Genomic DNA, 56,911 nt, shown 5'->3' with positions numbered 1-56,911 from the left:
CGGCGCGGTGGTCCTGGGCGAGCGGCCCGGCGCCGCGCAGATCGCCGGCTGCGCCCTCGTCGTCGCCGCCGTCCGGCTGGCCGGCAGGGGTAGCGTTGCTCCGCGTGACGACTCCGGAGTGGGCTCCCGAGCGCGAGGTCACGGCCGGACTGGCGGGCGCCCTGATCGGGCGGAGGTTCCCTGAGCTCCGCGGCGCCCCGGTGGAGGGCCTCGCCGCCGGCTGGGACAACACCGTCTTCCTCGTCGGCGGGGACTGGGTGTTCCGCTTCCCGCGCCGGCAGATGGCGATCGCCGGGGTCGAGCGCGAGATCGCGGTGCTGCCCGTCCTCGCCCGGCGGCTGCCGCTGCCGGTGCCCGTGCCGCGCTTCGTCGGGGAGCCGTCGGACGACTTCCCCTGGCCGTTCTGGGGCGGGCGGCGGATCCCGGGCCGCGAGCTCGCCGACGTCCGGCCGCCGGACGAGCGGCGGGTCGTCCTCGCCGCCGAGACCGGGGCCTTCCTGCGGACCCTGCACGACCCGGCCCTGGCCCGCGAGGCGGGGGAGGGGCTGCCCCTCGATCCGATGGGGCGCGCCGACCCCGCCGAGCGCGCGTCGCGGACGTACGACCGCCTCGACGCCCTCGCCGCCCGCGGGCTGTGGAAGCGCGATCCGGCCGTCGGGGAGTTCCTGGCCGCGGCCGAAAGCTGGGGCGCACCGGGCGGCGACCCGGTGGTCGTCCACGGCGACCTGCACGTCCGGCATCTCCTGCTCACCCCGGACGGGCACGCGGCAGGAGTGATCGACTGGGGCGACGTCTGCCTCGCCGCCCCCGCCGTGGACCTGTCGCTGGCCTACGCGGGGTTCGCGGGCGCCGCACGGGAGGCGCTCCTGGCGGAGTACGGGCCGGTCCCGGTGGACCAGGAGGCCGCCGCGCGCACCCTGGCGCTGAACCTCGCCGCGACGCTGGCCGAGTACGCGGCGTCCACCGGGCGGGAGGCGCTGCTGGCCGAGGCGCTGGCCGGGATCGGCCGGGCCGTCGGCTGAGCCGGGCTCAGGGGCGCATGTAGACGCGGATCGCGGTGCCGTCCGGCCCGGTGTGGACGCGGACGAGGTCGGCGAGGTGGTTGACCATGAGGATGCCCCGGCCGCCGTGCGGGCTCATGTCCGCCGGGCGGCGTCCGGCGAGCGGATCCCTGATGTTCCCGGCGTCCCGGACCTCGCAGACGACGTGCCCGTCCTCCGTCCAGAGCCGCGCGGTGCCCTCGCCGCCGCCGTGCAGGCACGAGTTGGCGGCCAGCTCGTTCACCGCGAGCTCGAGGTCGCCGACGGCGGCGGCGCCGAGGCCGAACCGCTCGCCCCAGTAGCAGGCGAACTCGCGGACCACGGGGAGCGCGTCGAGGTCGAAGCTCATCGCGACCGCCTCGGCCGGCTCGGGCAGCGGGAGGTTGTAGTCGCTGATGACGCGGTGCGGCGCGTAGTCGCCGCTCGGGTGCTCGCCGTGCCGGTCGATCACGACCGGGTGGGTGGCTCGGGCGTCGGCGACCGCCACCGGGGCCAGCCGCGCCGTGTCGTAGGGGCACAGGATGCTCGCCTCGCGCCCCGCGAAGGCCAGGTTGATCAGGGCCTCGTGCTGCGCGCAGGCGGGGTACTCGGTCGCCGAGCGGCCGGGCCAGACCGGCTCGCCGATGATCCGCGCCCGGCCTCCGGCGTGCCGGTCGGCGAAGCGCCGCAGCACGCCCGGGATGATGCGCCCGGGGTTGCGGCCCGCCGTCGCCATGTCGAGCCAGGTCACCTTCGCGGCGGCGAGGCCGAGAGAGCCGCGGAGCAGGGCCAGGCGGTCGCCCGGCACCGCCACGGCCACCGGCTCGCCCGCTCCGAGCCCGGCGCGGATGAACGGCAGGGTGCCCGCGAGGTACTCCTCGTCGCCGTGGTAGAAGAGCGCCTGGTGGACGAAGGCGTCCGCGCGGGGCGCGCCCGTCCTGCCGGGCCCGAGCCTCATCGCGGGGTCGCTCCGTATGGTCCTGCCGTCGCGTGCATCCGATCGAGGGTACGCGCTGGCGGGAAGCCGTGCGAGCAGGGTCATGCGGACGTCCCCCGAGGTCAGCCGAATCCTTGGTCCGAATCGGCGGTACCCGCGAAGTGGACCTCGAAAACAGACGAATTCCGGACCAATCGCGTTCGGGGCCGTCACCGCCCGCTCTGCGGGACGGGGTCAGCGGTCGCGCAGCAGGACGGCGTCGACCACGTCGGTCAGCCGGCCGCGCCTGCGGTACGCGCGGCGCTGCCGTTCCGCGCCGGTCCCGTCCGCGGCGAGGCGCCGGAGGCCGCGGGCGACGGCGTCGAGGTCCCCGGCGGATCGCAGCGCGGGCAGCACGTGCGCCAGCAGGTCGCCGGCCAGCGCGCCGAAGTCCGCGGGGCGGCCCGTGCGCACGTCCACGCCCCGCCCGGCGAGCCCGTGCCGCGCCGCCAGCCAGTAGGCCGCGCGCAGCATCTCCTGGGGCGGGTCGGGAGCCCGCTCGCCGGCGTCCACCGCGTCGGACGACACCTGTACCAGCGCCCGGACCAGCGCGGCGAACACCGCCGCCTCGTCGGCGGTCGAGGCGACGTCCGCGAGCCGCACCTCGAGCGTGGGCAGCCGCGCCGACGGCCGGACGTCCCAGAAGATGGTCCCGGTGTCCATCAGGGCGCCGCACTCCAGCAGCGTCCCGACGAGGTCGTCGTAGTGGCCGGCGGACGCGAGGTAGGGCGGCGGTCCCGCCACCGGCCACCGCGCCCAGGCCAGCGCCCGCCAGCAGGCGTGGCCGGTGTCGCGCCCGGCCCAGTAGGGGGAGTTCGCCGTGAGGGCCAGCAGCGTCGGCAGCCAGGGGCGCAGGTGGTTGCTGACCTGGACGGCGCGCTCGCGGTCCGGCATCTCGACGTGGACGTGGCACGAGCAGATGCTCTGCTCGTCGTCCAGGCCCCGGTAGACGGCGAGGCTCTCGGCGTAGCGGGCGCCGCGGCCGATGGGGGCGGGCACGAGGTCGCCCAGCACGGGCGTCCCGGTCGCGGCGAGCCGGACGCCCTCGGCCGCCGCGGCGGCGGCCATCACCGCCCGCATCGAGCGGATCTGCTCGTCCAGCTTGTCCAGGTCGTCGCACGGCGAGGTCTTGGCCTCGGCGAGGTAGGCGACCAGTTCCGTGGAGGTGCGCTCGCCGAGCGCCGGCTCCGCCCGGCGCACCACCGCCGGGGCGCGCGGGGCGACCTCACGGGAGACGGGATCGACGACGAAGTACTCTTCCTCGATTCCGAATCGCAGGGCCATCCCACCACCTCGGGCTCGGGGGCGACGCAGGCGGCCACGGTCCCCTCGAAAGTACGTCGCCGCCGCGGCGTCCGCACCTGCCGGACGGTCCGGAATAGGGGGAAAAGGGACTCTTGGCCCTATTTTGACCCGGCGCTGAGCGGGCATGGTGCGGTCAGGCGCAGCGAGGGAAGGGGAGGTGAGGTCCGGTGTACGGGTCGACTCCGATCGGCGTGCTCGTCATCCTGGCCGCCGTCGCGGTGTTCCTCATGGTCGGGCTGTTCTACCTCGGCGACAAGCGGAAGGGCCCGCCCAACGGCTCGGATCGCGGCCGCTGAGACGGGCCCCGGCGCATGCCGCGCGGGCTCCCGGCGCCGTCAGGGGCCGGGGTCCACGAAGTACATCGACAGCGCGATGAGGTGCGTGACGACGACCACGCCGATGCCGAAGAAGAACAGCATCTTGGCGGGGCCGTGGGGGAAGACGGACCCCGGCTTGAGCGGACCGCGTTCGCGCTGCCGCGCGGCGATCCGCTCCTCGATGGGCGGCCGGCCGAACACCGCTACTGCCGGGGCTCGTCGACGACGACGTCGGTCATGATGTCGACGGCCAGCGCGATGATGCCGCCGATCACGGTCACCGCGGCGCCGACCCCGAACACGACCCAGTCGGGGCCCAGCGTGATGCCGACGCCGCCGATGGCGAAACCGACGAAGATGATGGCCACGGCGACCCAGGACCTGGGGCGCCCGGCGTGGCTGCCAGTCGACATGCGTTCGTCTTCCCTCTGCATGGTTCGGGGGTTGGGGTCTACGACGCCGAACTCTAGCAACGCCCCTCGCCACAGGGCCTTTCGGGGTACCCGGAGATCGCCGGGGCGGGCGGCGGGCACCGCCGGCCCGGGCGCGCGGGGACTCCGGCCGCGCCCCGGTCCCGCGTACTGGTCAGCGGGACCCGGTTTCGAGCCGGATTCGGCCGCTCGCCTACGATCCAGGCATGACGGTGCCGCCTGAGGAACTCGAACTGGCCGCCGCCTTCCCCACGGCCGACCGCGACCGGTGGCGGGAGATGGTGAAGGGGGTGCTGCGCAAGTCCGGCGCGGCGGGCGAGGACACCCCCCTCGACGAGATTGAGGGTCTGCTGACCCGCGAGTCGTACGACGGAGTGCCGATCGCCGCGCTCTACACGCGCGACGACGCGCCGCCGGGACGTCCCGGACTGGCGCCCTACGTGCGCGAGGTGCGCCCCGACGGGGAGGGCATCGCGGGATGGGACGTCCGGCAGCTGCACGCCCACCCCGACCCGGCCGTCGTCCGGGACGCGGTGCTCGCCGACCTGGAGAACGGCGCCACCTCGCTCTGGCTGCGGCTCGGCGAAGGCGGCATGCCCGTGTCCGCGCTCCCCGAGGCGCTGCGGGGCGTCCTGCTCGACCTGGCGCCCGTCGTGCTGGACGCGGGCGCGGCGGCGGGCGAGGCCGCGGAGGCGTTCCTGTCGCTGGTCACCGAGCGGGGGAACGCGGCCGAAGCCGCCGGCAACCTCGGCGCCGACCCGCTCGGCCTCGCGGCGCGCACCGGGACGGCCGGATCGCTGGACGAGGCCGCCGGGCTCGCCGCGCGCTGCGTCCGCGACTTCCCGAAGCTGCGCGCGGTCGTCGCCGACGGGACCCCGTACCACGACGCGGGCGGCGGTGACGCCGAGGAGCTCGGCGCCGCCGTGGCGGCCGGCGTCGCGTACCTGCGCGCCCTGACCGGCGCCGGGCTGAGCGTGGACGAGGCGTTCGGGCAGATCGAGTTCCGCCTCGCCGTCAACGCCGACCAGTTCGCCTCGATCGCCAAGCTCCGCGCGGCGCGCCGCCTGTGGGCGCGGGTCGCGGAGGTCAGCGGCGCCGCCGAGGGCGCCGCCGCGCGCGTCCACGCGGTCACCTCGTCGGCGATGATGACCCGGCGCGACCCGTGGGTGAACATGCTGCGCACCACCGTCGCGGCGTTCGCCGCCGGGGTCGGCGGCGCGGACGCGGTCACCGTCCAGCCGTTCGACGCCCGCCTCGGCCTGCCGGACGGCTTCGCCCGCCGCATCGCCCGCAACACCCAGACGCTGCTGCTGGAGGAGTCGAGCCTCGCCCGCGTCGTCGACCCGGCGGGCGGCTCCTGGTACGCCGAGAGCCTCACCGAGGGGATCGCCCAGGCGGCCTGGACCTGGTTCACCGAGATCGAGAAGGCCGGTGGACTGGCCGCCGCGCTCGACTCGGGCCTGGTCGCCCGCCGCCTCGCCGCCACCTGGGAGCGGCGCCGGAAGGACATCGCCCGGCGCAAGGCGCCGCTCACCGGCGTCAGCGAGTTCCCGAACCTGAGCGAGACCCTTCCCCCGCGCGACCCCGCGCCGCCGGCGCCCGGCGGCGGCCTCCCGGTCGTCGCCTACGCGCAGGACTTCGAGGCGCTGCGCGACCGCTCCGACGCCCACGCGCGGGCCACCGGCGCCCGCCCGAAGGTCTTCCTGGCGACGCTCGGGCCGATCGCCGTCCACACGGCGCGCGCGTCGTTCGCCGCGAACCTCTTCCAGGCGGGCGGGATCGAGACGGTCGCGGGCGCCCCCGAGGAGTTCGGGGCGTCCGGCGCCGCCGTCGCCTGCCTCTGCTCCAGCGACGCCCTGTACGGGGAGCAGGCCGCGGAGGCCGCGCGGATCCTGCGCGCCGCGGGCGCGGTGAAGGTCTGGCTGGCGGGTAAGGGAACCTACGAGGGGGTCGACGCCCGCGTGTACGCCGGGTGCGACGCGATCGAGGTGCTGGAGACCACCCTCCACGATCTGGGAGTGAACGAATGATCCCCGACTTCACCGAGGTCGAGCTCGGGACCGCGCCCCCCGCCGACGAGGCCGCCAAGCGGTGGCGCGCCGCGGTCGAGGGCGCCACCGGCGCCGCCCCCGAGGCGCAGACCTGGGACACCCCGGAGGGCATCGGCGTCAGGCCCCTCTACACCGGCGACGACCTGGCCGGGCTCGACTTCCTCGGCACCTATCCGGGCATCGCGCCGTTCCTGCGCGGCCCCTACCCGGCGATGTACGCCACCCAGCCGTGGACGATCCGGCAGTACGCCGGCTTCTCCACAGCCGAGGAGTCCAACGCGTTCTACCGCCGCAACCTCGCGGCCGGGCAGAAGGGCCTGTCGGTGGCCTTCGACCTGGCCACGCACCGCGGCTACGACTCCGACCACCCGCGCGTGTCCGGCGACGTGGGCATGGCCGGGGTCGCGATCGACTCCATCTACGACATGCGGCAGCTCTTCGACGGCATCCCGCTGGACCGGATGAGCGTGTCGATGACCATGAACGGCGCCGTCCTGCCCGTCCTCGCGCTCTACATCGCCGCCGCGGAGGAGCAGGGGGTGAAGCCGGAGGCGCTGGCGGGGACCATCCAGAACGACATCCTCAAGGAGTTCATGGTCCGCAACACCTACATCTACCCGCCGCAGCCGTCCATGCGGATCATCTCCGACATCTTCGCGTTCACCTCGCAGCGGATGCCGAAGTACAACTCCATCTCGATCTCCGGCTACCACATCCAGGAGGCCGGGGCCACCGCCGACCTGGAGCTCGCCTACACGCTCGCCGACGGCGTCGAGTACATCCGCGCCGGACGCGAGGCGGGCCTCGACATCGACGCGTTCGCGCCCCGCCTGTCCTTCTTCTGGGCGATCGGGATGAACTTCTTCATGGAGGTCGCCAAGCTCCGCGCCGCGCGGCTGCTCTGGGCGCGGCTGGTGAAGACGTTCGAGCCGCGGAACCCGAAGTCGCTGTCGCTGCGGACCCACTCGCAGACGTCCGGCTGGTCGCTGACCGCGCAGGACGTGTTCAACAACGTCGCCCGCACCTGCATCGAGGCCATGGCCGCCACGCAGGGCCACACCCAGTCGCTGCACACCAACGCGCTGGACGAGGCGCTCGCGCTGCCGACCGACTTCTCGGCCCGCATCGCCCGCAACACCCAACTGCTCCTGCAGCAGGAGTCCGGGACGACCCGCACGATCGACCCCTGGGGCGGCAGCGCCTACGTCGAGCGGCTCACCTACGACCTAGCCCGCCGCGCCTGGGGCCACATCACCGAGGTCGAGCAGGCCGGAGGCATGGCGAAGGCGATCGACGAGGGGCTGCCCAAGCTGCGCATCGAGGAGGCCGCCGCCCGCACCCAGGCCCGCATCGACTCGGGGCGGCAGCCGGTCATCGGCGTCAACAAGTACCGCCCCGACACCGAGCAGGAGATCGAGGTCCTCAAGGTCGACAACGCCTCCGTCCGCGCCCAGCAGATCGACAAGCTGCGCCGGCTGCGCGAGGAGCGCGACGAGACCGCGACGCGGGCCGCGCTGGACGCGCTCACCCGCGCCGCCGAGGCCGCCGAGAACGGCACCCGCCCGAACGACCTGGGGCACAACCTGCTCGCGCTCGCCATCGACGCCGCCCGGGCCAAGGCGACCGTCGGCGAGATCTCCGACGCACTGGAGAAGGCCTACGGGCGTCACGCGGCGCAGATCCGTACGATCTCCGGTGTGTACCGGGAGGAGGCGGGCCAGGTGACGGGCATCGAGCGGGCGCGGGCCGCGACCGCCGCGTTCGAGGAGGCCGAGGGCCGCCGGCCCCGCATCCTCGTGGCCAAGATGGGGCAGGACGGCCACGACCGCGGGCAGAAGGTGATCGCGACCGGGTTCGCCGACCTCGGCTTCGACGTCGACGTGGGCCCGCTGTTCCAGACCCCCGCCGAGGTGGCCCTGCAGGCCGTCGAGGCCGACGTGCACATCGTCGGCGTCAACTCGCTCGCCGCCGGCCACCTGACGCTGGTCCCCGCGCTGCGCGAGGAGCTGGCCGCGCTGGGCCGCGACGACATCATGATCGTCGTCGGCGGGGTCATCCCGCCCGGGGACTTCGACGAGCTGCGCGCGGCCGGCGCCTCGGCGATCTTCCCGCCCGGCACCGTCCTCGCGGACGCGGCGGCCGGCCTGCTGGAGGAGCTCACCGAGCGGCTCGGCCACGCCGCGCCAGAGAGCGCCTGAGGAGTGCCGGGCGGAGACGGCGCCGTGGAGCACCAGGCGGAACCGGAAGGAGCACGGTGAGCGCGCCGGGCGTCGACGACTACGCGGCCGGGGTGCGGGACGGGTCGCGGGCGTGGATCGCGCGGGCGATCACGCTCGTGGAGTCGGCCCGCCCGGACCATCGGGAGCTGGCGCAGAAGCTGCTGGTCGAGCTGACCCCGCACGCCGGGAGCGCCCGCCGCGTCGGGATCACCGGCGTGCCCGGGGTCGGCAAGTCCACGTTCATCGACGCGCTCGGCACCCGGCTGACGGGGGAGGGGCACAAGGTCGCGGTCCTCGCGGTGGACCCGTCCTCCACACGGACGGGCGGCAGCATCCTCGGCGACAAGACCCGCATGCAGCGCCTCGCCACCGACCCGGGCGCGTTCATCCGGCCCTCGCCCACCGCGGGGACGCTCGGCGGCGTCGCGAAGGCCACCCGCGAGGCGATGGTGGTCATGGAGGCCGCCGGGTACGACGTCGTCCTGGTCGAGACGGTCGGCGTCGGGCAGTCCGAGACGGCCGTCGCCGAGATGGTCGACTCCTTCCTGTTCCTCACCCTCGCCCGCACCGGCGACCAGCTCCAGGGGATCAAGAAGGGCGTGCTGGAGCTGGCCGACGTCATCGCCGTGAACAAGGCCGACGGCGAGCACCGGAGGGAGGCCGAGCGCGCCGCCCGCGAGCTGGCGGGCGCGCTGCGGCTGCTGCGCAGCGACGAGCGCGTCCGGAGCACGCGGGTCCTGACGTGCAGCGCCAAGGAGGGCACCGGGCTGGAGGAGGTGTGGGGCGCGCTCGTCGAGCACCAGGACCGGCTCCGCGAGTCCGGGGAGCTCGAGGCCCGGCGCCGCCGCCAGCAGGTCGGCTGGACGTGGGAGCTGGTCCGCGACCGCCTGCTGTCCGACCTGCGCGGGCATCCCGGCGTCCGGGAGCTGGCACCCGGCCTGGAGCGGGAGGTCGCGGACGGCGCGCTGACGCCCGCGCTCGCCGCCGAGCGGATCCTGGAGGCGTTCTCGCGAGACCGCTGAGCCGGGTTCCCGTACGTCCGAAACCATGGGTTGTGCCAGGTCCCGGTCGCGGCGGGCGGGGATCAGGTACAAAAGTCGGATGGACGTCATCGCGCTCGAGGATCCGACGGACGCGCAGATCCGGGAGTGGCACTCGGTGCTCGCCGCCGTCCACGCGGCCGAGCCGGCCGGCGACCCCGCGCCCGACCCGGAGCGGACGGCGCGGCTGCTGCTCGGGGCGGAGGCCGGCTCGCGGCAGCGGCTGTGGGCGGCCGCCGGCGGTCCCGGGGCGGGCGGCGCCCTGGTGGCGGTGGCGGCGCTGCGGCTGCCCGGCGAGCCGGGCGCCGACCGGCCCGGCGAGATCGACATCCAGGTCCGCCCCGAGCACCGGCGGCGCGGGCTCGGCGGCCGCCTGCTCGCCGCGGCCGCGGCCGGCCTGCGCGCCGACGGCCGCTCCAGCGTGATCGCCCAGGTCCTCGCGGGCACCCCGGCCGTCCCGTTCCTGGAGTCGCACGGCTTCGAGTGCGTCCTGACCCTGCGCGGCATGCTGCTGCGGCTGGACGAGGTCCCCGCCGAGCGCGTGGCGCGGCTGCTGGCGGAGGCGCCCGCCGGGTACCGGCTCGTGCGCTGGAAGGGCGCGGTGCCGGACGAGCACGCCGACGCCCTCGCCCGCGCCAAGCACGCCATGGCGGACTTCGCCGAGTACGAGGGGTCGCCGTGGGACGCCCACCGCGTCCGCGAGATGGCCGAGATCGTCGCCAAGCGCGGCGACGACCTGTACACCGTCGCGGCGCTGTCCGGCGGCGTCATCGCCGGGTTCACCGAGGTCGTGGTGCCGGCGGGGTGCGCCGGGCGCGCGGCGCAGTATGACACGGCGGTGCTGCCCGAGCACCGCGGCCGGCGCCTCGGCATCTGGGTGAAGGCCGCGATGCTGCGCTGGCTCGGGGAGGAGTGCCCCGGGGTGCGGGAAATCGAAACAGACAATTCCGGCGACAACGCCCACATGCTCGCCGTGAACGAGGAGCTCGGCTTCCGCCTGGAGCGCGAGTCCCTGGAGTACCAGGCCGCGGTGTCCGCCCTCCCCGCCACCGGTTCCTGACCGGAAAACACGTTGCCTCCGGGCCCCGCCGATGGGCATTCTCAAGGAGGTCTTCCGGGAAATGCCCGGAAGGCGGAGAATTGCCGAAGCATTCCCCTGTAGTTCAACGGCAGAACGCCGCACTGTTAATGCGGATATCCAGGTTCGAATCCTGACGGGGGAGCGGCACGGGCCAGGGAGGTGACACGGTGAACGTGCTCGTCCTCAACGCGTCGTACGAGCCCATGCAGAGGGTGGATCTGCGGCACGCCATCCGCATGCTGGTGCGCGAGGTGGCCGTCGTGGAGGAGGCCGAGGAGGGCCGCACCTTCGGCCGCTTCCCGGTGCCGCGGGTCCTGCGGCTCGTCCGCTACGTCGCGATGCGCTGGAGGCACGGCAGGCGGCCGCCCTGGAGCAAGCGGGGCGTCTACCTGCGCGACGGCGGCCGCTGCTGCTACTGCGGGAAGCGCGGCAACACGATCGACCACGTCCACCCGCAGTCCCGCGGCGGCGGCGACACCTGGGAGAACACCGTCCTGGCGTGCGGGAGGTGCAACAACCGCAAGGGCGACCGGACGCTCGCCGAGGCCGGCCTGCGGCTGCTGTCGCAGCCGCGGGTGCCGCGCTGGGAGGAACTCGTCGGGCCGTGACGGGGGGCGCCGGATCCGTCCGGTGCCACCGGGGGAGGGGCCGGACCGCGCCACGCGGTCCGGCCCCTGGGCCGTCCGGGGCCGGGGCCGCCGGTAGCCCGCGCGTGACTCTATGTGTTTTGTGAAGCTTGTGAGGCAATTCGGGCGATTGTGGTAGCGTGCCGCCAATCTTGAGCTTTGTTATCTAGGAGAGATCTGTGGCGGCCCTCGATCCCCCCGGCAGGACGCCCCGCCCCCCGCGCGGGCGCAGGACGGCGAAGCGCCTCGCGGCGCTGGCCCTCGCGGCGGGCGTCTCGGCGGCCCTGCCGCCGGTGTCCGGGAGCGCGGCGAGCCTCCCGCAGGAGCCGAAGGACCTGAAGAAGGAGTACGCCAAGCTCAAGGCGCGCTCGGAGAAGCTCTCCAAGGAGTACCGGGGCGAGCTCGTCTCCCTCGAGGAGGCGAAGAAGGCCGCCGAGCGCGCCGGCGCGGACGCGGCGAAGGCCGGCCGCGAGTACGACGCCGCCCGCGTCGACGTGGCCCGCATCGCCTCCACGACCTACATGACCGGGCGCCTCGACGTGATCCCGATGATCTCCTCGGCCGAGCCGGGCGCCGCCGTCCGCGACGCCGCCGTGATCGAGCACATCACCCGCAACAACGGCCGCCGCATCCAGAGCCTGGAGGCGCTGAACGCGAAGGCGGTCCAGTCGCAGGCGACGGCCAGGCAGAAGCTGGCCGCCGTCAAGAAGGAGATCGACGACCTGGAGGGCCAGCGCGCCCGCGTCAAGAAGCTGCTCGCCAAGTACAAGCCCGAGGTGACCCGCACCAGCGTCCCCGGCGGCGGCGGCCGCCCGGACGGGGCGAGCGGCACGAAGTCCCCGATCGTCGGCAACTCGATGACCGCGCGGATGCGCACCGCGCTGCAGGAGATCGACGGCAAGTTCGGCGCGTTCCCCACCATCGGCTGCTCGCGCCCGGGCGACCCCCAGGACCACGGTTCGGGCCGGGCCTGCGACTTCATGGAGAGCACCGGCGGCAAGATGCCGAGCGCCTCCGCCCAGGCGCACGGCGACCGCGTCGCCCAGTACGTCATCGACAACGCGTCCCGCCTCGGCATCAAGTACGTCATCTGGAAGCAGCGCATCTACGACATGCGCGGCAGCGGCGGCTGGCGGCAGATGGAGGACCGCGGCAGCGTCACCCAGAACCACTTCGACCACGTCCACGTCTCCGTCCTCTGATAAGGGGACGAATAGCATCTGATGCGCTATTCGCACCGTTGAAGAAGGCGTTTGGCCTGGCTGGGAGTCCACTTCTCACACCTCGCCCCATGGCGGGATGGCGACCTGCTCGAATACGCCCGCCAGCTCCCACCGCCCGTGATCGGCAAGCTCCTCGGTCTGCACCCGGGCACCACCGACCGCTGGGCCTCGATCGCCGGTGGCAAGTGGGCCCACTACACCCCGCCGAGGCCGGGTGCCGCCGCCTCAGGGCATCTCCTCCCACATGGTGCGGGTCATCTCGTACTCGACCTCGCCGAGGTGCGCGTCTGGCAGCGGATCGTCGAACTGCGGGTAGTACGTGCGCACGTACCGCATGCCGATGGCCCGCATCACTCCCAGATCCTGCACCGGCGTGGTCGCCGAGGCGCGCTACCGGCATGCGGGCCAGTGCTCCGGCCTTCAGGCCGGGGGAAGGCCCGCGCTGGGAGGGTCGTCATGGCCCGGGCAGTGCCTTGACCGGGACGATTCTGCTGCTCGATGTACCGCTTGACGGCGCTCGGCGTGCCGGAACTTCGTCACGAAGACCAAGTGCACGTGCATCGCAACGACGCGGTTTCTGTCGGTGCGGATGCCTTCGAGTTCGGTCATAGGCCAGTACGGTGCGGGTGTGCAGTTACGATACAACTACCGCATGTATCCGACGCCTGGTCAGCAGATCGCGCTGGCTCGGGCGTTCGGGTGCGCACGGGTGGTGTTCAACGACGGGCTGCGCGCACGGCTGGACGCCCGTGAGCAGGGCTTGCCGTACCCGTCGGACGCCGAGTTGTCCAAGCGGGTCATCACCCAAGCCAAGGTCACCCCCGAGCGGGCATGGCTGGGTGAGGTGTCGGCGGTGGTGCTGCAGCAGGCCCTGGCCGACCTGAACGCGGCCTACCGCAACTTCTTCGCCTCGATCAGCGGGCAGCGCAAGGGCCGCAAGGTGGCCCCGCCCCGGTTCCGGTCGCGCAAGGACAACCGGCAGAGCATCCGGTTCACCCGCAACTCCCGGTTCAAGGTGCTGGACAACGGCCGGCTCAGGCTGCCCAAGATCGGCGAGGTGCGGGTGCGGTGGTCGCGGCCGCTGCCGTCGGATCCCAGCTCGGTCACCGTGATCTGGGACGCGGCCGGACGCCACTTCGCCTCGTTCGTCGTGGACACCGGCCCGCAGGAGCCGCTGCCGTCCTCGGATCACGAGGTGGGGATCGACCTGGGGCTGACGCACTTCGCGGTGCTGTCGGACGGCACGAAGGTGACCGCGCCCAGGTTCCTGCGCCGCGCCGCTCGCAAGCTCAAGCGGTTGCAACGGGCCCTGTCGCGCAAGCAGAAGGGCTCGAACCGCCGCGGGAAGGCCGTCGTCAAGGTCGCGCGGGCGCATGCGCGGGTGGCCGATACCCGGCGGGACTGGCAGCACAAGCTGTCCACGGCGATCATCCGCGACAGCCAAGCGGTGTACGTCGAGGACCTGTGCGTGGCCGGTCTGGGCCGGACCCGGCTCGCCAAGAGCGTCCACGACGCCGGATGGGCCGCCTTCACCGCCATGCTGGAGTACAAGGCCGCCCGGTACGGGCGCACCTTCGGCAGGGTGGACAGGTTCTTGCCGTCCACCCGCATGTGCTCGGCATGCGGCCGGATCAACGACAAGATCGCGCTCGACGTCCGGGCGTGGGACTGCCCCTGCGGAGCAGCCCACGACCGGGACGTGAACGCGGCGCTGAACATACTCGCCGCCGGACGGGCGGAGAGCCGAAACGACCGTGGAGCGCGGGTCAGACCACCAGCGATGGCGGCACCGCGCGGCGAAGCGGTAACCCACCCGGACGCCGCGTGGTCCGCGCGCAGCGTGGAGGGAATCTCCGTCCTTTAGGACGGAGAGGATGTCAATGGTCGCCGAGGTCGACGACGGCGGACTCGCGGGCGGAGCGGGCGGCGGCCTCGATGACCTCCAGCCCGGTGATGGCGTCGGCGAGGGTGACGGGGGGCGGCGCGCCGTCCCGGAGCGTCCGCAGGACGCTCGCGTAGAAGTCGTGGTAGGCGCCCGCGGCGGTGGGCTCCGGGGCCTCCTCTCCCGGCGTGCCGAGCAGGCCGCCGGACCCGGTCGGGGGGATGCCGTAGCCGGGGTCCTTGGGGGTGAGGCCCGCGCGGAGCTGCTCCTCCTGGACGTCCATGCCCGAGACCGTGTACGCGGCCTTGCCGCCGATGACGCGGAAGCGCGGGCCCAGGTGCGAGGCGGTGGCGCTCATCCACAGGTGCGACCGGGTGCCGCCAGGGTGGGTCAGGGCCACGAACACGTCGTCGGGCGCCGTCGCCCCGGCGCGGCGGGTGTCGATCTCGGCGTAGACCCTCTCCGGGCGGCCGAACAGGGCGATCGCCTGGTCGATGAGGTGCGAGCCGAGGTCGAACAGGATGCCGCCCGCGTCGCGGGGGTCGATGCTCTCCTTCCAGCTCTCCCTGACCTCCGGCCGCCAGCGCTCGAAGCGGGACTCGAAGCGCCGGACGTCGCCGAGGGCGCCCGCGGAGACGAGCCGCCGCGCCGTCTGGAAGTCGCCGTCCCAGCGGCGGTTGTGGAAGGGGAACACCGGCAGCCCGCGGACGGCGCTCAGCGCGGCGAGGGAGCGGGCGTCGGCCGCCGCGGCCGCGACGGGCTTGTCCACGACGACGGGGACGCCCGAGGTCAGCGCGGTCCGGGCCAGCGGCACGTGCTGCCGGTTCGGGGCCGTCACCACCACCAGGTCGCAGGCGCCCGACGCGCCCCACAGCCGGTCGACGGTGTCGAGGACCTCCGCCTCCGGGTACCGCTCCCGCACGGCCCGCTGCCGCTCCGGGGCGCCGGTCACGACCGCGGCCAGCCGCATCCCCGGCACCGACGAGATCAGCGGCGCGTGGAACACCGAGCCGCCGGTGCCGTATCCGATCAGCGCAACACGCAGGTCCATGTCCCCGATCATGGCCGATGGCGCGGCGGCGTCCGGGCGGCGGGGCCCCCGTCGGCGGATCCGGTCCGGCGAACGGGCGCCGGATCCACGTAGGCTTTTGCTCGCGGATGTGCTGAAACGAGGGGGACGCGTTGTCCAAACCAGTGCTGCTGACCGTCGACGACGACCCGGGCGTGTCCCGGGCCGTGGCGCGGGACCTGCGCCGCCGGTACGCCGAGTCGTACCGGATCGTGCGCGCCGAGTCGGGCGGGCAGGCCCTGGAGGCGCTGAGCGAGCTGCGGCTGCGCGGCGACGACACGGCCGTGCTGCTCGCCGACTACCGGATGCCCGGCATGGACGGCGTGGAGTTCCTGGAGCGCGCCATGGACCTGTTCCCCTTCGCGCGCCGGGTGCTGCTCACCGCATACGCCGACACCGACGCGGCGATCCGCGCGATCAACGACGTCGACCTCGACCACTACATGCTGAAGCCGTGGAACCCGCCGGAGGAGAAGTTCTACCCGGTGATCGACGAGCAGCTGGACGCCTGGGCGCGGGTCGAACGGCGCCCGCCGGGCGAGCTGCGGGTGGTGGGGCACCGCTGGTCGTCCCGCTGCTACGAGGTCCGCGACTTCCTCGCCCGCCACCAGGTGCCCTACACCTGGCTGATGGACGGCGACCCGGAGGGCGCCCAGCTGGTCACCGCGGCCGACTGCCCCGAGCTGCCGCTGATCGTCACCGCCGACGGGACGGTGCTGTCGGCCCCGTCCGACGCCGAGCTGGCCGCCGCCGTCGGGCTGCCGAGCACCCCGTCCACCGACTTCTACGACCTGATCGTCGTCGGCGGCGGCCCGTCCGGGCTCGGCGCCGCCGTGTACGGCGCGTCCGAAGGCCTGAAGACCGTGGTGGTGGAGCGGCGCGCCCTCGGCGGCCAGGCCGGGCAGAGCTCCCGCATCGAGAACTACCTCGGGTTCCCCGACGGGGTGAGCGGCGCGCAGCTCGCCGACCGGGCCCGCCGCCAGGCCGACCGGTTCGGCGCCGAGCTGCTGCAGGCCGGCGAGGTCACCGCGCTGGAGTCGCGGGGCACGGCCCGGGTGGCGCGGCTGGCGGACGGCACGGAGATCGCCGCGCACGCCGTCATCCTCGCCACCGGCGTCTCCTACCGGCGCCTCAACGCGCAGGGCGTGGACGACTTCGTCGGGCGCGGCGTCTACTACGGCGCCGCGCTCACCGAGGCGCCGTCGTGCACGGACGAGGAGGTCGCCGTCGTGGGCGGCGCCAACTCCGCGGGCCAGGCGGCCGTGCACCTGGCGAAGTACGCCAAGCGGGTGCACATCGTCGTCCGGGCCGACAGCCTGGCGAAGTCGATGTCGCACTACCTGGTCGAGCAGATCGCGGCGACGCCCAACATCGAGGTGCACACCGGCAAGACGGTGTGCGCCGCGGAGGGCGCCGGCCGGCTGGAGCGGCTCACGTTCGCCTGGCCGGGCGGCAAGAAGACCATCGACGCGAACTGGCTGTTCGTGTTCATCGGCGCCGAACCCGGCACGCAGTGGCTGGACGGCTTCGTCGAGCGCGACGCGCGCGGCTACGTCCTGACCGGGCCCGACCTCGTCGGCGGGGGCCGCCGCCCCGCCGGCTGGCCGCTCACCCGCCAGCCCTACCACCTGGAGACCAGCGTCCCCGGGGTGTTCGCGGCGGGCGACGTGCGCTCGGAGTCGATGAAGCGGGTGGCGTCCGCGGTCGGCGACGGCGCGATGGCCGTCGCGTTGGTCCACCGTTACCTGGAGCAGGCATGAACACCGCGTCACCGGAGCAGCTCCGGGAGCTGTTCCTCTTCGAGGACCTCGACGACGAGAAGCTGGGATGGCTCTCGGCCTGCGGGACGGTCGCCGACTACCCGCAGGACGGGATCATCTGCGCCCAGGGCGACGCCGCCGAGTTCCTGTACGTGCTGCTCGACGGCGAGATGGTGATGACCCAGAACGTCCGGGGCCACGTGGCGCAGGTCAGCCGGACCGACCGGCCCGGCACCTACGGCGGGGCCGTGCAGGCGTACCTGGGCGACAAGATCGAGCAGCGGTACCAGCACTCGCTGCGCGCGACGCGCCCCTCGCGGCTCTTCGTGCTGCCGGCGTACAAGTTCGGCAAGATGGTCCGCAAGTGGTTCCCGATGGCCACGCACCTGCTGGAGGGCGTCTTCTTCGGGATGACCAACGCGCGGCGGGCCATCGACCAGCGCGAGCGCCTCACCGCGCTCGGCACGATCACCGCGGGCCTCACCCACGAGCTGAACAACCCGGCCGCCGCAGCGGCGCGGGCCAGCGCCGAGCTCGGCGACCGGCTGATCGGGGCGCAGAAGAGCCTGGCCGACCTCGCCGCGCAGGGCGTCGACTGCACCCATCTGAGCGCGCTCGTGGCGCTGCGCCCGGCGCTGCCCGCCGCACCGGGCGGGCGCCGCAGCCCGCTGGAGGTCAGCGACGCCGAGGACGAGCTGGGCGACTGGCTGGAGGAGCACGGCGTCGAGGACGCCTGGGAGCTAGCGCCCGGCCTGGTGGCCGCCGGGATCGGCATCGAGCAGGCCGAGGAGGTCGAGCGCGCGGCGGGCGGGCACCTGCCGGCCGCGATGCGCTGGCTGGCCGAGGTGATGGAGGTGACCCAGCTCCAGGCGGAGATCTCCGAGGCGATGGGCCGCATCACCGCGCTGCTTGACTCCGCCCGCCAGTACTCCCAGCTCGACCGCGCCCCCTACCAGCGCACCGACCTGCGCGAGCTGCTGGACAGCACGCTCACCATGCTGAAGCGCAAGTTCGGCGAGGGCGTGACGGTGAAGACCGTCTACGACGAGACGCTCCCGCCCGTCCCGGTCTACGCGGCCGAGCTGAACCAGGTGTGGACGAACCTGATCGTGAACGCGCTGCAGGCCATGCAGGGCAGCGGCACGCTGACGATCCGCACCGCCCGCGAGGACGACTGCGCGCTGGTGGAGATCGCCGACACCGGGGTCGGCATCCCCGAGGAGGACCTCGGCCGGATCTTCACGCCGTTCTTCACCACCAAGCCGGTGGGGCAGGGCACCGGCCTCGGCCTCGACATCTCCTGGCGCATCGTCGCGGGCCGGCACGGCGGCGACATCCGGGTGGAGTCGCTTCCCGGCGACACCCGCTTCCAGGTCCTGCTCCCGCTCACCGAGCCCGCCGGAGAGCCGGGCGAGGAGACCGCTCAGTAGGACTGGAGCTCCAGCAGGTTGCCGCCGGGGTCGCGCAGGTGGGCGGTGCGCAGCCCGGGCCCCCACTCGGGGCGGTCCCGCGGCCCGGCGACCTGCGCGGCGCCGAGCCCGCGGAGCGTCCCGGCCGCCGCGTCCACGTCGGCCACGCGCAGGACCAGCATCGCGCCGTCCTGCCCGGACGGCGCGGGCAGGTCCGCGGTACCGACCGCCTTCGCCATCCGGGCGCGTCCCATCACGACCAGCACGGCCTCACCCCGCAGGTCCCAGTTCGCGTACTCGGCCTCCGGGAGCAGCTTGACCGGCTCGATCCCGAGCAGAGCCCGCATCGCCGCCTCGTAGAAGCGGGCGCAGGCGGGGAAGTCGTCCACCAGAAGGCGCGGATACAGCGCGTCCATACCGTCTCCCATTCGTGGGTGGTCACCAATGATTGGAGCAACCCTACAATAGGGGGATGGAGGAGACCGCCGGGCCGCTGCCGCCCCGCCTGCTCGGGATCACCACGTTCGTGCTCGCCCAGGTCGGGCGGGCCGGGCGCGTGCGGATGGGCCGCATGATGGACGAGCACGGGCTCGGCCTCTGGCACTTCGCCGTGCTGTCCGCGCTCGACGACGCCGCGCCCGCCTCCCAGCGCGACCTGGGCGTCCGGCTGCGCATCGACCCGAGCGACCTCGTCGAGGTCGTGGGGCGGCTGGAGGGGGCCGGGCTCGTCCGCCGGGAGCGCGCCCCGGCCGACCGCCGCCGCTACGTGGTCGAGCTGACCGCCGAGGGCCGCGCGGAGCTGGACGAGGTCACCCGCCGCGCGGCCGAACTGGACGCCGAACTGCTGGAGCCGCTGACCCCCGGGGACCGGGCCGCGCTGGAGCGCACCGCCCGCGTCCTGCTCGCCCACCACGATCCGCGGGCGCGCCCGGAGCGCGCGAAGGCCCCGGCGCCGCCGAGGGCGCCGGGGCCGGGGGAGGGGCCGCCTACTCGAACAGGTCGGGCTGCTCGCGGGTGATCTGGTCGTAGAGGGGCTGGTAGTTGATCCAGCCGACCAGGTCGTTGCCGATCTGCTCGTGGGTGAGGACGGCGTTGTCGTGCTCGATCGGCACGACCTGCCCCGCGGCCTTCGCCAGGAGCTGGACCTGGCAGGAGCGCTCCATCGTGATGAACCACCACGCGGCGGCGTCCACGGTGTCGCCGACGGTGAGCAGGCCGTGGTTGCGCAGGATGACGGCCTTGTGGCCGCCGAGGGCCGCGGCGATGCGCTTGCCCTCCTCAAGGTCGGTGACGACGCCGGTGTAGTCGTCGAACAGCCCGTGGTCCTGGTAGAACGCGCACACGTCCTGCGTGATCGGCTCGAGCTTCTGGCCGAGCGCCGAGATCGCCCGCCCGTGGATGGAGTGGCTGTGCGCGGCGGCCACCACGTCCGGGCGCGCCTGGTGCACCTGCGAGTGGATCGCGAACGCCGCCTCGTTGACCGGGTAGCGGCCCTCCACGACCTTGCCCTCGTGGTTCACCAGGATCAGGTCGCTGACCCGGATGTGCTTGAACGACATGCCGAACGGGTTGACCCAGAAGTGGTCGGTGCGCTCGGGGTCGCGGGCGGTGATGTGCCCGGCCACGCCCTCCTCGAAGCCGAACCTGCCGAAGATCCGCAGCGCGGCGGCGAGGCGCTCCTTGCGGTGCCGGCGCTCGTCCGCGACGTCGTCGAACGTGGGCGGCAGCCGGAAGATCAGGTCGGTCGGCAGCTTCTCCAGGAACTCTTCCTCGTCGGACATCGGGCACTCCTTGGGCTCGTCTCCCGACCACCGAACACCATGGTCCGGCCTCCCGGCTAGACCGGGGGCGCCCAACGCCCGCACGCCCGGTTGTCCGGAAGGGACAACGGCGGAGCACAATGGGGTGATGGACCCCGGCGCGGGCGACCGCTTCCTGCGGCTGCTGATCGAGCACACCGACGACCCGGTGCTGCTGGAGGCGACGGTCCGCGCCGCGCGCGGCCGGTCGGAGCTGGTGGCCGCGCTGCCGGAGGAGGAGACCAGGCGGCACACCCGCGCCCTCGTCCGCGGGGTGCTCGCCGCCCTGGAGGACGGCGAGCCGAGCGAGGAGGTCCTCGCGGCGGCCGAGCGGCTCGGCTCGGACCGGGCCCGGCAGGGCGTGCCGGTCGCGGCGTTCCTGGACGGCTTCCAGGCGGGCCGCGCCCACCTCGTCCGGGCCCTCGTCGCCGACGGGCGCCGGATGGGCGTCCCGGACGCGGCGCTGCTGGACGGCGTGACCCGCATCGACGAGATCACCACGGCGCTCGTGCAGCGGATGGTCCACGCGCACCGGGTCGCCGAGCTGGAGATGGCGCGGACCGCCCGCGAGGAGCGGCTCCAGATGCTCCGGCAGCTGCTGCACGGGGAGGCCGTCCCCGTGCTCGCCCCGCTCGACCCCGGGGCCGCCTACCACTGCGTGGTGTCCGACGTCAGCGACCCGGCCGTGGCGGGGCGGCTGGAGGCGGCGCTCACCGCCGCCGGGCCCGGCCTGTGCGGGCTGGTCGACGGCCGGCTCGCGGCGCTGGTCGCCCGGCTCCCCGGCCCGCGCGACCGGGTCACCGGGCCGTCGGGCCCGCTGCTGGTGGCGGCGCCGCCCGCCCGTCCCGGCGCCGTCGCCCCGATGTACGCGCTCGGACGGCGGGCGCTGCGCGCGGGCGCCGCGGCGGGGCTCACCGGGATGCGGGAGCTGGCCGACCTCGCGCTGCTCACCGCCACCGAGGCCGAGCCGGAGCTCGGCGGCCTGCTCGCCGCCGCGCTCCTGGCGGGCCTCGACCCGGGCGATCCCTTCCACCGGGAACTGGCCGGTACCGCGCTGGCCTACCTCGACCACGGCGGCCGGATCGAGCCGACGGCCGCGGCGCTGCACGTCCACGGCAACACCGTGAAGTACCGGATCCGCCGGTTCCAGGAGCTGACCGGGCGGCCGCTGCTCGACCCCGCCGGGGGCGCGGCGGTGTCGCGCACCGCGAACTGGTGGTGGGCCCTGCACCGGTGGCTCGCGGGGCCCGGCACCTGATCTGTCCCCGGCGGCCTGTATCTATTGGGGGGACGTTTCCGCGGTGGGACGTCAGGGGGAGAACGGAGGAACCGGTGACGGCACCGAGGATCGGCACCGTGATGTGGCCCATGCGGTCCTGGCCGGAGGCCGGGGACCTGTGGCGGCGCGCCGAGGAGCTCGGGTTCCGGCACGCGTGGGTGTACGACCACATCGCCTGGCGCGGCACGACGCCCTGGTACGACGCGTACACGACGCTCGCCGCGGCCGCGGCGGTCACCTCCCGGATCCGCATCGGCACGCTGGTGACCTCGCCCAACTTCCGGCACCCCGTGCCGGCCGCGCACGCGATCAAGACGATCGACCACGTCAGCGGCGGGCGGCTGACCATCGGCGTCGGGGCGGGCGGCACGCGCCGCGCGTCCGACGCCGGGGTCCTCGGCGGCGCCGACTGGAGCCCCGGCGAGCGCGCCTCCCGCTTCGCCGAATGGGTCGCGCTGCTCGACCGCCTGCTGACCGATCCCGAGACGTCCTTCGAGGGGGAGTACTACACCGCGCGCGAGGTCGTGCAGGAGCCCGGCTGCGTCCAGCGGCCCCGCGTGCCGCTCGTCATCGCGGGGGACGGGCCGCGCGGGATGCGGCTCGCCGCCCGGCACGGCAGCGGCTGGGTGACCAGCGCCCACGGCGCGGGGGACGAGCCCTACGGCATCGTCCGCTCCCGGCTGGACGCCCTGCGCGCGGCGTGCGCGGCCGAGGGCCGCGACCTCGCCGACCTCGTCCTGCTGACCGGCTTCAACGAGGAGCCCTGGCTGGAGTCGCCCGGCGCGTTCGCCGACCTCGCCGGCCGCTACGGCGAGCTCGGCATCACCGAGATCGCGCTGCACTGGCCCCGCCCCGGCTCGCCGTTCGACGCGGACATGAAGGTCTTCGAGGCGGTCGCCGCCGAGTACGGCGAGGCCCGCTGATGCCGTTCGTGCTGCTCGGCCTCGCGATCGCCTTCGAGGTCGCCGCGACGCTGGCGATGCGGGCCTCCGACGGGTTCACCCGGCTCGTGCCGTCGCTGATCGTCGTGGCCGGGTACCTGATCTCGTTCGTCTTCATGGCCAGGGCGCTGACGTCGCTGAACGTCGGGCCCGTGTACGCCATCTGGTCCGCGCTCGGCACGATCGGCGCGTTCGCGGGCGGCGTCCTGCTGTTCGACGAGCCGGTCAAGCCGGTGACCGTCGCCGGCGCGGTGATCATCGTGCTCGGCGTCATCGTGATGAACCTGGGCGGAGGCGTGCACCAGAACTGACCGCGGCCCGGGTCAGGCGGGGACGTCGGCCGGCGCGGGGACGCGCTGCTGCCCGAGCCGGCCGCCGACCAGCTCGGTGGGCGTGCAGCCGGACAGGGCGCGGAACTCCCGGTTGAGGTGGGCCTGGTCGTAGTACCCGCAGGCGAAGGCGGCCTCGGCGAGCCCGGCGCCGCCGAGGAGCAGCTCGACGGCGCGCTGGAAGCGCAGCACCCGCGCCATCACCTTGGGCGGCAGCCCCGCCTGCTCCCGGAACCGGTGGGTGAGGTGCTTGCGGCTCCAGCCGACGTCGGCGGCGATGCCGGCGACGGACACGGCGGGGTCGCCGGTGAGCAGCCGCCACGCCCGGACCACCTCCCGGTCGGGGACCGGGCCGGCGTCGAGGCGGCGCAGCAGGAAGGCGTCCAGGATGTCGAACCGCGCCTGCCAGGTCGGCGCGTCGCCGAGCCGCTCGACCAGCGTCCGCGCCTCCCGGCCGAGCAGGTCGGGCAGGTCGGCGGCGGCGTTGGTGAGCCGCGCCATCGGGACGCCGAGCAGCGTGTAGGCGCCGAGGGGCGTCACGTCGAGCTGGATGCCGCGCTGCCCGCCGGGGCTGAGGTACATGCCGTGGCCGTCGTGCATCCCCGCGACGAACGACCCGTACGCGCGGTCGCGCACTCCCGGGTCGGGGACCGCCAGGTGGAGCGGGGGCCCCAGGTTGAGGATCACCACGGTGGTGCGGGTGGGCAGGGTCCGCATCCGGGTGGGCACGGCCTCCGTCTCCCAGTAGCCGTCATAGGAGCGCAGGAACGGGCGCAGCGCCGGATGGGGGCGGCCCCGTGCCAGCCACCAGCCGCCCCGGTCGCCGAACTCGACCGGCCTGTCGCCCATGGAGCCAGTCCTACCACGCCGGGGTGACAGGGCGGGCTATTCGTACATCTGCCCGCACACGGCGACGCGGGCCAGGTCGGCCCAGCTCATCGCGGTGATCGTGCGGACGGGGGAGCGGGCCGGCGGCTCGCCGGGCCCGGTCGGCAGCGGCGCGCGGGCGCCGTCGGCGGCGTCCCACCCGCCGAGGCTGCCCGCGACCGCGCACTCCAGGTACGTCGCCGGGTCGAAGTTGCACCAGCGGGACGGGGTGGCGCGGGCCCCCGAGCCGGGCGGCCGGGGCGCCTCCACGCCGAACCGGGCCTGCGGGCCCGGGGGAGCGGCCAGGAAGTCCTCCAGGTCGGCGATCTGGGAGAGCAGGACCCGCTCCCAGTCGGCGTACCCCTCCGGCTCGTCGCCGGGAAGCGACAGGTCCCTGCCGCTCCACGCGGGGTCGAAGGGCGCCGGCGACGTGGCGGCGGCCGCGGCGAACATCGCCGCCACGTCGTCCGGCTCGAGCCGCGCCTGGTCGGCGAGCACGGCGCCGACCTTCCACAGCGAGCGCAGGAACGCCGACAGGGACCACGACGCCGCCCTGGCGTCCTGGCCGAGGTGCAGGAACACCAGGTACAGGTCGCGGTTGGTGCGCACGGCTGGCCCCGGCGGGCCGTCCACCCAGTACATCTGCCTGTGCCGGACGCCGCTCTCAAGGACGATGGCCTGTGCCAGCGCGGAGATCCTGGAGTCGTGCGCCGCGACGCGGAAGACGTTGCCGAGGTCGTCCTGCCGCATGACGTCCCAGGTCTGCATCCTGTCCGGCTCCTCCGCGGTCGGTGGGACATGTGGAACGTACCGGAGACGGGTGCGGTCCGGCGGCCGGCCGCCGGACCGCACCCGGTCAGGGCGGACCCGCTCAGGCCTTCGAGCGGTGGATCACCTGGAGCTCGGTGAACCCGTACAGGCCCCAGGGGCCGTTCTCGACGCCGACGCCGCTCCACTTGAAGCCGCCGAACGGCTGGTGGGGGGCGAGGGCGAGGTGGGTGTTCACCCAGGCGGTGCCGCACTCGAGCCGCCCGGCCACCTCCGCGGCCCGGTCGGCGTCGGCGCCCCACACCGAGCCGGACAGCCCGAAGTGGGTGCCGTTGGCGCGGGCGAGGGCGTCGTCCAGGTCGGTGTACTTGACGACCGGCAGGGCCGGGCCGAACTGCTCCTCGTCCACGATCCGGGTGCCGTCGGCGACGTCGGCGAGGATCGTCGGCTCGAAGAAGTAGCCGGGCCCGTCGATCGGCTTGCCGCCCGCCGCCGCGCGGGCGCCGCCGGCCAGCGCGTCGGCGACGAGTTCGCCGACCCGCTCGTACTGCGGCCGGTTGTTGATCGGCCCGTACTGGACGCCCTCATCCATCCCGTTGCCGACCCGGGCGGCCTTCGCCCGCTCGGCGAGCGCGTCCACCACGTCCCCGTACAGCGCCTCCGGGACGTACACGCGCTTGATGGCCGAGCAGACCTGCCCGTTGTTCTGGAACGCGGCGCCGAACAGCCGGTCGGCGACCGCGGCCGGGTCGGCGTCGTCCAGCAGGATGGCGGGGTCGTTGCCGCCGAGCTCCAGCGTGACGCGCTTCAGGTCCGGCGCGGCCGCGGCGGCGACGCGCTTGCCGGTCGCGACGCTGCCGGTGAAGCTGATCTTGCGGGGGACCTCGTGCCCGGTCATCCAGGCGCCGAGCTCGTCGCCGCCGGTGACGACGTTCAGCACGCCGGGCGGCAGGACGTCGCGCAGCACCTCGCCGAGCTTCAGGCTGGACAGCGGGGTGAAGGGGGACGGCTTGAGGACCATCGTGTTGCCCGCGAGCAGCGCGGGGGCGAGCTTCCAGATCGCGAGGAGCAGCGGGTAGTTCCACGGGGTGATCGCGGCGACCACGCCCATCGGGCGGCGCACGACCTCGACCAGGGCGTTGGCGTCGTCCTGGATGACCTCGCGGGGCAGTTCGAGGTCGGCGAAGTACTTCAGCCACACGCCGGCGCCGACGACCTCCATGGTCGCGTCGGCCAGGGGCTTGCCCTGCTCCAGCGTGAGGATCCGGCCGATCTCCTCGGACCTGGCGAACATGACGTCGGCCGCCGCGAGCAGCGCCTTGCGGCGCGCGGACTCGTCGCGGCGCCACTCGGCGTAGGCGGCCTGCGCCGAGGCCATCGCGGCGTCGAGCTGCTCCCGGGACGCGTCGGGCGCCTGCTCGGCCACCTCGCCGGTCGCCGGATCGATCACGCCGAAGGTGCCGGGCGCGGTCACCGCCCGGCCGTCGATGGTCATCGAGAAGTTCTCGGACACCTTGGTCCTCCGCTCACGGGGTTACCGAACGGGATTCAGTATTCACCCTCACCGGCTTCCTGACGAGCGGTGGGGCGATCTCGGGAGGCGGCGGGGCCGGCCACGTGGGCGGTCGCCGCCCCCGGACGGCGAAGGGCGCCCCCGCGGGGTGCGGGGGCGCCCGTGGGCGGGTCGGGTCAGGCGGCGAAGATGCGGTCCAGGAGGTCGCGGTAGCGGCGCAGCGTCAGGCGGAGCCGCTCGGTGTCGGGCTGCCCGCCGCCGTCCAGCTCCTCGGTGAGCGAGCGCCGCTGCGCGGCGAGCGAGCGCGCGAGGGCGTCGACCGCCTCGGACGCCAGGCCGTCGGCCTTGCGCACCGACTCGCCGGGGTCGTCGACGAACGCGGCCTGCACCTCGTGCCACCGCTCCCGGAGCCGCCCGGCCTCGGCGGCGTCGAACAGCTTCTCGGGGGCGCCGCCGGATGCGGCCCCCGGCGCCGCGCCCGGCCCGCGGGGAGCGGCGTGCTTCGGCTCCGCGCCCTGGACGGGCGTCCCGAACGGGTCGGTGTCCCGGGTGGTCGCCGTGGCCGGGTTCGTGTCCTTGACGGGGGTCCTGGCCTGGTTCGCCTCCTGGCTGGGGGTCTTGATCGCGCCCGCGTCCTTGACCGGGGCCTTGGCCGGGTTGGGGGTCCCGGCGGGGGGCTTGGCCGGATTCGCGGTCCCGGCGGGGGGCCGGGCCGGGATCGGGTCCGGAACCGTGTCGGGCGCGGTCTCCGGGGCCTGCGTACCGGACGCGGCCGGCCCGGGCCCGGCCACGTGCAGGTCGTCGGTCACTCCCGGGTCCGCCGTTCCGGCGGCGCGTGCCCGCTCGCCGGCGAGCGGCCCGCCGGACGCCGGCGTACCGGTCTCGGGTCGCCTGTGCTCCATCGGGTCAGCTCCTCATGTCTCGGTCGTCGCCGCGGTGCCCGGCGGGCGCGGCGGCGTGCCTTCCGGCGTGTTCCCCGGCGTGTTCCCCGGCGCGCTCCTCGGCGCGCCGCTCGGCGTGCTCCGCGGGGTTCGCCGCGCGGTGCTCCGCGGTGTGCCGTCCGCCCTTCTCGTGACGGGCCTCGCCGTGCGGGGCGAGGAGCTCCTCGAAGAGGGCGCGGTAGTGCACCATGGCCTGGCGCAGGTCCTCGGTGGACGCCTCCTTGGTCGCCGCCCGTCCGCTGATCGTGTGGGCCCGCCGGTAGTGCTCCAGCGTCTGGCCGTGCTCCACCGACAGGTGGGCGACCTTCTCCTCGAAGCCGTGCGTCGGGTAGCCCCGCTCGCCCATCACCACCGTGACGAGCCGGTCGGCCTCCTCGACCGCCGCCTCGGGGGAGTCGACGAAGCGCTCCTGGACGCGGACCCACTGCTCGCGGTACTCCTCGCGGCGCCGGGGGTCGAGGTCGCGCAGCTCCAGCTCCTCGTGGCGCTGCTCGCGGGAGCGCAGCTCCCGCTCGGCGGCCGCGCGGCCGCCGTGGCGCTCCAGGACCCGGTCGTACTCCGGGCCGAACCGCCGCTTGAGCCGCGCCGTGCGGGACCGGGTCCAGGCGAGGTACCCGGCCGCGGCGAGAACGGCGACGACCACAAGGGCGACGATGACCCAAATCGCGGTCGACATTGTTTCCTCCAACGTGCTGCGGATCGAATGAGACCGCGATGCCCGTTCAATGGCGTTCAAAACAAACCGTCATAAAACGGCACGGATATCCTGCGCCGCCGCCGATGCGCGTGTTGTGATTGAGGCGCTACCGGAACCCGCGCCCTGCGGCGGGCGCGTTCGAATGGAAGTGATGCGCGGTGCGCCATGCTTTCGGCTTCGTCCTCGGCGTCCTGCTGACCCCCGCGCTGCTGTACGGCGCGGCCTGGGGGTACGTCCAGGCCGGCCAGTCCTTCGACGGCACCGGGCAGGAGATCACCGACCGCACGCGCATCTACGGCGCGTTCGCCCTGCTCGCCGCCGTGGGCCTGGTGATGGGCGTGGTCATCGTCGCGCGGTGGGCGTCGCCGCTGGTCTCGCTCGTGCCCGCGCTGGCGCTGCTCGGCGCGTCCGCCTACTTCCTGGCCGACCCCGGCCGCGCCCTCGACCTGCCCGGCAAGGTGCCGCCGGCCGGCGACATGGACTTCGGGCTGCGCATGCTGCTCGGCTCGGGGATCTACGGGATGATGGGGTTCGCGCTGCTGATGCCCACCTGGGCGCCGCGGCGCTGGGGCTCGGGCCACCGCGAGGACGACGGCGGCGTCGACTTCTACTCCACCCGGGGACGCTGACGGGCCGGGCCTCCGCGCGAGGCCCGGCCCGCGTCACCGCGTCCGGCTGGCTCCGCCGGGGCGTTCACCCCGGCACTGCGTTCTACCCCGGCACTGCGCTCAGCCCTGCTTGGCCTTGGTGACGAACTGCGTGGTGTAGGTCTTGCCCAGGTCGATCTCGTCCTTCTTCTCCGCGACCTCGGGGGAGAACTGCGCCAGCACCTTCAGGACGTTCTCGGCGGCGTCCGGCTTCATCACGCCGTCCCCGTTGAACATGCTGATCGAGTCGCCGACCGCCTTCTCGTACAGCGCCGGGTCCCCGCCCGCGTAGTCCTTGGGCATCTTCGCCGCGATCTCCGCCGGCTTGTGCTGCTTGATCCAGCCGAGCGTCTTGACGAAGGCGTTGGCGAGCTTCTGCACGGTCTCCCCGTGCGCCTTCACGTACGCGCAGTCCATGTAGAGCGAGCTGGACGGGTAGAGCCCGCCGAGCGCCCGGCGGGTGCCCTCCTCGGTGCGCATCTCGACCATGACCTTGGCCTTGCCGGTGCTGACGAGCTTGGCGATGGTCGGGTCGGTCGTCATGCCGGCGTCGATGCCGCCGTTCTCCATCGTGGAGATGAACGTCTGGCCCGCGCCGGCCTTCACCGTCGTGTAGTCGGACGTCTTGACGCCGTTGCGCACGGCCAGCGCGCGGGTGATGAAGTCGGTGGACGATCCCGGGCTGGTCACGCCGAGCTTCTTGCCCTTGAACCCGGCCGGGGAGGTCAGGGAGCCCGCCTTGGACGCCGAGACCATCTCCGCCTCGCCGGGCACGTCCGCCATCTGCACGACGCTCTGGACGCACTTGCCCTTGGTCTGGAGGTGGATGGCGTGGTCGTAGAAGCCGACGACGCCCTGGACGTCCCCGGAGATGAGCACGTTCTCGGCCTGCGCCCCGGCGGGCTCGGTGAGCAGCTGGACGTCCAGGCCCTGCTCCTTGAAGTAGCCGAGCTGCTCGGTCAGCTTGGCGGGCAGGTAGATGACCTTGTCGATGCCGCCGATCATGATCTTGACGGTGCCGCCGGAGCCGGCGTCCCCGCCGGACCCGGCGCGGGAGTCGCGGCAGGCGGACAGGGACGACAGGGCGGTGAGGGCGGCGAGCGCGGCGGCGCCGGCCCGGACGGAGGTGCTGGGCATGACGGTTCTCCTGGTCGTGCGACAGGGGTGGGAAGGAGGAGGGGTGGGGAGGAGAGGGGCGGGAAGGCGCGGCGTCAGATCTGGACGTCGTGCCCGGACGCGGCGGGGCGCCAGCGCAGCAGCCGGCCCTCCAACAGCGTGAGCAGGTACTCGGCGAGCAGCGCCAGCACCGTGATGATGATCATCCCGGCGTAGATCCCGGCGGCGTCGAAGGTGCCCTGGGCGTGGTTGATGAGCAGGCCGAGGCCCTTGTCGGCGCCGGTGTACTCGCCGACGACCGCGCCGATGATCGCGAAGCCGAACGCCGAGTGCAGCGAGGCGAGGATCCACGAGGTGGCGCTCGGCACCACGATCGTCCACAGCACCTGCAGCCGCCCCGCGCCGAGGATCCGCGCGTTGTTGACCAGGTTCCGGTCGACCTCGCGGGCGCCCTGGAAGGCGTTGAAGAAGACCGCGAAGAACACCAGCACGAACGCCGTCGCGATCTTGGACTGCATGCCGAGCCCGAACCAGATGATGAACAGCGAGGCCAGGATGATGCGCGGGATCGCGTTGACGGCCTTGATGAACGGCGCGCAGACCTCCGCCAGGAACCGGCTGCGGCCGAGCACGATGCCGAGCACGACGCCGCCCGCCGCGCCGAGCGCGAAGCCCGCGACGGCCTCCTGGAGCGTGACCGAGATCTGCTCCCAGATCGACCCCTGCGAGGTGCCCTCGGTGAACCAGTCGACGAGCCGCTCCCAGATCTTCGACGGCATCGAGTAGTAGAACGGGTCGATCCAGCTCCGCGCGGCCAGCTCCCACGAGCCCAGCCAGGCCGCCACGAGCGCGACCCGGACGGCGGTGACGCCGAGGGTGCGGCGCAGCCCGGCGGTGCGCAGCCGCGCGATCGCCGCCCGGTCGCCCTGGTCGCCCGGCCCGGACGCGCCCGGCGCCGGCCCGGGCTCGCCGGCGGCCGCCGCCGGGGCGGTCTCCGTTTCGCGCGCGCTCGCCTCGCGTGTCTCGGTCTCATGCGTCTTCGTCTCACGCGGCATGGCCGGCCCCTCTCTCGCGGGTGATCTGGACCTCTTCGCGCAGCGAGTCCCACACCTCGCGGTAGATCTCGAGGAACCCGCCGGTGAGCCGGACCTCCTCGGCGTCGCGCGGCCGCTCCAGCGGCACGTCGAACACGCCCTTGATCGTCGCGGGGCCCGCGGTCATGACCACGACCCGGTCGGACAGCACGAGCGCCTCCTCCAGGTCGTGCGTGACGAACACGACGGCGGCGCCGGACCCCGACCACAGGCGCAGGAGCTCGTCCTGCATGAGGCCCCGGGTCTGCACGTCGAGCGCGGAGAACGGCTCGTCCATGAGCAGCACGGACGGCTCGTTGACGAGGGTCTGCGCGAGCGCGACGCGCTTGCGCATCCCGCCGGACAGCTGGTGGGGGTAGTAGCCCTCGAACCCGGCGAGGCCGACGCGCGCGACCCAGTCGCGGGCGCGGTCGCGGGCCTCGCGCTTGGACGCGCCCCGGTAGCGGGGGCCCGCCGCCACGTTGTCCAGGACGGACCGCCACGGCAGGACGGCGTCGTTCTGGAACATGTAGCCGACGCCGTCGGGGATCCCGTCCACGGGCCGGCCGTGGACCAGGACGCGGCCCTCGGACGCCGGCTCCAGCCCGGAGACGAGGGACAGGGTGGTGGACTTGCCGCAGCCGGTCGGGCCGACCACGGCGACGAACTCGCCGGGCCCCACCGACATGTGGAGGTCCCTGACCGCCGTGTGGACGCCGCCCGCCGACCGGAAGCGCTTGGTGGCGCCGGCCAGTTCGATCACTGGTCCGGCGGCTCGCTCGGAGCCTTCTCGCTTGGGTGCTGCTGATGTGGACACGGCGGCACCGTACGAATGTGGCGCGCGTCACCGGAACCCTTGCCCGCGATGTGCTCGCAAGCCGCGAATCCCCACGTTAAGCGCGTTAGCCGGGGTTCTGCGCGTTCTGCTCACGCGGGGTCTGGGCGGCCGGGCCGGCATGGTCTACGGTGCACGTCATGTCCGTCCGGCCCCGCATCTCCTTCGCCCGCCAGGTGCTGATCCTGCAGGTGGGCGTGGTCGTCGTCGTGGCGGTCCTCGGGTACGGGCTGGTCGCCTGGATGCTCGACGGCCGGCTGCGCGACCAGTACGGCCAGCGGGCGCTCACCGTGGCGCGCAGCGTCGCCGCCGACCCGGAGATCGCGGCGGCGGTCGCGGTGGACGATCCCGGCGGGCTCGTCCAGGACCGCGCCGAGCGGGTGCGGGTCCGGACGGGTGCGCTGTTCGTCGTGGTGACCGACGGCCGCGGCCTCCGCCTGTCCCACCCGAACCCGCTGGAGCTCGGCCGGCACGTGAGCACCGACCCCTCCGACGCCCTCGCCGGGCGGGAGGTCGTCCGCGTCGAGCGCGGCACGCTCGGCCTGTCCGCGCGCGGCAAGGTGCCGCTGTACGGGCCGGGCGGGCGGATCCTCGGCGAGGTCAGCGTCGGGTTCGACGCCCGCGCCATCGACCGGGAGCTCGGCCGCCTGCTGCGCGAGATGTCGCTGTTCGTCGCCGGCGCCGTCCTGCTCGGCGTCGTCGCGTCCGCCGCGATCGGCCGCAGGCTGAAGCGCCAGACGCTCGGCCTCGAACCGTACGAGCTGGTGGAGCTGGTCCACGAGCGGGAGGCGGTGCTGCACGGCGTCGGCGAGGGCGTCGTGGCCGTCGACAGCGCGGGCAGGGTCGCGGTCTGCAACGACGAGGCGTCCCGGCTGCTCGGCGTCGCACCGGAGCGCGGCGCGTCCGCCGGGGGCCTCGCCCCGGAGGGCGCGCTGCGGGACGTCCTGACGGGGCGGCGCGACGCCACCAACCTCTTCGTCACCGCCGGGGACCGCGTCCTCGTCGTCAACCGGCGGGAGGTCCGCAGGCACCGCCGCGACCTCGGCGCCGTCGTCACCCTGCGCGACCGCACCGACCTGGAGACGCTCGCCCGCGAGCTGGACTCGGTCAGCACGCTCTTCGACGCGCTCCGCGCGCAGCGCCACGAGTACGCCAACCGGCTGCACACCCTGTCCGGCCTGCTCCAACTCGGCCACAGCGAGGAGGCCGCCGACTACATCGGCACGCTGATGGAGGACGCCGCGCGCCGCGCCCCGGCGCCCGACAACCTGCCCGACCCCGTCTCGGACCCGTACCTGCGCGCCTTCCTGTCGGCGAAGTCGGCCGTCGCGGCCGAGAAGGGCGTCCGGCTCGACATCGGCGCCGGCAGCTACGTGCCGGGCCGCGTCGCCGACCCCCTGGACGTGACGACCGTCGTCGGCAACCTCGTCGACAACGCCGTCGAGGCCGCGCGGCTCGGGCGGCGCCGGCCCGCTCGCGTCGAGGTCGAGCTGCTCGGCGACGGCCCCGACCTGCACGCCACCGTCACCGACTCCGGCGACGGGCTGCCGGACGGGCTCCGCGAGGCCGTCTTCGACGACGGCGTCTCCACCCGCGACACCGCGGCGGGCCGCTCGCGCGGGCTCGGGCTGGGCCTCGCGCGCCGCACCGCCCGCGCCCGCGGCGGCGACGTGACCTTCGTGGACGCGGGAACGGGCGGGCCGGACGGGGGCGGGGCCGTGGCGGTCGCCCGGCTCCCCGGGGTGCTGGGCGCGGAGGCGGTGCGATGATCGACGTGCTGGTGGTGGACGACGACTTCCGCGTCGCGCAGGTCCACGCCGGATTCGTGGCGGCGCTGCGGGGCTTCGCGGTCGCCGGGCTCGCCCACAGCGCCGCGCAGGCCAGGGCCATGGCCGCCGAACTGCGGCCCGCCCTCGTCCTGCTGGACGTCTACCTGCCGGACGCCTCGGGCCTCAGCCTGCTGCCCGAGCTCGACGCCGACGTCATCATGGCGACGGCGGCCGCCGACCCCCGCGCCGTGCGGGAGGCGTTCCGGCACGGCGCCCTGCACTACCTGGTCAAGCCGTTCACCGCCGCCGCGCTGAACGAGCGCCTCACCGCCTACGCCCGGTACCGGGAGGCGCTGTCCGGCGAGAACGAGCTGTCGCAGGCGGCCCTCGACGGCGCGGTCCGCGCCCTGTACGCGCCGCTGCACGCCCGCACCCCCGCGCCGAAGGGCCAGTCGCCGGTGACGACGCGGCTGGTCAGCGACGCGCTCCGGCGGGCCGACGAGCCGCGGTCCGCGGCCGAGATCGCCGACCAGGTCGGCATCTCCCGCGCCACCGCGCAGCGCTACCTCGCGGCCCTCGCCGAGGCCGGGCGGGTCGTGGTGACGCTCCGCTACGGCGCGACGGGCCGCCCCGAGCACCAGTACGCGTGGTCGCCGCGGTAGAGGCCGGCGAGGACCTCCTCGATGCCCGCCTCGCGCAGCGAGATGTCGCGGACCTCGTGGTCGCGCGCCAGCGCGGCGACGACGGCGGCCGCGTTCGCCGCGTTCGGCAGCCGGAGCCACTGCCGCGGCCCCTCCACCCGCTCGGCCTCGATCCCGTCCAAGGTGATCGGCGGGGCCGGCCGCGCCAGCTCCACGACCAGCGTCCGGTCGGCGTCCACGGTGCGCCGCAGCTCGTCCAGCCCCCCGTCGTAGGCGAGCCGGCCGTGGTCGATGATCATGACGCGGCGGCAGAGCCGCTCGATGTCGCCGAGGTCGTGCGTGGTCAGCAGGATCGTGGTGCCGCGCTCGGCGTTGACGCGTTCCAGGAAGTCGCGGACGGTCGCCTTGCTCACCACGTCCAGGCCGATCGTCGGCTCGTCCAGGACGAGCAGCTCCGGGTCGTGCAGCAGTGCCGCGGCGAGGTCGCCCCGCATCCGCTGGCCGAGGCTGAGCTGCCGGACCGGGGTGTCCAGGAACGGCTCCAGCTCCAGCAGCGCGGTCAGCTCCGCGAGCCGGGCCCGGTGCGCGGCCGCCTCGACGCGGTAGAGCCGCCGGACGAGCGCCAGGCTGGAGCGCAGCGGGAGGTCCCACCACAGCGTGGTCCGCTGCCCGAACACCACCCCGATGCGGCGCGCGAGCGTCGTGCGGCGCCGCGACGGGTCCAGCCCGCACACCCGCAGCGTGCCGGACGACGCGGTGAGGATGCCGGTCAGCATCTTGATCGTCGTCGACTTGCCCGCCCCGTTCGGGCCGAGGTAGCCGACGAACTCGCCCCGCTCGACGGTGAACGACACCCCGTCCACCGCGCGCACCCGCCGCCGCGTCCGGCGCAGGGCGCCCGAGCGCGCCCGCACGGTGAACGACTTGACGACGTCCTCGGCTTCGATCATCGGCACCGCCATCAGCTCCCTGTCGATCGGTAGTGCCGCAGGCCGGCCCGCCACGCCGTCGCCGCCGCCGCGCACAGCGCGGCGGCGACGGCCGGGGAGGCGAACCGCGCCGCGTCCGGCAGCCCGAGCGGATCGGGCCGGTCCAGGACGTACAGCGCGGGCTGCCAGTTGACGAACGCCAGCGGCACGGCGAACGTCACCCCGCGGACCAGGTCGCGGGCGAACATGGTCATCGGGTACTGGGTGAGGAAGGCGCCGCCGTAGGTGACCGACTTGCTCGCCCCGTGGCTGTCGACCAGGACGAACTGCACCGCGGCCGTCAGCACCCACAGCCCGCCGAAGATCGCAGCCCCGGACAGCACCATCACCGGGACCATCGCGAGCCGGCCCGGCGTCCAGGCGACGTCCAGCCGGCCGAGCGCGTACGCGAGCACCAGCACCGCCGGGACGAGCTTGCCGAGCCGCCGGGGCGTGAACCCCTCCGTCGCGATCTGCACCAGCGGGCTCACCGGGCGCACCAGCATCGCGTCGAGCGTCCCCTCCCGCACGTGGGCCCCGAGCCGCTCGGTCGTCCCGAGGACGATGTCGGACAGCGCGAACGACAGGGCCGACGTGCCGTACAGGAACAGGACCTCGTACACGCCGAACCCGGCGATGCGCGGCGCCCGCGAGAACAGCACCATGATCGCGGCGGCGTCCAGCACGGAGACCACCGCCGTGGCCAGGCCGAGCAGCACCATCGACACCGGGTACTGCGCCGCCGCCCGGATCCACGTCCAGGCGAGCAGCCCGTACACGCGCAGCGCGCCGGTCACCGCGGGATCAGCCACCGTGCACCACCAGCCTCCGCCGGGCCGCCCGCGTGGCCAGCGCGCCCGCCCCGAGCAGCAGGGCCGCCCACCCCGCCTGGAACGCCAGCGCGCCCGCCAGCCCGGCGCCGTCGTACCGGCCGAGGAACACGTCGGCCGGCACCTGGATCTGCGCGGACCACGGCAGCGCCTCGGCGATCTCGCCGAGGCGGCCGGGGAACACGACGAGCGGCAGGATCATCCCGGAGAAGAACAGCGACATGACCAGGGTGACGGCGCTCAGGCCGCGGTCGTCGTGCAGCCAGAACATCCCCATCGCCACCAGGTAGCGCAGCCCGAAGCTGACGATCGTCGCGAGGACGAGCGCCACCGCGAACGCCGCCAGGTTCGCCGGGGCGGGCCACCGGAACGGGAACGCCAGTGCGCCGGCCACCAGCGGCGGCCCGGCGCGCAGCACCAGCGAGCTCGCCGCGCGGCCGAGGTCGTGCGCCAGCCACCAGCCCTGCAGCCCGGCCGGCCGGTGCAGGTCGATCGCGACGTCCCCGTTGCGGATGCGCTCGGTCAGCTCCATCCCGCCGAAGACCTGCACCGGCCCGATCAGCGCCTGGGTGACGAAGCAGAACGTCACGGCGTCGGCGGCCGCGTACCCGCCGAGGGACGGCCGGACCTCCCAGAGCGCCAGCAGGACGTAGGCGCGCATGAAGCCGAACATCGTGTTGGTGAGCGACTCGGTGAGGGATCCGAGCGGATAGGCGGCGTGGCGCCGGAACCCGTACCACCACACCCACGGAAGAACGCCCACTTGCCGGAAGCCTAGACAGGCGGCGCGGCTCCGACCACGTACTTTCGCACAGAACCGGGCCCCCGGCCTGGCGCGCCGGGGGCCCGGTCCACGGGCGGGGGAGGGTCAGCCCTGCGGGATGTCGGGCTTGACCGGGGAGTAGAGCCAGTCCTTGAAGAACCCGCTCAGGTCCTGCCCGGCGACCTGCTGGGCCAGCGCCGTGAACTGCTCGGTCCTGGCGTTGCCGTACTTGTGCTGGGCGTACCACGTGCGGAGCAGCGTGAGGAACTTCTCGTCGCCGATCTTCTCGCGGAGGAACTGCAGCATCATGCCGCCGCCGCTGTAGACGCGGTCGTTGAACATGGTGTCGCGCTGCGGGTCGGCGGTGAGCACCGACCAGTACGGGCGGCCCTCGCGGTCGGGGAAGGGGCGGGCGGCGTAGGTGGCGCGGGCCGCGTCGTGCACGGACCGGCCGCCGTGCACCTCGGTGTAGTACCACGCGGACCAGGTGGCGAAGCTCTCGTTCAGCCACACGTCCTTCCAGCGCGCGGGCGAGACCGCGTCGCCGTACCACTGGTGCGCCAGCTCGTGCGCGATCGTGCCGGTGCTGCGCACGGCCGAGTACACCGGCTTGCTCTGCGTCTCCAGGGAGAACCCGAGCGGCTGGCCGTTGAAGCGGGCGTCGTCGGCGATGGCGCCGGTGCTGGAGAACGCGTACTGCCCGAACGTCTTCGACCAGAGGTCGGTGACCTCGCTGGTGGTGTCGTAGAAGAAGTTCACCGCGTCCGGCTGGTTCGCCAGCAGCTCGGGGTCGACGGCGGTGTAGTTGGGGACGCCGCCGGGCGTGCGGCCCTGCTTCACGGTCCACTTGCCGATGTCGATCGTGGTGAGGTAGCTCGCCATCGGGCTGTCCTCGCGCCACGTGAAGACCTCGGCGCGGGTCTTGGCCGCGCGGCGGCTGAAGGCGGCGACGGCGGAGCGGTGCCCCGTCGGGCGCCCGTTGGCGACGGCCGTCAGGCCCTCCGGCACCCTGATCGTGTAGTCGTAGGTGGCCTTGTCGCTCGGGTGGTCGTTCACGGGGAACCAGGTGCTGGCGCCGTTCGGCTCGCCGCCGACGAACGCGCCGTCGGGGGTGTGCAGGAAGCCGTAGGGGGAGCCGAACACGATCGGCGAGCCGACGATGGTCTGCGGCACGCCGCCGTACCTGATGACGGCGGTGAAGGTCCGCCCCTTCCGCAGGCCCTGGCGCGGTGTGATGACCAGCTCCTGGCCGTGCCGCTCGTAGCGGGCCCGGCGCCGGTCGACCCAGACCTTGTCGACGTCCATCCCGGACAGGTCGAGGTCGAACCGCGACAGGTTCTGGGTGGCCCGCGCGGTGACGGTCACGGTGCCGTCGAGCTGGTCGAAGTCGGGGTCGTAGCTCAGGTCCAGCGAGTAGTGCCGGACGTCGTAGCCGCCGTTGCCCTCCAGCGGGAAGTAGGAGTCGCCGACACCGGGTGCGCCGGGGGTGAAGCGTCCTTGGTGTGCGGGCCCGTCGGCGGCGGCGGCGGGCGCGAGCGCGACGACGCTCACCGCGGCGACGGCGAGCGGCAGCATCCTTCCGGGGATCGCCCGGGAGCGGATGGACCGGGGGTGACGCGCCATCAGGGGTCCTCTCTCAGAGAGATCGACTGGCGGGGCTCACGATGCGCCCCTCCGGCGGCGCTTGTCGAGGTCCATTGCCGAATGTGGCCGGAACGTAAGGAGGGACCACAGAGGCGGGAAAGGAGGCGCGACGTGTCCCGGGACACCGGAAGGCCCCCGCGGGTGTAGGGACGCGGGGGCCTTCGGGGTCCTGGGGATCAGGCCGGAGAGCGGGGCCGGCGGCGCCGGCCGGCGAGGGTCAGTGGAACTGGCCCTCCTCCGTCGAGCCCTTCAGGGCCGTCGTGGAGGACTCGGGGTTGATCGCGGTGCTGACCATGTCGAAGTAGCCGGTGCCGGCCTCGCGCTGGTGCTTGACCGCGGTGAAGCCCTTCTCGGCCGCCGCGAACTCGCGCTCCTGCAGGTCGACGTAGGCCGTCATGCCCTCGCGGGCGTAGCCGTGCGCCAGGTCGAACATGCCGTAGTTGAGCGCGTGGAACCCGGCCAGGGTGATGAACTGGAACTTGAAGCCCATGTGGCCGAGCTCGCGCTGGAACTTCGCGATGGTCGCGTCGTCCAGGTGCGCCTTCCAGTTGAAGGACGGCGAGCAGTTGTAGGCCAGCATCTGGTCCGGGTACTCGGCCTTCACGGCCTCGGCGAACTTGCGGGCCTGCTCCAGGTCCGGGGTGCCGGTCTCCATCCAGATGAGGTCGGAGTGCGGCGCGTAGGCCTTGGCGCGGGCGATGCAGGGCTCGATGCCGTTGCGGACGCGGTAGAAGCCCTCGGCGGTGCGCTCGCCGGTGATGAACTCGCGGTCGCGCTCGTCCACGTCCGTCGTGATCAGGGTCGCGGCCTCGGCGTCGGTCCGCGCGATGATCAGAGACGGCACGCCCGAGATGTCCGCGGCGAGGCGGGCGGTGTTGAGGGTCTTGATGTGCTGCGAGGTCGGGATGAGGACCTTGCCGCCGAGGTGGCCGCACTTCTTCTCGGAGGCCAGCTGGTCCTCCCAGTGCACGCCCGCGGCGCCGGCGGCGATCATGCCCTTCATCAGCTCGAAGGCGTTCAGCACGCCGCCGAAGCCGGCCTCGGCGTCGGCCACGATCGGGGCGAGGAAGTGCGTGTCGCCCTCACCCTCGGCCCACTGGACCTGGTCGGCGCGCAGCAGCGCGTTGTTGATCCGGCGCACGACGGCCGGGACCGAGTTCGCCGGGTAGATGCTCTGGTCCGGGTAGGTCTGGCCCGCCAGGTTGGCGTCCGCCGCGACCTGCCAGCCGGACAGGTAGATGGCCTTCAGGCCCGCCTTGACCTGCTGGACGGCCTGCAGACCCGTCAGCGCGCCGAGGCTGTGGACGTAGTCCTCTTCGTGGAGGAGCTTCCACAGGCGCTCCGCGCCGAGGCGCGCGAGGGTGTGCTCCTCCTGGACCGAACCGCGGATGCGGACGACGTCCTCGGCCGTGTAGGTCCGCTCGACGCCCTTCCACCGCGGGTCGGTCTCCCACTGTCGCTGCAGCTCCTCGGCTGCGCCCTTGAGGCGACTTGCGCTCATCGTCTTGCCCTTCCGTGTCGTCCCCTGGGTGCTCGTTCACGACTATGCCCGGACCGCAACCCCGTTATGAACTGGCGAGTAACAGAAGAAGTGCGAAATTTCCGCTATGATGAAGCGGTGACGACCTTGCGGACAGAAGAACCCCTCAACTTGACGAGTGACGTGGATCTCGTCACGTTCGGGCAGCGCCTCCGCCATCTGCGGCGCGCCCGAGGCCTGACCCTGTCGGAACTCGGCGAGCGCGTCGGCCGCGCCCCGTCCCAGCTGTCCCTGCTGGAGAACGGGCGGCGCGAGCCCAAGCTCTCCCTGCTGCAGGCCCTCGCCACCGCGCTGGAGTGCCCGGTCGAGGAGCTGCTGCGCCGCCAGCCCCCGAGCCGGCGCGCCCAGCTGGAGATCCAGCTGGAGGAGGCCCAGCGCGACCCGCTGTACCGGACGCTCGGCCTGTCGCACCTCAAGGTCGGCAAGCGGATGCCCAACGAGGTCATCGAGCACATCCTCGCCCTGTACGGGGAGCTCAAACGCAGCCGCACCAAGCCCACCGCGAGCCCCGAGGAGGCGCGCAAGGCCAACGCCGAGCTGCGCCGCCAGATGCACGAGCGCGGCAACCACTTCGCCGACATCGAGCGCGTCGCGTCCCAGACGCTCGACGCGGTCGGGTACCGGCGCGGCGCGGTGTCGCAGGGGCTGCTGATGACGCTGGTCGGGCACTTCGGCTTCAGCCTGCAGTACGTCCAGGACCTGCCCCGCTCGGTCCGGTCGGTCACCGACCTGCGCAACCGGCGGATCTACCTGGAGCGCGAGCAGCTCGGCATGCACACGCCGCGCACGATCCTGCTGCAGACCCTCGGGCACATCGCGCTCGACCACGACCAGCCGCGCGACTTCGCCGACTTCCTGCGCCAGCGCGTCGAGGCCAACTACTTCGGCGCCGCGATCCTGATGCCCGAGCGCACCGTCGTCCCGTTCCTGCAGGAGGCCAAGGCCGCGCGGGAGCTGTCGGTGGAGGACCTGGCCGACGTGTTCTCCGTCTCCTACGAGATGGCCGCGCACCGCTTCACCAACGTCGCGACCCACCACCTCGACCTCCAACTGCACTTCACCAAGAACGACGAGAACGGCACGATCTACAAGGCGTACGCCAACGACGGCCTGGCCTTCCCGCAGGACGAGGACGGCGCGATCGAGGGCCAGCGGATGTGCCGGGAATGGGCCGGGCGGCACGTGTTCGGCGCCGCGGACCGCTACTCCGTCTACTACCAGTACACCGACACCCCGAACGGGACGTACTGGTGCCTGTCGCACATCGACCCCAGCCACGAGCGCGACTTCGCGATCACGCTGGGCGTCCGGTTCGAGGACTCCCGGTGGTTCCGCGGCCGGGAGACGACCCGGCGGGTCAGGTCGGCCTGCCCGGACGGCGACTGCTGCCAGCGGCCCCCGAAGGCCCTGTCCGACCGGTGGGAGGGGATGGCGTGGCCGTCGGCGCGCGCGCACTCGCACGTCCTGTCGGTCCTGCCGCCGGGAGCGTTCCCCGGCGTCGACGAGGCTGACGTCTACGAGTTCCTGGACCGGCACGCCGCCGAGTGACGGGCGTGTTGTGGCGCCGTTAAACCTTCGGGTCGGTTCGCCGATCGCGGCGCGAACGGTGAATGATCTGGGGGGATCCGGCGTTTCCTGGTAGGGGAGGGGACACCGGCCGCAGGACGCCCGGTCCCGGTCGCCCCGCACGGAAGGGAGAGCGCGTGCTGCCCGAGGTCGCGTCGTGGTTGGCCCGCCGTACGAGCGCGGCGGAGGACTGGCCGCCGCGCCTCCTGCTCGCCGCCAAGGGCGCGACGAGGATCAGCGTCGTGCTGCCCGCGCGCGACGAGGAGGCGACCGTCGGCGCGATCGTCGCGGCCGTCCGCACCGACCTGGTCGAGCGGATCCCGCTGGTGGACGAGATCGTCGTCGTCGACTCCCGCTCCGCCGACCGGACCGCCGCCGTGGCCGCCGCGGCCGGCGCCGAGGTGGTGGCGCAGGACGCCGTCCTGCCGGAGCAGGGCCGCATGTCCGGCAAGGGCGAGGCCCTGTGGAAGTCCCTCGCCGTGACGTCCGGCGACCTGATCGTGTTCGTGGACGCCGACCTGCGCGAGTTCACCTCCTCCTACGTGACCGGTCTGCTCGGCCCGCTGCTGACCGACCCGTCCGTCGGCTACGTCAAGGGCTGCTACGACCGGCCGCTGGTCGAGGGGGAGCGGCGCGTCGAGGGCGGCGGGGGCCGGGTGACCGAGCTGGTCGCGCGCCCCCTGATCAACCTCCACTGGCCCCTGCTGGCCGGCGTCATGCAGCCGCTCGGCGGCGAGTACGCGGGGCGCCGCGCGCTGCTGGAGCGGCTGCCGTTCGTGACCGGCTACGGCGTGGAGCTCGGCCTGCTGCTGGACGTCCACCAGGACTCCGGGCTCGACGCGATCGCGCAGGTCGACCTCGGCCGCCGGATCCACACGCACCAGTCGACCGAGGCGCTCGGGGCGATGGCCGGCCAGATCATGCTGACCGCCTGGTCGCGGCTGGAGCGGCACGGCCGGATGATCCCCCTCGCGGCCCCCTCCACCGGGCTGACCAGGTTCCGGCGCGCCGCGGACGGGCACGACGCCCGCACGGCCGACGTGGCCGTGGGGGAGCGCCCGCCGATGATCGAGGTCCCCGGCTACAGCGCCGCTCGATCCATCTCGCCGGGCTGCGGCTAGCGGCCTCCGCCGCTCCCGCGCGGCGCCTCCGCCCGATGTGTTACCCGCGGTAACTCCAGATGGTGCTACCGTTGGTAACAGGCGATATTGGAGAGAGGGTCAATTAATCATGACGAGTGCGGAGCAGACGCCGTTCTCGCTGGAGCCCAGCGAGGACGTTCGCGAGGTCAGGGACTGGGTGCACGAGTTCGCCAAGGACGTCATCCGCCCCGCCGCCGAGGAGTGGGACGAGCGCGAGGAGACCCCCTGGCCGCTCATCCAGGAGGCGTCCAAGGTCGGCATCTACTCCCTCGACTTCTTCGCCACCCAGTGGCTGGAGCCGACCGGCCTCGGCATCCCGGTGGCGTTCGAGGAGCTGTTCTGGGGCGACGCGGGCATCGCCCTGTCGATCGTCGGCACCGGCCTCGCCGCCGCGTCCGTCGCCGCCGTGGGCACGCCCGAGCAGGTCAGCGAGTGGGTGCCGCAGATGTTCGGCACCACCGACGACATCAAGCTCGGCGCCTTCTGCGCCTCCGAGCCCGACGCCGGCAGCGACGTGGGCTCGATCCGCACCCGCGCCGTGTTCGACGAGGCCAAGGACGAGTGGGTGCTGAACGGCACCAAGACCTGGGCGACCAACGGCGGCATCGCCGACGTCCACGTCATCGTCGCCTCGGTGTACCCCGAGCTCGGCAGCCGCGGCCAGGCCAGCTTCATCGTCCCGCCGGGCACCCCGGGCCTGCGGCAGGGCCAGAAGTTCAAGAAGCACGGCATCCGCGCCTCCCACACCGCCGAGGTGATCCTGGACGACGTCCGGATCCCCTCCCGCCTGATCGTCGGCGGCAAGGACAAGTTCGACGAGCGCATCGCGCGCACCCGCGAGGGCAAGAGCTCCAAGGGCCAGGCCGCGCTGAAGACGTTCGAGACCACCCGCCCGTCGGTCGGCGCGATGGCCCTCGGCGTCGGCCGCGCCGCCTACGAGTACGCCCTCCAGTACGCGCAGGAGCGCGAGCAGTTCGGCAAGAAGATCGGCGACTTCCAGGCCATCGCCTTCAAGCTGGCCGACATGAAGTGCCGCCTCGACGCCGCCCGCCTGATGGTGTGGCGGGCCGCGTGGATGGCGCGCACCGGCAAGGACTTCCAGAACGCCGAGGGCTCGATGGCCAAGCTGATGGCCAGCGAGATGTCGGTCCACGTCACCGAGGAGGCCATCCAGATCCTCGGCGGCAACGGCTACACCCGCGAGTACCCCGTCGAGCGCATGCACCGCGACTCCAAGATCTTCACGATCTTCGAGGGCACCTCGGAGATCCAGCGCCTGGTCATCGGCCGCACCGTCACCGGCCTGCCCGTGCGCTAGGCGCCTCTCCGCGTCGGAGCGGGAACGTCCGGGCCCGGCATCGGTGATCAGTGACTTCGGGATCGCCGGCGCCGGGCCCTTCGCTGGCCGGATCGTGCCTCGGGGGAAGTGATCGCTTCGAGGGGTTGACGGTGGAATTGTTCACGCTCACAATCGACCTACGCAACGCCCCCCGGGCGCCGGCGCGATCGCAGAGGAGGAGACGTTGTCGCAACAGGGACCGCCGAATCCTCCGATCATGGCTGACGTCGCCCAGCTCGCCGGGGTGTCGCACCAGACGGTGTCGCGGGTGGTCAACAACCATCCGAACGTCTCGGCGCGCACCCGCGCCCGCGTGCAGGCGGCGATCGCCGAGCTCGGCTACCGGCCGAACCCGGCGGCCCGGACCCTGGTGACCAGGCGTTCCAGGACGCTCGGCGTGATCAGCTTCGAATCCACGCTCTACGGGCCGGCGTCGATGCTGCACGGCATCGAGCAGGCCGCCCGCAACGCCGACTTCTTCGTCAGCATCGTCAGCCTGCGCGCGATCACGCGGCGGGCCCTGCTGGACGCGGTCGGGCGGCTGGCGGAGCAGGCCGTCGAGGGCGTCGTGGTGATCGCCCCGCACACCTCGACGAACGACGTGCTGGCGCAGGCCGGCCGGCTCGTGCCGCTGGTGGGGGCCGGGTGCGGGCTGACCGCGCGGGTCCCGATGGCGGCCATCGACCAGCGGGCCGGCGCGGTGGCGGCGACCCGCCACCTGCTCGACCTCGGCCACCGCACGGTCCACCACCTCGCGGGACCCGGATCCTGGCTCGACGCGGTGGGCCGGGCCGAGGGGTGGCGGGCCACGCTGGCCGAGGCCGGCGCGCCGGTGCCGGAGATGCTCTCCGGTGACTGGAGCGCCCGGTCGGGCTACGAGGCCGGCCGGCGGCTCGCGGAGGACCCCGAGGTCACGGCGGTGTTCTGCGCCAACGACCACATGGCCCTGGGCGTGCTCCGCGCGCTGCACGAGGCCGGCCGCCGGGTCCCCGACGACGTCAGCCTGGTCGGCTTCGACGACATCCCGGAGGCCGCCTACTTCATCCCGCCGCTGTCCACGGTGCGCCAGGACTTCGGCGAACTGGGCCGCCGCTCGCTGGAACTGCTCGTGCAGCGGCTGAACGAACCCTCGGGGCCGCCGGGAAATGTGCTGATCCCGCCGGAGCTGGTGGTCAGGTCCAGTGCCCGGCCGACCCCGCGTCCCTGACCCGACCGATGCCCTCCCCGACTTTGCTGACGAGGAAATTGTGAGCGCTAACATGCCGCCGGACGCCTGCGTCGTCGGCGTCGACTTCGGCACGCTGTCCGGGCGGGCCGTCGTCGTCCGGGTCGCCGACGGCGCCGAACTGGGCGGCGCCGTCCACGACTACGCCGACGCGGTGATCGAGCGGGAGCTGCCCGGCACGGGGGAGCCGCTCCCGCCCGACTGGGCGCTGCAGAACCCCGAGGACTGGCGGGCGGTGCTGCGCACCGCCGTGCCCGCGGCGATCGCGGGGGCCGGGGTTGACCCGGCCGACGTCATCGGGATCGCCACCGGCTTCACGGCCTGCACGGTGCTCCCCGTCCGCTCGGACGGCACCCCGTTGTGCGAGCTCCCGGACCTGGCCGACCGGCCGCACGCCTGGCCCAAGCTCTGGAAGCACCACGCGGCCCAGCCGCAGGCCGACCGCATCACCGCGCTGGCGCACGAGCGCGGGGAGAAGTGGATCAAGCGGTACGGCGGCCGGATCTCCTCGGAGTGGCAGTTCGCCAAGGCGCTGCAGGTACTGGAGGAGGATCCGGACGCCTACCGTCGGACGGAACGCTGGATCGAGGCCGCGGACTGGATCGTCTGGCAGCTGTGCGGCCGCGAGACGCGCAACGCCTGCACGGCCGGCTACAAGGGCATCTACCAGGACGGGGCCTACCCCTCCGCCGACTACCTGGCCGCCCTCCACCCGGCTTTCGCCGACTTCGCGGCCACCCGGCTGGCCCATCCGCTCTCCCCGCTGGGGTCGCGGGTGGGGACGCTGACCGCCGAGGCGGCCCGCCTGACCGGGCTGCCGGAGGGCGTCGCGGTGGCCGCCGGCAACGTCGACGCCCATGTCACCGCCCCGGCCGCCCGCGCGGTCGAGGACGGGAGGCTGCTGGCGATCATGGGGACGTCGACCTGCCACGTGGTCAACAGCGCGGTCCTCGCGGACGTGCCGGGGATCTGCGGTGTCGTGGACGGCGGCATCACCGCCGGGGCCTACGGCTACGAGGCCGGCCAGAGCGCGGTGGGCGACGTCTTCGCCTGGTGGACCCGCATGACCGGACGCGACCACGAGGAGCTGGCGGCCGCGTCCGCCTCCGCGCCCGTCGGCTCGCACGGGCTGGTCGCGCTGGACTGGATGGGCGGCAACCGGTCGGTCCTGGTCGACCACCACCTGTCCGGCGTGGTCGTGGGGATGACCCTGGCCACCCGGCCGGAGGAGGTCTACCGCGCGCTCATGGAGGCGACGGCCTACGGGACCCGCGTCATCGTCGAGGCCTTCGAAGCGGCCGGGATCCCGATCGGCGAGTTCGTCGTCGCCGGCGGGCTGAAGCGCAACGCGGCGCTGATGCAGATCTACGCCGACGTGCTGCGCCGGCCGGTCTCGATCGCCGCCTCCGACCAGGCGCCGGCGCTCGGCGCCGCCATCCACGCCGCGGTCGCGGCGGGCGCCTACCGGGACGTGCCGGAGGCCTCGGCGGCGATGGGCCGGGTGGTCACCGCGGCCTACACGCCGGACCCGGCCAGGGCCGGGGCCCATGACCTCCTCTACGCGGAGTACCGCGAGCTGCACGACCACTTCGCCGCCCGGGGCGAGGCGAGCAGCGCGGTCCTGCACCGGCTGCGCCGGCTGCGCGACGACGCGCTCGGCTCGAAGGGAGACCTCTGATGCCCGGTACGCCCGCCGAGCAGGTCCGCGCGCTGCGGCGGACCGTCAGCGACCTGCACGCGGAGCTCGTCAGGTACGGGCTGGTCGTGTGGACGGCCGGCAACGTCTCCGCCCGGGTCCCCGGGCACGACCTGATGGTCATCAAACCCAGCGGCGTCTCCTACGACGACCTGTCCCCGGACGCGATGGTGGTCTGCGACCTGGACGGCGCGGTCGTCGAGGGCGACCTGCGGCCGTCGAGCGACACCGCCGCGCACGCCTACGTCTACCGGCACATGCCCGAGGTCGGCGGGGTGGTGCACACCCACTCGGCGTACGCCTGCGCCTGGGCCGCCCGCGGGGAGCCGGTGCCCTGCGTCCTGACCGCCATGGCCGACGAGTTCGGCGCGGAGATCCCGCTCGGCCCGTTCGCGCCCATCGGCGACGATTCGATCGGGCGCGGCATCGTCGGCACGCTGCGCGGCCACCGCTCCCCGGCGGTGATCATGCGCAACCACGGCGTGTTCACCATCGGCGCGGACGCGCGGGCCGCGGTCAAGGCCGCGGTGATGTGCGAGGACGCGGCGCGGGCGGTGCACCTCGCCCGCCAGCTCGGCGATCCCGTCCCGCTGCGGCCCGAGGACATCGACCGCCTCCACGACCGCTACCGGAACGCCTACGGACAGCGTCCATGACGAGCGAGTCCATGACGAACGAAGGGAGCGGCCACGCGATGGCACCGACCGTCTGGTTCCTCACCGGAAGCCAGTCCTTGTACGGCGAGGACACCCTCCGCCAGGTCGCCGAGCAGTCACGGCGGATCGCCCAGGCGCTGGACGAGGATCAGGGCATCCCGGCGGCGGTGCGGTGGCGCCCGGTCCTGACCGAACCGGAGGCCATCCGGCGGACGATGCTCGAGGCGGGCGCGGACGACGACTGCGTCGGGGTCATCACGTGGATGCACACGTTCTCGCCCGCCAAGATGTGGATCGCCGGGCTGAACGCGCTGCTCCGGCCCCTGCTGCACCTGCACACGCAGGCGAACGCGGCGCTGCCGTGGGCGAGCATCGACATGGACTTCATGAACCTCAACCAGGCCGCGCACGGCGACCGGGAGCACGCCCACGTCCAGACCCGGCTCGGCATGGCGCGCACCACGGTGGCCGGGCACACCGACGACCCCGCGGTCCGCGCGCGGATCGGGTCCTGGGTCAGGGCCGCACGCGGCGCCGCCGACCTGCGGACGCTGCGGCTCGCCCGCTTCGGCGACAACATGCGGGACGTCGCCGTCACCGAGGGCGACAAGGTCGAGGCGCAGATCCGGTTCGGCGCCTCGGTCAACGCGTTCGGCGTCAACGACCTCGTCGCGGCCGTCGACGCGGTACCGGACCACCGGGTCGGCGGCCTCGCGGCCGAGTACGAGGAGGCCTACGCCGTCGCCCCCGAGCTGCGGTCCGGCGGCGAACGCCACACGGCGCTGCGCGACGCCGCGCGGATCGAGCTCGGGCTGCGCGACTTCCTCGCCGCCGGGTCCTACCAGGCGTTCACCACCAACTTCGAGGACCTCGGCGGCCTCAGGCAGCTGCCGGGCATCGCCGTGCAGCGCCTGATGGCCGACGGCCTCGGCTTCGGCGCGGAGGGCGACTGGAAGACGGCCCTGCTGCTGCGGGCCCTCAAGAGCGCCGCCGCGGGACTGCCCGGCGGCACCTCCTTCATGGAGGACTACACCTACCACCTCGTCCCGGGCCAGGAGCTCATCCTGGGCGCCCACATGCTGGAGGTCTGCCCCTCCATCGCCGCGGGCGTGCCGAGCTGCGAGGTGCATCCGCTGGCCATCGGGGGCCGGCAGGACCCGGTCCGGCTCGTGTTCGACGCGGCGCCCGGACCGGGTCTCGTCGTCGGGCTGACCGACCTCGGCGACCGGTTCCGGCTGGTCGCCAACGAGATCGACCTGGTGGGGCCGCCGGAGCCGCTGCCGCGGCTTCCGGTGGCCCGGGCCGTGTGGGCGCCCCGCCCGGACTTCCGCACCTCCACCGAGGCCTGGCTGTCGGCCGGGGGACCGCACCACACGGTGCTGTCCCAGGCGGTCACCACCGAGATCCTGGCCGATCTCGCCGAGATGACGGGTGTGGAGCTGCTCGTCGTCGACCGCGACACCGATGTCGCCCGGTTCCGCCGCGAGATGCGCTGGAACCAGGCGTACCACCGCCTGGCGCAGGGCTTCTAGCCGCCAGGACACCCCCCACCCCACGAGATCTGTGAGGAAACCCGTCCCATGACCAGATCACGCTTCGCAGTACGGCTGGCCGCGCTGGCAGCGCTCGCCGGCGCCGCCATCGGCGGATTCGCCCCCTCCTCCACGGCGTCCGACCGGCACCTGAAGGCCGGGATCGCCAAGGACCTGTTCGGCACGATGCCCGACGGCACCAAGATCTGGCGCTACACGATGACCAACGGGTCGACGCGCATCCGCGTCATCACCTACGGCGGCATCATCCAGACCATCGAGACGCCCGACCGGCACGGCAGGCTCGCCAACATCACGCTGGGCTTCCCGACCCTGTCGGACTACCTCACCAAGAACAGCACGTACTTCGGCGCGCTCATCGGCCGGTACGGCAACCGCATCGCCAAGGGCCGGTTCACGCTCGACGGGCAGACGTACCAGCTGACGACCAACAACAACGGGAACACGCTGCACGGCGGCACGACCGGCTTCGACCAGCGCGTCTGGTCCGCGACCCCGGACACCGCCGGCGGCAACGTCGCGCTCCGGCTGTCCCACACCAGCCCGGACGGCGACCAGGGCTTCCCCGGCACCCTCAAGACCGACGTGACCATCTCCGTCACGCGCGGCAACGCCATCCGGTTCGACTACCGCGCCACCACCGACAAGGCGACCGTCGTCAACCTCACCAACCACTCCTACTTCAACCTGTCCGGCGAGGGCAGCGGCACGGTCTACGACCACCGGCTCCAGATCAACGGCTCCCGGTACACCCCCGTCGGCTCGTCGGAGCTCATCCCGACCGGAAAGATCGCCCCGGTGCGCGGCACCCCGCTGGACTTCACCAGGTCCACCGCGATCGGCGCCCGCATCCGCACCGGCTTCGACCAGCTCCTCTACGGCCAGGGCTACGACCACAACTTCGTCCTCGACGGGTCCGGCTGGAAGACCGCCGCGCGCGTCAAGGACCCGGCGAGCGGCCGGACCCTGTCCATCTCCACCGACCAGCCCGGTCTCCAGTTCTACTCGGGCAACTTCCTCGACGGCACGCTGGTCGGCACCGGCGGCCGCGTCTACCGGCAGGGCGACGGGTTCGCGCTGGAGACCCAGCACTTCCCCGACTCGCCGAACCAGCCGGGCTTCCCCTCGACGGAGCTGAAGCCCGGACAGGTCTACCGATCCTCGACCGTCTACCAGTTCGGAGCCTGACATGACGCGCATCGATCCCGCGGTCGAAGAGGCCGTCGACACCCTCGGCCTGCCCGAGCCCACCCGGCGCCGGCTCCTGAGCGGCGCCGGCCTGGTCAGCGCGACGGCGGCGGCGTCGGCGCTGCTGGCCGCCTGCTCCTCGGACAACAAGAGCTCGGGCTCGGGCAGTGGCGGGCCCGGGCAGTTCCCGAAGACGCCGAACTGGAAGTTCGTGTTCATCAACCACGTCACGACGAACCCGTTCTTCACGCCGACGCAGTACGGCGCGCAGGACGCCTGCGCCCTGCTGGGCGCCTCGTTCCAGTGGACGGGCTCGCAGAACTCGGCGGTCCCCGAGATGGTCAGCGCCACCAACGCGGCCATCTCCGGCAAGGCCGACGGGATCGCGGTCGCCGTGGTGGACAAGACCGCCTTCCGGCAGCCGGTGGACAACGCGCTGAAGGCCGGGATCCCGGTGGTCTCCTACAACGCCGACGGCGCCAAGGACGATCCCGGCACCAGCCGGCTCTCCTACATCGGCCAGGACCTGTACACCTCCGGCTACCAGCTCGGCGCCAAGATCGCGGGGCTGATGTCCGGGGGCGACGCGGTCGGCTTCATCGCCACCCCGGGCTCGCTCAACATCCAGCCGCGCATCGACGGCGCGCAGGACGCCATCAAGGCCTCCGGCAAGCCGATCAAGTTCACCTCGGTGGCCACCGGCGCCGAAGTGCCCAAGGAGCTCTCGACCGTCGACGCGTACGCCCAGGGCCACAAGGACATCAAGGGCATGTTCGCGGTGGACGCCGGTTCCACCGAGGCCATCGGCAAGGTCATGCAGAAGTACGGCCTGAAGAGCAAGGGCGTGGTCTCGGGCGGGTTCGACCTCACCCCGGGCACGCTGAGCGCAGTCAAGTCCGGGGACCTGGACTTCACCATCGACCAGCAGCCCTACCTGCAGGGATTCCTGCCCGTGATGGCCCTGTGGTTCTACAAGCTGTCCGGCGGCCTGGTCTTCCCCCCGATGACCAACACCGGCCTGACCTTCGTCAGCAAGGAGAACGTCGGCCCCTACCTCACCACCAAGACCCGGTACGAGGGCTCCAGCACGGCCCAGCAGCTGGTGTCGCGGTCGGGTCCCATCGCTCACGTCTGACGAGAAGGAGCACGGAGTGAGCGAAAGCACCGTACGGGACAAGGCGGCGACCCCGGGCACGCCACCGCGGCGTGCCCGGGGGCTGCCCGCCCTCGCCACCGACGCTTTCCTCCGCCGCCGGGAGGCGACCATCCTCCTGGTGGCGCTCGGACTGCTGATCTACTTCCAGACCGCCAAGTCGGTCTTCCTGAGCCACGACAACCTGGTCAACGTGTCCCAGGGCACCGCGCCCTACGCCATCATCGCGGTCGGCGAGGTGTTCCTGCTCGTCAGCGGCGAGATCGACCTGTCGGTCGGGATGGTCTTCGCGCTGGCGCCCTTCCTCATGCACTACATGGTCGACTTCTCCGGCGTCTACCCGATCATCGCGATCGTGCTGGCGATCCTGGCCGGCGCGCTCATCGGACTGGGCAACGGGCTGGTGACGGTCGTCTTGAGGGTCCCATCGTTCGTCGCCACGCTGGGCTCGATGTTCCTGGTCCAGGGCATCATGCTCACCACCTCGCACGCGTACCCGGCGCAGATACCCGAAGCGGCGGAGGGCCTGGCGGGCTGGTTCGGGCGCGCCCCCTGGGCCGAGCTGACCTGGTGCCTGCTGATCGTCGTCTTCTTCCACCTGGTGCTCACCCGCACGCGGTGGGGCCTGCACACGGTCGCGACCGGCGGGAACCCGCTCGGCGCCGCCGAGGCGGGCATCCGCACCGGCCGGGTCAAGATCGGCAACTTCATGCTCACCGGGGCGCTCGGCGCCTTCGCCGGCATCCTGGAGGCCTTCCGGGTCGGGTCCATCGACCCGAGCTCGGGCGGGGCGAACGCGATGTTCATCGCGGTGTCGGCCGCGGTCATCGGCGGCACCGCCCTGGCCGGCGGCTCGGGCACCGTCATCGGCGCGCTGCTCGGCGCGCTGGTGCTGGCCGAGATGCAGAACGGCTTCAACCTCATCGGGATCAGCGCGAACCCGTTCAACATCATCCTCGGGTCGGCGATCATCATCTCGATGGTGCTGAACGTCCACCTGGCCCGGCTGCGAAGGGCGGGGCGCTCATGAGCGACGCGCTGCGGGTGGAGAACATCGGCAAACGCTTCGGCGGCGTGGAGGCCCTCGCCGACGTCACGCTGCGCCTGGGCAAGGGCGAGGTGCTCGGCCTGATCGGCGACAACGGCGCCGGCAAGTCCACCCTCATCAAGATCATCAGTGGTTTCCAGCGTCCGGACACCGGCCGCATCCTCATCGACGGCACCGAGGTGAGCCTGCGCTCGGTGGACCACGCCCGCTCGCTCGGCGTCGACACCGTCTACCAGGACCTCGCCCTGGTCAACGAGCTCAGCGTCTACCACAACATGTTCCTCAACCGGGAGCTGGTGCGCTGGCCGCTGCTCAGCAACCGCGCGATGCGCCGGCGCGCCGCCGAGCACCTCGCGGACATGGGGGTGCGGATCCCGTCGGTGGACGTCGAGGTCGCCAAGCTGTCCGGCGGCCAGCGGCAGGCCATCGCGGTCGCCCGCTCGGTGTACTCCGACGCCCGGATCCTGCTGCTCGACGAGCCGCTGGCCGCGATGGGCGCCAAGGAGGGCACGATGATCCTCGACCTGGTCCGCGACCTCAAGGAGCGCGGCGAGGTCTCGATCATCATCATCGCGCACAACTACGCCCAGGTCCTGGACGTCTGCGACCGGGTCAACCTCCTGCAGCACGGCCGGATCGCCTTCGACAAGCCCACGTCGGAGACGTCCCTCCAGGAGCTGACCGACCTGGTCGTGGCCGACTACCGCCGCAGCCGCGGGCTGTAGGCGCCTTCGGGCCGGGCCGCCCGGTCCGGCCCGAAGGCGTCCGCGCCGCATGTCCCGGCGGCGAGCGCGAGGGTCCGGTGCGGGGCGGTGGCCAGCCGTGGTCACCTGGGCGGACGGTCGCGCGGCGGCCGCCCGGAGATGCGCGGGGCGTCCCACGTGGGGCTCAAGGGGAACCGGCGGTGTCAAGGGCGAAGAACGCTGCGCGGTGGCAGTTGGTAAATGTCGTGATTCGCCATAGTTGAGTGGCGTAGGCGCTGCTTGTCTCTAGATCGGCCGGGCGACCCCTCCGGCCGATCCCCCCGAGACCGGGCCCTCCGGCCCGCCTCCAGGAGGCAATGGTGCCCAGGAAACGCTGGACCGCGGCGACCGCGCTGGCGGCCACCGGAACACTCCTCACAGTCGGCCTCGCGGTCCCCGGACGAGCCGAACCGCCGCCTCCCCGCCCGAAGGCGCCCGGGGAGCACGCCGAACTCCCCGACAAGGACGCGCGGCCCGGGCGCCTCGCCCCGACGGGCCGCCAGGTGGACGCGGCCCGCGGCGTGACCGTGCGGTGGAACAGGCTCGGCACCCCCGCCTCGGTGACCGGCGCGGGACCGCTGGCCGGCGGCCTGCCCGGCGACCCGGAGAAGGCCGCCCGCGCGTACCTGGAGGGCCACCGGGACCTGTTCGGCCTCGACGCCGCCGCCGTCGGCGCGCTGGAGAAGGTCGCCGTCAACCCGATCGGTGAGGGCGCGGCCGTGCTGCTGCGCCAGCGGTTCGGCGGCCTGCCCGCCGGCTACGACGGGCTGGTGGCGGTCGGCGTGTCCGGCGGCGAGGTCGTCTCGGTCACCTCGACCCTGTCCCGGGACGGCGCCGCCCCGGCGCCCGCCACGCTCTCCCAGAAGGACGCGGTGGCCGCGGCCGGGCGGGACGCGGGCATCAGGGCGTCGGCCGGCGACCCGCGCAAGGCGCGGCTCGTCGCGGTGCCCACCGCCGAGGGCGTCCGCAGCGCCTACCAGGTCACCCTCATCGACGGCTCCGGCGCCGAGCCGAAGGCCGTCACCTCCTACGTCGACGCCCGGACCGGCTCGGTGCTCGTGCGGGAGAACCTCGTCGACCACGACAGCGACAACCCGCGCTGGGCGGTGTTCCCGGCGACCCCGTCCGGCGACTACTCGTCCCGCGACACCAGGCAGACCTGGTGCTTCGCCCCCGCGGCGGGGTGCGCCCCCGTCGGGGGCGACCCCTCCAGCGGACGTCCCTGGGACGTCGACCCCGCGACCGGCGCGTCCAGCACGACCAGCGTCGGCAACTCGGCGAGGACGTACGAGAACCGCGCGAGCAGTGATCCCTTCACGGTCGGGACCCGCACCAGCGCTCCCAGGCCCGACCGGAACTACACCTATCCGTGGACCAACCAGTGGCACACGAGCAAGTGCGACCCCGCGACGCTGGACAGCCCGCAGGAAGCGGACCTGGAAGCGGCCATCTCGAACCTGTTCGTCCAGCACAACCGCATGCACGACTGGTCCTACCGGCTCGGCTTCACCGAGTCGGCCTGGAACATGCAGGCCGACAACGGTGAGCGCGGCGGGCGGGGCGGCGACCCCGAGCAGGGCAACGCGCAGGCCGGGGCGCGGTTCCCGACCGTCCGCGACAACGCCAACCAGATCACGCCGCCGGACGGGACCCCCGCGATCACCAACATGTACCTGTGGCAGCCGGTCGCGGGCTCGTTCTACCCGCCGTGCACCGACGGCGACTTCGACATGAGCGTCATCGGGCACGAGTACACCCACGCCATCTCCGGGCGCATGATCGCCGGGCCGGACGCCGGGTGGAGCGGGCCGCAGGCGGGCGCGATGAACGAGAGCACCTCCGACCTGTTCGCCATGGAGTACCTCAACGAGTACGGGCTGCGCCAGCCCGGCGAGACGCCGTACGTCGTCGGCGGGTACGTCACCGGCGACCGGCGCGCCGGGATCCGCAACTACGACATGAGCCGGAGCCCGCTGAACTACGCCGACCTCGGCTACGACCTGGTCGGCACCCAGGTCCACGCCGACGGCGAGATCTGGACCGCGACCCAGTTCGACCTGCGCCAGGCGTTCGTCCGCCGGTACGGCGCCGGGAGCGCCGCGCTCCAGCGCAAGTGCGCCGACGGGGCCGTGCCGGTCGCGAAGTGCCCCGGCAACCGGCGGTGGGCGCAGGTGTCGTTCGACGCGCTGCTGCTCATGGCCGGCGGCGCCGTCAGCTACGTCGACCACCGCAACGCCCTGCTGGCCGCCGACACCATGCGCTTCGGCGGCAAGGACCACGAGATGATGTGGAAGGTCTTCGCCGAGCACGGCCTCGGCAAGGACGCCGCCAGCAACGGCCCCGCCGACGCCGACGCGACGCCGAGCTTCGCCTCGCCCCTGTCGCGCAACGCCCAGGTGCGGCTCACGCCGCTCGGGGACGCCAAGGGAGGCAAGGTCCGCCTGTACGTGGGCGACTACGAGGCCCGCGCGGTCCCCGTCGCCGACACCGACCCGGCGACCCCGCTCGGCGACACCGTCGCGCTCACCCCGGGCCGGTACTCCTTCGTCGCGGTGGGCGCGGGCTTCGGGCACCGCAGGTTCACCGCCTCGATCGGCGCGTCCCAGCGGACCCTGCCGGTCGTGATGTCCCGCAACGAGGCCGCGGGCGCCAACGGCGCGACGGCGACCGGCGACGGCGCGTCCCAGGCCGCGCTGCTGGACGAGACGGAGGCGACCAACTGGCAGTCGGTGACGGCCCCCGTCGCCGGGCGCCAGGTCACCGTCGACCTCGCCGGCGACCGTCCGGTCAGGGTCGGCCGGGTGCAGGTCAGCGCGATGCTGCGGCCGTCGGTGGCGGACGACCCGGAGGGCGCGGGCGGCGCGCAGAACCGGTTCACGGCGCTGCGCGCCTTCCGGCTGCTGGCCTGCGACGCCTCCAAGGCCGACTGCGCTCAGGCGGCCTCGTACCGCACCGTCTACACCAGCCCGTCCGACGCCTTCCCGGCCGACCGGCCGCGGCCCACGGCACCCGACCTGATCATGCGCTCGTTCGACCTGCGGGACGTCACCGCGACGCACCTGCGGTTCGAGGTGGTCTCCAGCCAGTGCACCGGCGCGCCGGCCTACGCGGGTGAGCAGGACAACGACCCGCGCTCCGGCACCGACTGCGCCACCGCGAGCCCGAGGGCGGGGATCGTCCGGGCCGCCGAGCTCCAGGCGTTCGCCCGGTAGGCGGACCGGCCAGGCGGGGGGCGGAGGACATCCGCCCCCCGCTTCGCCCTGCCCGGCGGGCGTGCCTCACCGCCCAGGCCAGCCGGTGTTGTCACCGGGTAACACCCCCGGATACCGTGCTGTCCATGACGAGTACGGCGGGCCGGCCGGGGCCCGGATCACGGCGTGATCCCGGCCGCCGCCGCGCCCTGCTGGAGGCCGCCGACCGGGTCATCCAGCGGGAGGGGCCCGAGGCGTCCATGGCCGCGATCGCCGCGGAGGCCGGGATCAGCAAGCCGATCCTGTACCGCCACTTCGGCGACAAGAGCGGCCTCTACCAGGCGCTGGCCGAGCGGCACACGCGCAAGCTGATCGAGGGGATCCGGGACGAGTTCTCCCGCGGCGACCCGATCCGCGACCGCACCCGCTCCACCATCGACACCTACCTGGCGACGATCTCCAAGAACCTCAACCTCTACCGGTTCCTCATGCACCGGGCGAGCGCCGAGGACACGGCCACGCACAGCGCGATGAGCACCATGATCCGGGACGTGAGCCGGGAGCTGGCCGAGGTGATGATCGCCGAGGGCGAGATGGCGGACCGCACCCGCGCCTACGTGTGGGGGCACGCGATCGTCGGCATGGTGCAGACGGCCGGCGACTGGTGGCTCGACCACTCCGGCGACGTGCCGCGCGAGGCCGTCGTGGACGGCCTCGTCGACCTCGTCCTCGGCGGGCTGCCCGCCGCCGCGTCCGAGGCCCGCGGCCCCCAGTTGTCCGACGACCCACGATTCCCGAGGTGACCGTGCAGACCGACGTGCAGACCCAGGCGCAGAGCGAGGCGCGGCCCGAGCCCGACGTGCGGACCGAGCGGCGCCCCTGGGGGCGCTTCGAGCGCTTCACGCTCAACGAGCCGTCCACCGTGAAGATCATCCACGTGGAGCCGGGGCAGCGGCTCAGCCTGCAGCGGCACCGGGACCGCGACGAGCTGTGGGTCGCGCTCGACCCCGGCGCGGTGTTCGAGGTGGCCGGGCGCCGCATCC

General features: G+C 73.5%; 54 protein-coding genes and 1 tRNA gene (2 of these 55 only partly in view). 34 read left to right on the top strand and 21 right to left on the bottom strand.

Translation table 11 applies throughout. The features are described from left to right. Both K4S16_RS10820 and K4S16_RS10815 read left to right on the top strand, forming a co-directional pair. Positions 1-184: the 3' end of a DMT family transporter gene (locus K4S16_RS10820; RefSeq protein WP_149258694.1), read on the top strand. The gene continues 764 nt to the left of window position 1, outside the view; the window shows 184 of its 948 coding nt (coding positions 765-948); its start codon lies off the left edge, out of view; the stop codon is at positions 182-184. Next, entirely contained in the window at positions 105-1,022 is a 918-nt protein-coding gene (locus K4S16_RS10815; RefSeq protein ID WP_235036702.1) for a phosphotransferase, read from the top strand. Before K4S16_RS10820 ends, K4S16_RS10815 begins: the two co-directional genes overlap by 80 nt. A 7-nt stretch (positions 1,023-1,029) precedes the next feature. Here the strand turns inward: K4S16_RS10815 and K4S16_RS10810 are convergent, their stop codons facing one another. Continuing rightward, the gene (locus K4S16_RS10810) at positions 1,030-1,977 is read right to left on the bottom strand and encodes a sensor histidine kinase (protein WP_149258693.1); all 948 of its coding nucleotides are present in this window, start codon (positions 1,975-1,977) and stop codon (positions 1,030-1,032) included. 213 nt (positions 1,978-2,190) lie between these two features. Further along, positions 2,191-3,279: a glutamate--cysteine ligase gene (locus K4S16_RS10805; RefSeq protein WP_149258692.1), complete on the bottom strand. Its 1,089-nt coding sequence runs from the start codon at positions 3,277-3,279 to the stop codon at positions 2,191-2,193. Between the two features lie 188 nt (positions 3,280-3,467). Here K4S16_RS10805 and K4S16_RS46415 point away from each other — a divergent pair, with 188 nt between their 5' ends. After that, positions 3,468-3,596 carry a hypothetical protein gene (locus tag K4S16_RS46415; protein ID WP_268843221.1) on the top strand — a complete coding sequence of 43 codons (129 nt, stop codon included), beginning with the start codon at positions 3,468-3,470 and terminating at the stop codon, positions 3,594-3,596. A gap of 39 nt (positions 3,597-3,635) precedes the next feature. Here K4S16_RS46415 and K4S16_RS10800 read toward each other — a convergent pair whose 3' ends face one another. Together K4S16_RS10800 and K4S16_RS10795 are read right to left on the bottom strand one after the other, a co-directional pair. After that, positions 3,636-3,818, bottom strand: coding sequence for a hypothetical protein (locus tag K4S16_RS10800; RefSeq protein ID WP_149258691.1), 183 nt, complete (start codon positions 3,816-3,818; stop codon positions 3,636-3,638). A gap of 2 nt (positions 3,819-3,820) precedes the next feature. Next, entirely contained in the window at positions 3,821-4,030 is a 210-nt protein-coding gene (locus K4S16_RS10795) for an HGxxPAAW family protein (protein ID WP_149258690.1), read from the bottom strand. A gap of 224 nt (positions 4,031-4,254) precedes the next feature. Here K4S16_RS10795 and K4S16_RS10790 point away from each other — a divergent pair, with 224 nt between their 5' ends. From K4S16_RS10790 to K4S16_RS10760, 7 genes are all read left to right on the top strand, one after another. Then, the gene (locus K4S16_RS10790; protein WP_149258689.1) at positions 4,255-6,078 is read left to right on the top strand and encodes a methylmalonyl-CoA mutase family protein; all 1,824 of its coding nucleotides are present in this window, start codon (positions 4,255-4,257) and stop codon (positions 6,076-6,078) included. After that, positions 6,075-8,297, top strand: coding sequence for a methylmalonyl-CoA mutase (gene scpA, locus K4S16_RS10785; RefSeq protein WP_149258688.1), 2,223 nt, complete (start codon positions 6,075-6,077; stop codon positions 8,295-8,297). Before K4S16_RS10790 ends, scpA begins: the two co-directional genes overlap by 4 nt. Positions 8,298-8,353: 56 nt before the next feature. Then, on the top strand, positions 8,354-9,340 hold the full coding sequence (gene meaB, locus K4S16_RS10780; RefSeq protein WP_149258687.1) for a methylmalonyl Co-A mutase-associated GTPase MeaB: 987 nt from the start codon (positions 8,354-8,356) through the stop codon (positions 9,338-9,340). Between the two features lie 79 nt (positions 9,341-9,419). Continuing rightward, the gene (locus K4S16_RS10775) at positions 9,420-10,418 is read left to right on the top strand and encodes a GNAT family N-acetyltransferase (RefSeq protein ID WP_149258686.1); all 999 of its coding nucleotides are present in this window, start codon (positions 9,420-9,422) and stop codon (positions 10,416-10,418) included. A gap of 92 nt (positions 10,419-10,510) precedes the next feature. Then, positions 10,511-10,581 (top strand) — tRNA-Asn (locus K4S16_RS10770). A gap of 25 nt (positions 10,582-10,606) precedes the next feature. Then, positions 10,607-11,047, top strand: coding sequence for an HNH endonuclease (locus K4S16_RS10765; protein WP_149258685.1), 441 nt, complete (start codon positions 10,607-10,609; stop codon positions 11,045-11,047). Between the two features lie 197 nt (positions 11,048-11,244). Further along, entirely contained in the window at positions 11,245-12,267 is a 1,023-nt protein-coding gene (locus K4S16_RS10760) for a hypothetical protein (protein WP_235036701.1), read from the top strand. Between the two features lie 246 nt (positions 12,268-12,513). On the opposite strand, the gene K4S16_RS46410 is transcribed toward K4S16_RS10760, so the two are convergent. Continuing rightward, positions 12,514-12,642, bottom strand: a complete 129-nt coding sequence (locus K4S16_RS46410; RefSeq protein ID WP_268843220.1) for a hypothetical protein — start codon at positions 12,640-12,642, stop codon at positions 12,514-12,516. Between the two features lie 274 nt (positions 12,643-12,916). Between K4S16_RS46410 and K4S16_RS10750 the strand changes: the two genes are divergently transcribed. Further along, positions 12,917-14,152, top strand: coding sequence for an RNA-guided endonuclease TnpB family protein (locus tag K4S16_RS10750; protein ID WP_149258684.1), 1,236 nt, complete (start codon positions 12,917-12,919; stop codon positions 14,150-14,152). 13 nt (positions 14,153-14,165) lie between these two features. Here K4S16_RS10750 and K4S16_RS10745 read toward each other — a convergent pair whose 3' ends face one another. Further along, positions 14,166-15,221: a Gfo/Idh/MocA family oxidoreductase gene (locus K4S16_RS10745; protein WP_149258683.1), complete on the bottom strand. Its 1,056-nt coding sequence runs from the start codon at positions 15,219-15,221 to the stop codon at positions 14,166-14,168. A 131-nt stretch (positions 15,222-15,352) separates the two neighbouring features. On the opposite strand from K4S16_RS10745, the gene K4S16_RS10740 reads away from it, so the two are divergent. Next, entirely contained in the window at positions 15,353-16,999 is a 1,647-nt protein-coding gene (locus K4S16_RS10740) for an FAD-dependent oxidoreductase (RefSeq protein ID WP_149258682.1), read from the top strand. Next, positions 16,996-18,429: an ATP-binding protein gene (locus K4S16_RS10735; RefSeq protein WP_149258681.1), complete on the top strand. Its 1,434-nt coding sequence runs from the start codon at positions 16,996-16,998 to the stop codon at positions 18,427-18,429. Before K4S16_RS10740 ends, K4S16_RS10735 begins: the two co-directional genes overlap by 4 nt. Here K4S16_RS10735 and K4S16_RS10730 read toward each other — a convergent pair. Beyond that, positions 18,423-18,824, bottom strand: a complete 402-nt coding sequence (locus K4S16_RS10730) for a VOC family protein (RefSeq protein ID WP_149258680.1) — start codon at positions 18,822-18,824, stop codon at positions 18,423-18,425. The genes K4S16_RS10735 and K4S16_RS10730 overlap by 7 nt on opposite strands. Before the next feature lie 56 nt (positions 18,825-18,880). On the opposite strand from K4S16_RS10730, the gene K4S16_RS10725 reads away from it, so the two are divergent. Continuing rightward, a complete protein-coding gene (locus K4S16_RS10725; RefSeq protein ID WP_149258679.1) occupies positions 18,881-19,426 on the top strand; it encodes a MarR family winged helix-turn-helix transcriptional regulator in 546 nt (181 codons plus the stop codon). On the opposite strand, the gene K4S16_RS10720 is transcribed toward K4S16_RS10725, so the two are convergent. Then, on the bottom strand, positions 19,395-20,189 hold the full coding sequence (locus K4S16_RS10720; protein WP_149258678.1) for a class II aldolase/adducin family protein: 795 nt from the start codon (positions 20,187-20,189) through the stop codon (positions 19,395-19,397). The two genes, K4S16_RS10725 and K4S16_RS10720, sit on opposite strands and share 32 nt — an antisense overlap. Positions 20,190-20,316: 127 nt before the next feature. On the opposite strand from K4S16_RS10720, the gene K4S16_RS10715 reads away from it, so the two are divergent. The 3 genes from K4S16_RS10715 (at position 20,317) to K4S16_RS10705 (ending at position 22,738) form a co-directional block, all read left to right on the top strand. Beyond that, positions 20,317-21,465: a helix-turn-helix domain-containing protein gene (locus K4S16_RS10715; protein WP_149258677.1), complete on the top strand. Its 1,149-nt coding sequence runs from the start codon at positions 20,317-20,319 to the stop codon at positions 21,463-21,465. Between the two features lie 74 nt (positions 21,466-21,539). Continuing rightward, a complete protein-coding gene (locus K4S16_RS10710) occupies positions 21,540-22,409 on the top strand; it encodes an LLM class flavin-dependent oxidoreductase (protein ID WP_200841794.1) in 870 nt (289 codons plus the stop codon). After that, entirely contained in the window at positions 22,409-22,738 is a 330-nt protein-coding gene (locus K4S16_RS10705) for a multidrug efflux SMR transporter (protein ID WP_149258676.1), read from the top strand. Before K4S16_RS10710 ends, K4S16_RS10705 begins: the two co-directional genes overlap by 1 nt. 12 nt (positions 22,739-22,750) lie before the next feature. On the opposite strand, the gene K4S16_RS10700 is transcribed toward K4S16_RS10705, so the two are convergent. From K4S16_RS10700 to K4S16_RS10680, 5 genes are all read right to left on the bottom strand, one after another. Continuing rightward, the gene (locus K4S16_RS10700) at positions 22,751-23,605 is read right to left on the bottom strand and encodes an AraC family transcriptional regulator (protein ID WP_149258675.1); all 855 of its coding nucleotides are present in this window, start codon (positions 23,603-23,605) and stop codon (positions 22,751-22,753) included. A 36-nt stretch (positions 23,606-23,641) separates the two neighbouring features. Further along, positions 23,642-24,391, bottom strand: coding sequence for a hypothetical protein (locus K4S16_RS10695; protein ID WP_149258674.1), 750 nt, complete (start codon positions 24,389-24,391; stop codon positions 23,642-23,644). A gap of 103 nt (positions 24,392-24,494) precedes the next feature. After that, positions 24,495-25,904: an aldehyde dehydrogenase family protein gene (locus K4S16_RS10690; RefSeq protein WP_235036700.1), complete on the bottom strand. Its 1,410-nt coding sequence runs from the start codon at positions 25,902-25,904 to the stop codon at positions 24,495-24,497. A gap of 176 nt (positions 25,905-26,080) precedes the next feature. Continuing rightward, positions 26,081-26,806 (bottom strand): hypothetical protein, encoded by a 726-nt coding sequence (locus K4S16_RS10685; RefSeq protein WP_149258673.1) that lies wholly within the window; start codon positions 26,804-26,806, stop codon positions 26,081-26,083. A 4-nt stretch (positions 26,807-26,810) separates the two neighbouring features. Continuing rightward, on the bottom strand, positions 26,811-27,521 hold the full coding sequence (locus K4S16_RS10680; RefSeq protein ID WP_149258672.1) for a hypothetical protein: 711 nt from the start codon (positions 27,519-27,521) through the stop codon (positions 26,811-26,813). A 179-nt stretch (positions 27,522-27,700) separates the two neighbouring features. Between K4S16_RS10680 and K4S16_RS10675 the strand changes: the two genes are divergently transcribed. Beyond that, on the top strand, positions 27,701-28,171 hold the full coding sequence (locus K4S16_RS10675; RefSeq protein WP_149258671.1) for a hypothetical protein: 471 nt from the start codon (positions 27,701-27,703) through the stop codon (positions 28,169-28,171). 99 nt (positions 28,172-28,270) lie between these two features. Here K4S16_RS10675 and K4S16_RS10670 read toward each other — a convergent pair whose 3' ends face one another. The 3 genes from K4S16_RS10670 to K4S16_RS10660 all read right to left on the bottom strand — a co-directional run bounded on the left by K4S16_RS10670 (position 28,271) and on the right by K4S16_RS10660 (position 31,195). Then, complete coding sequence (locus tag K4S16_RS10670; protein ID WP_149258670.1) at positions 28,271-29,326, bottom strand: ABC transporter substrate-binding protein; 1,056 nt, start codon at positions 29,324-29,326, stop codon at positions 28,271-28,273. A 74-nt stretch (positions 29,327-29,400) separates the two neighbouring features. Beyond that, the gene (locus K4S16_RS10665; protein WP_200841793.1) at positions 29,401-30,360 is read right to left on the bottom strand and encodes an ABC transporter permease; all 960 of its coding nucleotides are present in this window, start codon (positions 30,358-30,360) and stop codon (positions 29,401-29,403) included. Then, a complete protein-coding gene (locus K4S16_RS10660) occupies positions 30,350-31,195 on the bottom strand; it encodes an ABC transporter ATP-binding protein (protein WP_200841792.1) in 846 nt (281 codons plus the stop codon). The genes K4S16_RS10665 and K4S16_RS10660 overlap by 11 nt, the downstream gene beginning before the upstream one ends. 158 nt (positions 31,196-31,353) lie before the next feature. On the opposite strand from K4S16_RS10660, the gene K4S16_RS10655 reads away from it, so the two are divergent. Both K4S16_RS10655 and K4S16_RS10650 read left to right on the top strand, forming a co-directional pair. Next, positions 31,354-32,982, top strand: coding sequence for a sensor histidine kinase (locus K4S16_RS10655; RefSeq protein ID WP_149258669.1), 1,629 nt, complete (start codon positions 31,354-31,356; stop codon positions 32,980-32,982). After that, entirely contained in the window at positions 32,979-33,644 is a 666-nt protein-coding gene (locus K4S16_RS10650; protein WP_149258668.1) for a response regulator, read from the top strand. The genes K4S16_RS10655 and K4S16_RS10650 overlap by 4 nt, the downstream gene beginning before the upstream one ends. Here the strand turns inward: K4S16_RS10650 and K4S16_RS10645 are convergent. The 5 genes from K4S16_RS10645 to aceA all read right to left on the bottom strand — a co-directional run bounded on the left by K4S16_RS10645 (position 33,593) and on the right by aceA (position 39,329). Next, complete coding sequence (locus K4S16_RS10645) at positions 33,593-34,585, bottom strand: ATP-binding cassette domain-containing protein (protein ID WP_235036699.1); 993 nt, start codon at positions 34,583-34,585, stop codon at positions 33,593-33,595. The two genes, K4S16_RS10650 and K4S16_RS10645, sit on opposite strands and share 52 nt — an antisense overlap. Then, positions 34,585-35,403 carry an ABC transporter permease gene (locus K4S16_RS10640; RefSeq protein WP_235036698.1) on the bottom strand — a complete coding sequence of 273 codons (819 nt, stop codon included), beginning with the start codon at positions 35,401-35,403 and terminating at the stop codon, positions 34,585-34,587. Before K4S16_RS10640 ends, K4S16_RS10645 begins: the two co-directional genes overlap by 1 nt. Next, the gene (locus K4S16_RS10635; RefSeq protein WP_149258667.1) at positions 35,396-36,184 is read right to left on the bottom strand and encodes an ABC-2 family transporter protein; all 789 of its coding nucleotides are present in this window, start codon (positions 36,182-36,184) and stop codon (positions 35,396-35,398) included. The genes K4S16_RS10640 and K4S16_RS10635 overlap by 8 nt, the downstream gene beginning before the upstream one ends. Positions 36,185-36,289: 105 nt before the next feature. Further along, the gene (locus tag K4S16_RS10630) at positions 36,290-37,807 is read right to left on the bottom strand and encodes a M1 family metallopeptidase (protein ID WP_149258666.1); all 1,518 of its coding nucleotides are present in this window, start codon (positions 37,805-37,807) and stop codon (positions 36,290-36,292) included. A gap of 238 nt (positions 37,808-38,045) precedes the next feature. Continuing rightward, positions 38,046-39,329 (bottom strand): isocitrate lyase, encoded by a 1,284-nt coding sequence (aceA, locus tag K4S16_RS10625; protein ID WP_149258665.1) that lies wholly within the window; start codon positions 39,327-39,329, stop codon positions 38,046-38,048. A gap of 150 nt (positions 39,330-39,479) precedes the next feature. Between aceA and K4S16_RS10620 the strand changes: the two genes are divergently transcribed. The 14 genes from K4S16_RS10620 to K4S16_RS10555 form a co-directional block, all read left to right on the top strand. After that, a complete protein-coding gene (locus K4S16_RS10620) occupies positions 39,480-40,916 on the top strand; it encodes a helix-turn-helix domain-containing protein (RefSeq protein WP_149258664.1) in 1,437 nt (478 codons plus the stop codon). Positions 40,917-41,071: 155 nt separating this feature from the next. Continuing rightward, positions 41,072-42,055 (top strand): glucosyl-3-phosphoglycerate synthase, encoded by a 984-nt coding sequence (locus K4S16_RS10615; protein WP_200841791.1) that lies wholly within the window; start codon positions 41,072-41,074, stop codon positions 42,053-42,055. Positions 42,056-42,164: 109 nt separating this feature from the next. Further along, a complete protein-coding gene (locus K4S16_RS10610; RefSeq protein WP_149258662.1) occupies positions 42,165-43,394 on the top strand; it encodes an acyl-CoA dehydrogenase family protein in 1,230 nt (409 codons plus the stop codon). Between the two features lie 238 nt (positions 43,395-43,632). Beyond that, positions 43,633-44,622, top strand: a complete 990-nt coding sequence (locus tag K4S16_RS10605; protein WP_149258661.1) for a LacI family DNA-binding transcriptional regulator — start codon at positions 43,633-43,635, stop codon at positions 44,620-44,622. 52 nt (positions 44,623-44,674) lie between these two features. Continuing rightward, complete coding sequence (gene araB, locus K4S16_RS10600; protein WP_149258880.1) at positions 44,675-46,318, top strand: ribulokinase; 1,644 nt, start codon at positions 44,675-44,677, stop codon at positions 46,316-46,318. Next, positions 46,318-46,992, top strand: a complete 675-nt coding sequence (locus tag K4S16_RS10595; protein ID WP_149258660.1) for an L-ribulose-5-phosphate 4-epimerase — start codon at positions 46,318-46,320, stop codon at positions 46,990-46,992. Before araB ends, K4S16_RS10595 begins: the two co-directional genes overlap by 1 nt. Before the next feature lie 11 nt (positions 46,993-47,003). Then, entirely contained in the window at positions 47,004-48,524 is a 1,521-nt protein-coding gene (araA, locus tag K4S16_RS10590) for an L-arabinose isomerase (RefSeq protein WP_235036697.1), read from the top strand. Positions 48,525-48,572: 48 nt separating this feature from the next. After that, positions 48,573-49,733, top strand: coding sequence for an aldose epimerase family protein (locus K4S16_RS10585; RefSeq protein WP_149258658.1), 1,161 nt, complete (start codon positions 48,573-48,575; stop codon positions 49,731-49,733). Position 49,734: 1 nt separating this feature from the next. Continuing rightward, entirely contained in the window at positions 49,735-50,868 is a 1,134-nt protein-coding gene (locus tag K4S16_RS10580; RefSeq protein ID WP_149258657.1) for a sugar ABC transporter substrate-binding protein, read from the top strand. A gap of 16 nt (positions 50,869-50,884) precedes the next feature. Continuing rightward, positions 50,885-51,916, top strand: coding sequence for an ABC transporter permease (locus tag K4S16_RS10575; RefSeq protein WP_200841790.1), 1,032 nt, complete (start codon positions 50,885-50,887; stop codon positions 51,914-51,916). Beyond that, positions 51,913-52,659: an ATP-binding cassette domain-containing protein gene (locus tag K4S16_RS10570; protein ID WP_149258656.1), complete on the top strand. Its 747-nt coding sequence runs from the start codon at positions 51,913-51,915 to the stop codon at positions 52,657-52,659. Before K4S16_RS10575 ends, K4S16_RS10570 begins: the two co-directional genes overlap by 4 nt. 335 nt (positions 52,660-52,994) lie before the next feature. After that, on the top strand, positions 52,995-55,889 hold the full coding sequence (locus K4S16_RS10565; RefSeq protein WP_149258655.1) for a M36 family metallopeptidase: 2,895 nt from the start codon (positions 52,995-52,997) through the stop codon (positions 55,887-55,889). A 125-nt stretch (positions 55,890-56,014) separates the two neighbouring features. Continuing rightward, positions 56,015-56,671, top strand: a complete 657-nt coding sequence (locus K4S16_RS10560) for a TetR family transcriptional regulator (protein ID WP_149258654.1) — start codon at positions 56,015-56,017, stop codon at positions 56,669-56,671. Next, positions 56,668-56,911, top strand: the 5' portion of a protein-coding gene (locus tag K4S16_RS10555; RefSeq protein WP_235036696.1) for a phosphomannose isomerase type II C-terminal cupin domain. Its footprint extends 152 nt past the window's final position; the window shows 244 of its 396 coding nt (coding positions 1-244); the start codon lies at positions 56,668-56,670; its stop codon lies beyond the right edge, outside the window. The genes K4S16_RS10560 and K4S16_RS10555 overlap by 4 nt, the downstream gene beginning before the upstream one ends.

It is taken from the genome of Actinomadura sp. K4S16 (assembly GCF_008327685.1).
Classification (GTDB): domain Bacteria; phylum Actinomycetota; class Actinomycetes; order Streptosporangiales; family Streptosporangiaceae; genus Spirillospora.
The sequence above is the reverse complement of the archived record's forward strand: the minus strand, read 5'-3'. Positions and strand labels throughout refer to the sequence as shown.

Coding starts and splice junctions, on each gene's coding strand:
- K4S16_RS10810 (WP_149258693.1), bottom strand. CDS start 1,977: ATGAGGCTCGGGCCCGGCAGGACGGGCGCGCCCCGCGCGGACGCCTTC.
- K4S16_RS10805 (WP_149258692.1), bottom strand. CDS start 3,279: ATGGCCCTGCGATTCGGAATCGAGGAAGAGTACTTCGTCGTCGATCCC.
- K4S16_RS10795 (WP_149258690.1), bottom strand. CDS start 4,030: ATGTCGACTGGCAGCCACGCCGGGCGCCCCAGGTCCTGGGTCGCCGTG.
- K4S16_RS10790 (WP_149258689.1), top strand. CDS start 4,255: ATGACGGTGCCGCCTGAGGAACTCGAACTGGCCGCCGCCTTCCCCACG.
- scpA (WP_149258688.1), top strand. CDS start 6,075: ATGATCCCCGACTTCACCGAGGTCGAGCTCGGGACCGCGCCCCCCGCC.
- K4S16_RS10775 (WP_149258686.1), top strand. CDS start 9,420: ATGGACGTCATCGCGCTCGAGGATCCGACGGACGCGCAGATCCGGGAG.
- K4S16_RS10745 (WP_149258683.1), bottom strand. CDS start 15,221: ATGGACCTGCGTGTTGCGCTGATCGGATACGGCACCGGCGGCTCGGTG.
- K4S16_RS10735 (WP_149258681.1), top strand. CDS start 16,996: ATGAACACCGCGTCACCGGAGCAGCTCCGGGAGCTGTTCCTCTTCGAG.
- K4S16_RS10730 (WP_149258680.1), bottom strand. CDS start 18,824: ATGGACGCGCTGTATCCGCGCCTTCTGGTGGACGACTTCCCCGCCTGC.
- K4S16_RS10725 (WP_149258679.1), top strand. CDS start 18,881: ATGGAGGAGACCGCCGGGCCGCTGCCGCCCCGCCTGCTCGGGATCACC.
- K4S16_RS10720 (WP_149258678.1), bottom strand. CDS start 20,189: ATGTCCGACGAGGAAGAGTTCCTGGAGAAGCTGCCGACCGACCTGATC.
- K4S16_RS10715 (WP_149258677.1), top strand. CDS start 20,317: ATGGACCCCGGCGCGGGCGACCGCTTCCTGCGGCTGCTGATCGAGCAC.
- K4S16_RS10705 (WP_149258676.1), top strand. CDS start 22,409: ATGCCGTTCGTGCTGCTCGGCCTCGCGATCGCCTTCGAGGTCGCCGCG.
- K4S16_RS10700 (WP_149258675.1), bottom strand. CDS start 23,605: ATGGGCGACAGGCCGGTCGAGTTCGGCGACCGGGGCGGCTGGTGGCTG.
- K4S16_RS10695 (WP_149258674.1), bottom strand. CDS start 24,391: ATGCAGACCTGGGACGTCATGCGGCAGGACGACCTCGGCAACGTCTTC.
- K4S16_RS10685 (WP_149258673.1), bottom strand. CDS start 26,806: ATGGAGCACAGGCGACCCGAGACCGGTACGCCGGCGTCCGGCGGGCCG.
- K4S16_RS10680 (WP_149258672.1), bottom strand. CDS start 27,521: ATGTCGACCGCGATTTGGGTCATCGTCGCCCTTGTGGTCGTCGCCGTT.
- K4S16_RS10670 (WP_149258670.1), bottom strand. CDS start 29,326: ATGCCCAGCACCTCCGTCCGGGCCGGCGCCGCCGCGCTCGCCGCCCTC.
- K4S16_RS10665 (WP_200841793.1), bottom strand. CDS start 30,360: ATGCCGCGTGAGACGAAGACGCATGAGACCGAGACACGCGAGGCGAGC.
- K4S16_RS10655 (WP_149258669.1), top strand. CDS start 31,354: ATGTCCGTCCGGCCCCGCATCTCCTTCGCCCGCCAGGTGCTGATCCTG.
- K4S16_RS10650 (WP_149258668.1), top strand. CDS start 32,979: ATGATCGACGTGCTGGTGGTGGACGACGACTTCCGCGTCGCGCAGGTC.
- K4S16_RS10645 (WP_235036699.1), bottom strand. CDS start 34,585: ATGGCGGTGCCGATGATCGAAGCCGAGGACGTCGTCAAGTCGTTCACC.
- K4S16_RS10630 (WP_149258666.1), bottom strand. CDS start 37,807: ATGGCGCGTCACCCCCGGTCCATCCGCTCCCGGGCGATCCCCGGAAGG.
- aceA (WP_149258665.1), bottom strand. CDS start 39,329: ATGAGCGCAAGTCGCCTCAAGGGCGCAGCCGAGGAGCTGCAGCGACAG.
- K4S16_RS10610 (WP_149258662.1), top strand. CDS start 42,165: ATGACGAGTGCGGAGCAGACGCCGTTCTCGCTGGAGCCCAGCGAGGAC.
- K4S16_RS10605 (WP_149258661.1), top strand. CDS start 43,633: ATGGCTGACGTCGCCCAGCTCGCCGGGGTGTCGCACCAGACGGTGTCG.
- araB (WP_149258880.1), top strand. CDS start 44,675: ATGCCGCCGGACGCCTGCGTCGTCGGCGTCGACTTCGGCACGCTGTCC.
- K4S16_RS10595 (WP_149258660.1), top strand. CDS start 46,318: ATGCCCGGTACGCCCGCCGAGCAGGTCCGCGCGCTGCGGCGGACCGTC.
- araA (WP_235036697.1), top strand. CDS start 47,004: ATGACGAACGAAGGGAGCGGCCACGCGATGGCACCGACCGTCTGGTTC.
- K4S16_RS10585 (WP_149258658.1), top strand. CDS start 48,573: ATGACCAGATCACGCTTCGCAGTACGGCTGGCCGCGCTGGCAGCGCTC.
- K4S16_RS10580 (WP_149258657.1), top strand. CDS start 49,735: ATGACGCGCATCGATCCCGCGGTCGAAGAGGCCGTCGACACCCTCGGC.
- K4S16_RS10570 (WP_149258656.1), top strand. CDS start 51,913: ATGAGCGACGCGCTGCGGGTGGAGAACATCGGCAAACGCTTCGGCGGC.
- K4S16_RS10565 (WP_149258655.1), top strand. CDS start 52,995: ATGGTGCCCAGGAAACGCTGGACCGCGGCGACCGCGCTGGCGGCCACC.
- K4S16_RS10560 (WP_149258654.1), top strand. CDS start 56,015: ATGACGAGTACGGCGGGCCGGCCGGGGCCCGGATCACGGCGTGATCCC.